The sequence below is a fragment of the Ferrovibrio sp. genome, from assembly GCF_041906005.1.
Lineage (GTDB): Bacteria > Pseudomonadota > Alphaproteobacteria > Ferrovibrionales > Ferrovibrionaceae > Ferrovibrio.
The window spans coordinates 334,972-390,489 of record NZ_JAYRJY010000001.1; the positions used below are offsets into that span (position 1 = coordinate 334,972).

Annotated in this window: 57 protein-coding genes and 1 tRNA gene (1 of these 58 only partly in view); 28 read left to right on the forward strand and 30 right to left on the reverse strand. The window is 64.4% G+C overall.

The features are described 5' to 3' along the window. Positions 1–288 carry the end of an alcohol dehydrogenase gene (locus ACE3OO_RS01705; protein WP_374299079.1) on the forward strand. The gene continues 774 nt to the left of window position 1, outside the view, so only the last 288 of its 1,062 coding nucleotides appear in the window; the start codon falls outside the window, past its left edge; its stop codon occupies positions 286–288. Here the strand turns inward: ACE3OO_RS01705 and ACE3OO_RS01710 are convergent. Together ACE3OO_RS01710 and ACE3OO_RS01715 are read right to left on the reverse strand one after the other, a co-directional pair. Further along, positions 285–752 (reverse strand): bleomycin resistance protein, encoded by a 468-nt coding sequence (locus ACE3OO_RS01710; protein ID WP_374299081.1) that lies wholly within the window; start codon positions 750–752, stop codon positions 285–287. The two genes, ACE3OO_RS01705 and ACE3OO_RS01710, sit on opposite strands and share 4 nt — an antisense overlap. A 33-nt stretch (positions 753–785) precedes the next feature. Next, positions 786–1,880 carry an FIST C-terminal domain-containing protein gene (locus ACE3OO_RS01715; protein ID WP_374299083.1) on the reverse strand — a complete coding sequence of 365 codons (1,095 nt, stop codon included), beginning with the start codon at positions 1,878–1,880 and terminating at the stop codon, positions 786–788. 96 nt (positions 1,881–1,976) lie between these two features. Here ACE3OO_RS01715 and ACE3OO_RS01720 point away from each other — a divergent pair, with 96 nt between their 5' ends. Both ACE3OO_RS01720 and ACE3OO_RS01725 read left to right on the forward strand, forming a co-directional pair. After that, positions 1,977–2,426 carry a DUF2147 domain-containing protein gene (locus tag ACE3OO_RS01720; RefSeq protein WP_374299085.1) on the forward strand — a complete coding sequence of 150 codons (450 nt, stop codon included), beginning with the start codon at positions 1,977–1,979 and terminating at the stop codon, positions 2,424–2,426. Between the two features lie 212 nt (positions 2,427–2,638). Then, positions 2,639–3,520: a sulfurtransferase gene (locus tag ACE3OO_RS01725; RefSeq protein ID WP_374299087.1), complete on the forward strand. Its 882-nt coding sequence runs from the start codon at positions 2,639–2,641 to the stop codon at positions 3,518–3,520. Positions 3,521–3,656: 136 nt separating this feature from the next. On the opposite strand, the gene ACE3OO_RS01730 is transcribed toward ACE3OO_RS01725, so the two are convergent. Continuing rightward, a tRNA-His gene (locus ACE3OO_RS01730) sits at positions 3,657–3,733 on the reverse strand. A 161-nt stretch (positions 3,734–3,894) separates the two neighbouring features. Between ACE3OO_RS01730 and ACE3OO_RS01735 the strand changes: the two genes are divergently transcribed. Further along, positions 3,895–4,389 (forward strand): hypothetical protein, encoded by a 495-nt coding sequence (locus tag ACE3OO_RS01735; RefSeq protein WP_374299089.1) that lies wholly within the window; start codon positions 3,895–3,897, stop codon positions 4,387–4,389. Here the strand turns inward: ACE3OO_RS01735 and ACE3OO_RS01740 are convergent, their stop codons facing one another. From ACE3OO_RS01740 to ACE3OO_RS01795, 12 genes are all read right to left on the reverse strand, one after another. Further along, positions 4,390–5,187, reverse strand: a complete 798-nt coding sequence (locus tag ACE3OO_RS01740; RefSeq protein ID WP_374299091.1) for a hypothetical protein — start codon at positions 5,185–5,187, stop codon at positions 4,390–4,392. It abuts the gene before it with no gap. A 3-nt stretch (positions 5,188–5,190) separates the two neighbouring features. Further along, on the reverse strand, positions 5,191–6,918 hold the full coding sequence (locus tag ACE3OO_RS01745) for a hydantoinase B/oxoprolinase family protein (protein WP_374299092.1): 1,728 nt from the start codon (positions 6,916–6,918) through the stop codon (positions 5,191–5,193). Between the two features lie 5 nt (positions 6,919–6,923). After that, positions 6,924–8,966, reverse strand: coding sequence for a hydantoinase/oxoprolinase family protein (locus tag ACE3OO_RS01750; protein ID WP_374299094.1), 2,043 nt, complete (start codon positions 8,964–8,966; stop codon positions 6,924–6,926). Positions 8,967–8,976: 10 nt separating this feature from the next. After that, positions 8,977–9,678, reverse strand: coding sequence for an ABC transporter ATP-binding protein (locus tag ACE3OO_RS01755; RefSeq protein ID WP_374299096.1), 702 nt, complete (start codon positions 9,676–9,678; stop codon positions 8,977–8,979). A 1-nt stretch (position 9,679) separates the two neighbouring features. Next, entirely contained in the window at positions 9,680–10,444 is a 765-nt protein-coding gene (locus ACE3OO_RS01760) for an ABC transporter ATP-binding protein (protein ID WP_374299098.1), read from the reverse strand. After that, positions 10,441–12,342 (reverse strand): ABC transporter permease, encoded by a 1,902-nt coding sequence (locus ACE3OO_RS01765; protein ID WP_374299100.1) that lies wholly within the window; start codon positions 12,340–12,342, stop codon positions 10,441–10,443. The genes ACE3OO_RS01760 and ACE3OO_RS01765 overlap by 4 nt, the downstream gene beginning before the upstream one ends. Positions 12,343–12,448: 106 nt before the next feature. Next, a complete protein-coding gene (locus tag ACE3OO_RS01770) occupies positions 12,449–13,660 on the reverse strand; it encodes an ABC transporter substrate-binding protein (RefSeq protein ID WP_374299102.1) in 1,212 nt (403 codons plus the stop codon). Between the two features lie 72 nt (positions 13,661–13,732). After that, the gene (locus ACE3OO_RS01775; RefSeq protein WP_374299104.1) at positions 13,733–14,317 is read right to left on the reverse strand and encodes an amino acid synthesis family protein; all 585 of its coding nucleotides are present in this window, start codon (positions 14,315–14,317) and stop codon (positions 13,733–13,735) included. A gap of 4 nt (positions 14,318–14,321) precedes the next feature. Continuing rightward, positions 14,322–15,209, reverse strand: a complete 888-nt coding sequence (locus tag ACE3OO_RS01780; RefSeq protein WP_374299106.1) for a UPF0280 family protein — start codon at positions 15,207–15,209, stop codon at positions 14,322–14,324. Beyond that, positions 15,206–16,699 carry a 6-hydroxynicotinate reductase gene (locus ACE3OO_RS01785; RefSeq protein ID WP_374299108.1) on the reverse strand — a complete coding sequence of 498 codons (1,494 nt, stop codon included), beginning with the start codon at positions 16,697–16,699 and terminating at the stop codon, positions 15,206–15,208. Before ACE3OO_RS01785 ends, ACE3OO_RS01780 begins: the two co-directional genes overlap by 4 nt. A gap of 16 nt (positions 16,700–16,715) precedes the next feature. Continuing rightward, positions 16,716–19,442 (reverse strand): molybdopterin-dependent oxidoreductase, encoded by a 2,727-nt coding sequence (locus ACE3OO_RS01790; protein WP_374299110.1) that lies wholly within the window; start codon positions 19,440–19,442, stop codon positions 16,716–16,718. A 6-nt stretch (positions 19,443–19,448) separates the two neighbouring features. After that, a complete protein-coding gene (locus ACE3OO_RS01795) occupies positions 19,449–20,324 on the reverse strand; it encodes a xanthine dehydrogenase family protein subunit M (protein WP_374299112.1) in 876 nt (291 codons plus the stop codon). Between the two features lie 366 nt (positions 20,325–20,690). Between ACE3OO_RS01795 and ACE3OO_RS01800 the strand changes: the two genes are divergently transcribed. Together ACE3OO_RS01800 and ACE3OO_RS01805 are read left to right on the forward strand one after the other, a co-directional pair. Next, positions 20,691–21,188, forward strand: coding sequence for a MarR family winged helix-turn-helix transcriptional regulator (locus ACE3OO_RS01800; RefSeq protein WP_374299114.1), 498 nt, complete (start codon positions 20,691–20,693; stop codon positions 21,186–21,188). Beyond that, on the forward strand, positions 21,185–22,063 hold the full coding sequence (locus ACE3OO_RS01805; protein ID WP_374299116.1) for a sterol desaturase family protein: 879 nt from the start codon (positions 21,185–21,187) through the stop codon (positions 22,061–22,063). The genes ACE3OO_RS01800 and ACE3OO_RS01805 overlap by 4 nt, the downstream gene beginning before the upstream one ends. Positions 22,064–22,066: 3 nt before the next feature. On the opposite strand, the gene ACE3OO_RS01810 is transcribed toward ACE3OO_RS01805, so the two are convergent. The 4 genes from ACE3OO_RS01810 to ACE3OO_RS01825 all read right to left on the reverse strand — a co-directional run bounded on the left by ACE3OO_RS01810 (position 22,067) and on the right by ACE3OO_RS01825 (position 25,217). Further along, positions 22,067–22,525: a MarR family winged helix-turn-helix transcriptional regulator gene (locus ACE3OO_RS01810; protein ID WP_374299118.1), complete on the reverse strand. Its 459-nt coding sequence runs from the start codon at positions 22,523–22,525 to the stop codon at positions 22,067–22,069. A 107-nt stretch (positions 22,526–22,632) separates the two neighbouring features. Continuing rightward, positions 22,633–23,193 (reverse strand): histidine phosphatase family protein, encoded by a 561-nt coding sequence (locus ACE3OO_RS01815; protein WP_374299120.1) that lies wholly within the window; start codon positions 23,191–23,193, stop codon positions 22,633–22,635. Between the two features lie 9 nt (positions 23,194–23,202). Further along, entirely contained in the window at positions 23,203–24,027 is an 825-nt protein-coding gene (locus ACE3OO_RS01820; RefSeq protein ID WP_374299122.1) for an MBL fold metallo-hydrolase, read from the reverse strand. 20 nt (positions 24,028–24,047) lie between these two features. Beyond that, positions 24,048–25,217, reverse strand: a complete 1,170-nt coding sequence (locus ACE3OO_RS01825) for a M20 aminoacylase family protein (RefSeq protein WP_374299123.1) — start codon at positions 25,215–25,217, stop codon at positions 24,048–24,050. A 186-nt stretch (positions 25,218–25,403) separates the two neighbouring features. On the opposite strand from ACE3OO_RS01825, the gene ACE3OO_RS01830 reads away from it, so the two are divergent. Together ACE3OO_RS01830 and ACE3OO_RS01835 are read left to right on the forward strand one after the other, a co-directional pair. After that, complete coding sequence (locus tag ACE3OO_RS01830; protein WP_374299125.1) at positions 25,404–26,981, forward strand: DEAD/DEAH box helicase; 1,578 nt, start codon at positions 25,404–25,406, stop codon at positions 26,979–26,981. 75 nt (positions 26,982–27,056) lie between these two features. Next, on the forward strand, positions 27,057–27,299 hold the full coding sequence (locus tag ACE3OO_RS01835) for an Lrp/AsnC ligand binding domain-containing protein (protein WP_374299127.1): 243 nt from the start codon (positions 27,057–27,059) through the stop codon (positions 27,297–27,299). Positions 27,300–27,302: 3 nt separating this feature from the next. Here the strand turns inward: ACE3OO_RS01835 and ACE3OO_RS01840 are convergent, their stop codons facing one another. Next, positions 27,303–27,797 (reverse strand): hypothetical protein, encoded by a 495-nt coding sequence (locus ACE3OO_RS01840; RefSeq protein WP_374299129.1) that lies wholly within the window; start codon positions 27,795–27,797, stop codon positions 27,303–27,305. A gap of 155 nt (positions 27,798–27,952) precedes the next feature. On the opposite strand from ACE3OO_RS01840, the gene ACE3OO_RS01845 reads away from it, so the two are divergent. The 16 genes from ACE3OO_RS01845 (at position 27,953) to ACE3OO_RS01920 (ending at position 43,672) form a co-directional block, all read left to right on the forward strand. Further along, entirely contained in the window at positions 27,953–28,771 is an 819-nt protein-coding gene (locus ACE3OO_RS01845; RefSeq protein ID WP_374299130.1) for an SDR family NAD(P)-dependent oxidoreductase, read from the forward strand. Beyond that, positions 28,768–29,295: a MarR family winged helix-turn-helix transcriptional regulator gene (locus tag ACE3OO_RS01850; RefSeq protein ID WP_374299133.1), complete on the forward strand. Its 528-nt coding sequence runs from the start codon at positions 28,768–28,770 to the stop codon at positions 29,293–29,295. Before ACE3OO_RS01845 ends, ACE3OO_RS01850 begins: the two co-directional genes overlap by 4 nt. Beyond that, the gene (locus ACE3OO_RS01855; protein WP_374299135.1) at positions 29,292–30,134 is read left to right on the forward strand and encodes an enoyl-CoA hydratase family protein; all 843 of its coding nucleotides are present in this window, start codon (positions 29,292–29,294) and stop codon (positions 30,132–30,134) included. The genes ACE3OO_RS01850 and ACE3OO_RS01855 overlap by 4 nt, the downstream gene beginning before the upstream one ends. A 1-nt stretch (position 30,135) precedes the next feature. Then, on the forward strand, positions 30,136–31,335 hold the full coding sequence (locus tag ACE3OO_RS01860; protein WP_374299138.1) for an acyl-CoA dehydrogenase family protein: 1,200 nt from the start codon (positions 30,136–30,138) through the stop codon (positions 31,333–31,335). Continuing rightward, positions 31,332–32,804: an NADH:flavin oxidoreductase gene (locus tag ACE3OO_RS01865; protein ID WP_374299140.1), complete on the forward strand. Its 1,473-nt coding sequence runs from the start codon at positions 31,332–31,334 to the stop codon at positions 32,802–32,804. The genes ACE3OO_RS01860 and ACE3OO_RS01865 overlap by 4 nt, the downstream gene beginning before the upstream one ends. Further along, positions 32,797–34,425 carry an AMP-binding protein gene (locus ACE3OO_RS01870; protein ID WP_374299142.1) on the forward strand — a complete coding sequence of 543 codons (1,629 nt, stop codon included), beginning with the start codon at positions 32,797–32,799 and terminating at the stop codon, positions 34,423–34,425. Before ACE3OO_RS01865 ends, ACE3OO_RS01870 begins: the two co-directional genes overlap by 8 nt. A 344-nt stretch (positions 34,426–34,769) precedes the next feature. After that, positions 34,770–35,960, forward strand: a complete 1,191-nt coding sequence (locus ACE3OO_RS01875) for an ABC transporter substrate-binding protein (RefSeq protein ID WP_374299144.1) — start codon at positions 34,770–34,772, stop codon at positions 35,958–35,960. A 246-nt stretch (positions 35,961–36,206) separates the two neighbouring features. Next, the gene (locus ACE3OO_RS01880) at positions 36,207–37,412 is read left to right on the forward strand and encodes an ABC transporter substrate-binding protein (protein WP_374299146.1); all 1,206 of its coding nucleotides are present in this window, start codon (positions 36,207–36,209) and stop codon (positions 37,410–37,412) included. A 71-nt stretch (positions 37,413–37,483) separates the two neighbouring features. Further along, positions 37,484–38,401: a branched-chain amino acid ABC transporter permease gene (locus tag ACE3OO_RS01885; protein WP_374299148.1), complete on the forward strand. Its 918-nt coding sequence runs from the start codon at positions 37,484–37,486 to the stop codon at positions 38,399–38,401. Positions 38,402–38,411: 10 nt separating this feature from the next. Continuing rightward, complete coding sequence (locus ACE3OO_RS01890) at positions 38,412–39,560, forward strand: branched-chain amino acid ABC transporter permease (RefSeq protein WP_374299150.1); 1,149 nt, start codon at positions 38,412–38,414, stop codon at positions 39,558–39,560. Beyond that, positions 39,553–40,305: an ABC transporter ATP-binding protein gene (locus ACE3OO_RS01895; protein ID WP_374299152.1), complete on the forward strand. Its 753-nt coding sequence runs from the start codon at positions 39,553–39,555 to the stop codon at positions 40,303–40,305. The genes ACE3OO_RS01890 and ACE3OO_RS01895 overlap by 8 nt, the downstream gene beginning before the upstream one ends. Positions 40,306–40,315: 10 nt before the next feature. After that, entirely contained in the window at positions 40,316–41,017 is a 702-nt protein-coding gene (locus tag ACE3OO_RS01900; protein WP_374304647.1) for an ABC transporter ATP-binding protein, read from the forward strand. 104 nt (positions 41,018–41,121) lie between these two features. Beyond that, on the forward strand, positions 41,122–42,186 hold the full coding sequence (locus ACE3OO_RS01905) for a GGDEF domain-containing protein (protein ID WP_374299154.1): 1,065 nt from the start codon (positions 41,122–41,124) through the stop codon (positions 42,184–42,186). 42 nt (positions 42,187–42,228) lie between these two features. Beyond that, entirely contained in the window at positions 42,229–43,020 is a 792-nt protein-coding gene (locus tag ACE3OO_RS01910) for an enoyl-CoA hydratase-related protein (RefSeq protein WP_374299156.1), read from the forward strand. Continuing rightward, complete coding sequence (paaI, locus tag ACE3OO_RS01915) at positions 43,017–43,460, forward strand: hydroxyphenylacetyl-CoA thioesterase PaaI (protein ID WP_374299158.1); 444 nt, start codon at positions 43,017–43,019, stop codon at positions 43,458–43,460. Before ACE3OO_RS01910 ends, paaI begins: the two co-directional genes overlap by 4 nt. 2 nt (positions 43,461–43,462) lie before the next feature. Beyond that, on the forward strand, positions 43,463–43,672 hold the full coding sequence (locus ACE3OO_RS01920; RefSeq protein WP_374299160.1) for a DUF2783 domain-containing protein: 210 nt from the start codon (positions 43,463–43,465) through the stop codon (positions 43,670–43,672). Positions 43,673–43,721: 49 nt separating this feature from the next. Here the strand turns inward: ACE3OO_RS01920 and ACE3OO_RS01925 are convergent, their stop codons facing one another. Then, entirely contained in the window at positions 43,722–44,105 is a 384-nt protein-coding gene (locus tag ACE3OO_RS01925) for a TfoX/Sxy family protein (protein WP_374299162.1), read from the reverse strand. Between the two features lie 94 nt (positions 44,106–44,199). Between ACE3OO_RS01925 and crcB the strand changes: the two genes are divergently transcribed. Beyond that, the gene (gene crcB, locus ACE3OO_RS01930; protein WP_374299163.1) at positions 44,200–44,610 is read left to right on the forward strand and encodes a fluoride efflux transporter CrcB; all 411 of its coding nucleotides are present in this window, start codon (positions 44,200–44,202) and stop codon (positions 44,608–44,610) included. Positions 44,611–44,614: 4 nt separating this feature from the next. Here the strand turns inward: crcB and ACE3OO_RS01935 are convergent, their stop codons facing one another. Then, entirely contained in the window at positions 44,615–45,466 is an 852-nt protein-coding gene (locus ACE3OO_RS01935) for a ferredoxin--NADP reductase (RefSeq protein WP_374299165.1), read from the reverse strand. 264 nt (positions 45,467–45,730) lie between these two features. Between ACE3OO_RS01935 and ACE3OO_RS01940 the strand changes: the two genes are divergently transcribed. Next, positions 45,731–46,231, forward strand: a complete 501-nt coding sequence (locus ACE3OO_RS01940) for a PaaI family thioesterase (RefSeq protein ID WP_374299167.1) — start codon at positions 45,731–45,733, stop codon at positions 46,229–46,231. On the opposite strand, the gene ACE3OO_RS01945 is transcribed toward ACE3OO_RS01940, so the two are convergent. The 5 genes from ACE3OO_RS01945 to ACE3OO_RS01965 form a co-directional block, all read right to left on the reverse strand. After that, entirely contained in the window at positions 46,218–47,021 is an 804-nt protein-coding gene (locus ACE3OO_RS01945) for a hypothetical protein (RefSeq protein ID WP_374299169.1), read from the reverse strand. The two genes, ACE3OO_RS01940 and ACE3OO_RS01945, sit on opposite strands and share 14 nt — an antisense overlap. Before the next feature lie 31 nt (positions 47,022–47,052). Beyond that, positions 47,053–47,856 (reverse strand): hypothetical protein, encoded by an 804-nt coding sequence (locus ACE3OO_RS01950; protein ID WP_374299171.1) that lies wholly within the window; start codon positions 47,854–47,856, stop codon positions 47,053–47,055. A 120-nt stretch (positions 47,857–47,976) separates the two neighbouring features. Then, positions 47,977–48,693 carry a ribonuclease activity regulator RraA gene (locus tag ACE3OO_RS01955; RefSeq protein ID WP_374299173.1) on the reverse strand — a complete coding sequence of 239 codons (717 nt, stop codon included), beginning with the start codon at positions 48,691–48,693 and terminating at the stop codon, positions 47,977–47,979. Between the two features lie 15 nt (positions 48,694–48,708). Continuing rightward, complete coding sequence (gene araD / locus ACE3OO_RS01960) at positions 48,709–50,448, reverse strand: L-arabinonate dehydratase (protein WP_374299175.1); 1,740 nt, start codon at positions 50,446–50,448, stop codon at positions 48,709–48,711. 58 nt (positions 50,449–50,506) lie between these two features. Then, positions 50,507–51,481 (reverse strand): Bug family tripartite tricarboxylate transporter substrate binding protein, encoded by a 975-nt coding sequence (locus ACE3OO_RS01965; protein WP_374299177.1) that lies wholly within the window; start codon positions 51,479–51,481, stop codon positions 50,507–50,509. 182 nt (positions 51,482–51,663) lie between these two features. Here ACE3OO_RS01965 and ACE3OO_RS01970 point away from each other — a divergent pair, with 182 nt between their 5' ends. After that, positions 51,664–52,362 carry a GntR family transcriptional regulator gene (locus ACE3OO_RS01970; RefSeq protein ID WP_374299179.1) on the forward strand — a complete coding sequence of 233 codons (699 nt, stop codon included), beginning with the start codon at positions 51,664–51,666 and terminating at the stop codon, positions 52,360–52,362. A 12-nt stretch (positions 52,363–52,374) separates the two neighbouring features. On the opposite strand, the gene ACE3OO_RS01975 is transcribed toward ACE3OO_RS01970, so the two are convergent. From ACE3OO_RS01975 to ACE3OO_RS01985, 3 genes are all read right to left on the reverse strand, one after another. Continuing rightward, entirely contained in the window at positions 52,375–52,701 is a 327-nt protein-coding gene (locus ACE3OO_RS01975; protein ID WP_374299181.1) for a ferredoxin family 2Fe-2S iron-sulfur cluster binding protein, read from the reverse strand. 70 nt (positions 52,702–52,771) lie between these two features. Next, entirely contained in the window at positions 52,772–53,212 is a 441-nt protein-coding gene (locus ACE3OO_RS01980) for a group III truncated hemoglobin (protein ID WP_374299183.1), read from the reverse strand. Between the two features lie 191 nt (positions 53,213–53,403). Next, positions 53,404–54,597 carry a cysteine desulfurase family protein gene (locus tag ACE3OO_RS01985; protein ID WP_374299185.1) on the reverse strand — a complete coding sequence of 398 codons (1,194 nt, stop codon included), beginning with the start codon at positions 54,595–54,597 and terminating at the stop codon, positions 53,404–53,406. 116 nt (positions 54,598–54,713) lie between these two features. Between ACE3OO_RS01985 and ACE3OO_RS01990 the strand changes: the two genes are divergently transcribed. Further along, positions 54,714–55,439, forward strand: a complete 726-nt coding sequence (locus ACE3OO_RS01990; protein ID WP_374299188.1) for an alpha/beta hydrolase — start codon at positions 54,714–54,716, stop codon at positions 55,437–55,439. Positions 55,440–55,518 lie beyond the last annotated feature (79 nt).

A 55,518-nucleotide genomic window follows, 5' to 3' on the forward strand; every position in this document is an offset into this window, starting at 1 on the left:
AGCTTCGCCTTCGCCTATGCCGCCCTGCGCAAGGGCGGCCATCTGGTCACCGTTGGCCTGCTGGGTGGACAGGCAACGATTTCCATCGGCCTGCATGTGATGAAGGGCCTGCGCATCAGCGGCAGTTATGTCGGCAGCCTGCTCGAGTTGCAGGAACTGCTGCAACTGGCGCGGCAGACCGCCCTGCCCGCCCTGCCGATCACGGCCGCACCGCCGGACCAGGCGACTGCATCGCTGGAAAAGCTGAAGGCCGGCCAGGTGATCGGCCGTATCGTGCTGGAAGCCTAGACGACGGCCGCGCCGGGTGTCGCCAAGGGTCGCTCGCCGAGGCTTTCGGCCAGCATGATCAGATAGCCATCCGGGTCCTGCACGAAAAATTCGCGCTGGCCCGCCTCGACCGTTCCGACCCTGCGCCAGATGTCGCGTTGCGGAGTATGCAATGGCCAATGCGCCGCCTCCAGGGCCGCCAGGACTGGCGCAATGCCATCGAGATAAATCTGAAACATCACACCGCGACCGAAGGGTGGCTCCAAAGGGCCGGTTTCCCATTTGCCGCTGCGCTGGCACAGCATGAGCTGCGCACCGCTGATGTGTTCGAGATAGACAAAGCCCTGCTCCGGGCGCGCATAAGCGGCGCGAAAGCCCAACAGATCGCGCCAGAAGATCAGACTTGCGGTCAGGTCCTGCACCACCAATTCCGGCACAAGCCGCGCCCACCCGCTGCGCGGCGGGCCTTCTTTTCTGCTTGTCATGTGACACCTCCGGCCCAGCCTGCCGGAGAAATGTTACAGAAACAGCGCCAGCACGCCGGTATAGCCGTAGAGCCGCGACTGGGCGATCTCGCCGCCGCAATACATGCCCACCAGCGGCAGATCGGGGAATACCGTCTGGATGCGGGCCAGCTCGCTGGGATCCTGCACGAACTGGTCCTGGCAGCGCGCCATGCAGGAAAACCACAAGGCCCCACGCGGCATGCGGTCGCCGCAGCGGCGTTTGAGATCGGCCAGCATGCGGTCCATGTCACGCGCGGCGCTGTCGGGGTCGCGTCGGCAGAAGAAAAGCTGGTCGCCCTCTTCCACCATGGCGCCGATAGCAATGCCGCCAGCCTGCGGATCGATGCCGATGATGTTGCGCACCAGATAATCGGGACGATCGGCGCCACTGACCGGCAGGCCGACCATCAGGCCATTGGAGAGCTTGCGCAGATCCTGCAGCGACTGCACCGAGAAACTGTCGCGCAGCACGTTATAGGCCTGCTGGCCGTCGAGCTCGAGGATGATGTTGCCGTCGGCGGCAGTAACAGTGTGCAACTCGCCAAGCTGGGTGCAGCCCTGCGTCAGCGCCGTCAGCACGGGCTGGGCCTCGGAAAACACGATGCCGGAAACACCGCCTTCCGTGACGCTGCCGGCCCATTGCGGCCGCGGGCCACGCGCCGCGATCAGGCCGCCGACCAGATAGGCGCCGCAGGCTTCGGCGAAATCCTCGATCAGTTCGGGCAAAGCCGGCACCTGGGGATCGGCATGCACCACGCCAAGCCAGCCCTGCGGCCGCTCGGTCGGTCGGCGGAACAATGTCGCGCTGCCCTCGGGCACGGTACCGACCAGGCAGGCCACCACCGGCTCGTCACAATATTCGGTATCGCCGGCGGCAATGCTGTAGCCGCAGGCGCCGACCATGTCGGCAATGCCGGTGGCTTCGCTCAGGCGCTTGAGGATCTGCGGCAGGCGCTCGGCCATGCGGTCGCTGACATACACGAAACCGACATTGGCAGACTCGCTGAGCGGCATGAGCTGCAGCAGGCAGCCATCCACCGCCATGCGCCAGTCATCCGACGCGCCGACACCAAGACGGAATCGCGCACCCGTGGTCTGCTCGCTCATGCGCTTCTCCTCTGCCATGACTTCACACTATAATGATCCCCACCCGAGCGGGAATGCGTGATCGGCACAAAAATGATTTATGACAGGGAGACCGCAATGCAAAAAACCATCCTGACCGGTGCGCTGCTGGCCGTCCTCTGCCTTGCCGCTCAGCCTGTCCGGGCCGCCGAGCCGGTCCCCGTGGGGCGCTGGAAAACCATCGATGATGAAACCAACACCCCGCGCAGCATCGTGGAAATCCGCGAAGTGGGCGGCGAATTGCAGGGCCGCATCCTTCAGATCTTCTACCGGCCGGACGAAAAACCCGACCCGGTCTGCGAAGCCTGCGAAGGCGACCGCAAGAATCAGCCGGTGATCGGCATGACCTTCCTGTGGGGCCTGAAGCCCGATAGCGGCGACTGGGCGGGCGGCGCCGTTCTCGACCCCAAGAACGGCAAGATCTACAACGCCAAGCTCAGCCTCACCGATGGCGGCAACAAACTGCGCCTGCGCGGCTATATCGGCACGCCGCTGCTGGGCCGCACGCAGGTCTGGCTGCGCGAGTGACCCGCCCTAGAATGCCGATCTAGTTGCGCGATTTACGCGCAGCGCTGGCATCTTTTTCGTCCTGCCTCTTCAGGCTTCTGACCGAATCCTGAGCATGACCAAACCCGGCCGGAGGCGGCCGGCCTTGGAATCATTGCCAGATTTCCGCTGGCACACTCCTTGAATTGAATAGACCGTTCCGTCTATTCGGCAACCCAGCAGAGGAGCGTGCCATGAGCGGTAGCGTGCTGATTTCCCCCAATGAACTGTCTGCCCTGACCAGCCTGGGCGGCGTGGTGCTGATCGATACCCGCAACCCCGATGCCTATGCCGCCGGCCACCTGCCCGGTGCGGTCAACATCCATGACATCTTCACCTACCTGGCCACCTCGACACCCGAGGGCGTGGCCGCCATGCGCGAGAAATTCGCCGCCGTGTTCGGGGCCGCCGGACTGTCGGGCAGCGAAACCGCCGTGGTCTACGAACAGTCGATGAATACCGGCTTCGGCCAATCCTGCCGCGGCTATGTCCTGCTCAGCTATCTGGGCTATCCGAAAATCAAAATCCTGCACGGCGGCTATGCCGGCTGGGTCGCCGCCGACCTGCCGGTCACCACCGATCCCGCCATGCCGACACCGAAAACCTTCCCGCTGAGCGGCGCCAACGCCGGCATCCTGCTGGATCTGGAGGGGATGAAGGCAGCCGTGGCCGATAAGGCCGTGGCGATCCTGGATACCCGCGACGTGGATGAATGGATCGGCGAAAGCTCGTCGCCCTATGGCAAGGATTTCTGCCCCCGCAAGGGCCGCATCCCGCGCGCCGTGTGGATCGAATGGTATCGCATGATGAAGCCGACCGCTTCCGGCCCGATGTTCAAGAGCAAGGAAGAAATCCTGGCCGAATGCGCCACCGTCGGCATCTCGGCCAGGACGCCGGTGGTGCTGTATTGCTTCAAGGGCGCACGCGCCTCGAACACGCTTGTCGCCCTGAAGGAGGCCGGCATCGAGAATGTGAAGCTGTATTTTGGCTCCTGGAACGAATGGTCGCGTGACCCGGCCCTGCCCATCGAAGCCGGCTTCCCCGGTCCGGTAACCATGGCGGCGGCGGCGGAGTGAACAGACTTCCCTAACGGCAACGGAGCGAGAAAAGCCGGAGTCGTTCCGGCGGGCCGGCAGCCCAAACCACCAGCGGCCGAACCTGACGAAAAACGGCCGGCCAAGAGCTAACGCCTTGACCGGCCGTTCGAATTCATGGGGCGAGAGAGGGGACTTGAACCCCCGACCCCCAGGGCCACAACCTGGTGCTCTAACCAACTGAGCTACCCCCGCCACAGGGCAGGCGCTTCTTAAACCGCCCCCCTTCCCGGGTCAAGCTTTCCCTCGTCCGCCGCCACCGCGCCGAGTCCCGGAATACCCGCCCGGCGTGTCCAGACTTTAGGAGCTATTTCAGCACCTTGTAGGGATTCTCGCACTCGGCTAACACTAAAGGCATGACCAGCTTCTGGCTCATCATGGGCGCCCTTCTGATCGGCGTACCCGGCGCCACATTCATCGTGCTGCAGTTGATCTCGCAGCATAAGCGGCAGATTCTTGCCTATGAGTGGAGCGCCGCCGAGGTGGTGCGCCGTGGCCAACGCATGGACGAGCTGGAAAAGCTGACCCGCTCCGCCCAGCAGAAAATCGCGGAACTCACCAAGCAGAAATTCGAGCTGGAGGCGGAAGTCGCCAAGCTGGAGAAACTCGCCAGCAAGGCCGTGGCCGCCGAAGCCAACGTGAAGACCTTCAGCATCGGCATCTACAATTCCGAAGTCCGCCGTGCCCATATGATGGGCGAGAAGCACCGCCAGCTCGACGACAAATGGGGCGAGATCAATTACGTCGAGCTTCAGGCGACCAACGACGATGAAGTGCGCCGCACGATCATGCGCAAATTCCCGCCCGAACGCGGCTTCGTTATCGACTCTGTGCAGGAAGTGAAGAAGTAACTACGTTTCTGCGCTGCCCCAGCGTGACGCCTGCACGGTGATATCCAGACTGGTTTCGTTATCGATTTCGCCACGCGGCGCCACGGCCCAGCGCCATTCCCGGTCAGGCGCGGGCAAATCCACGCCCAGCAGGGCATCTTCGCTCATCACCACCTCGCCGGCGCGGCTGCGCCAGATACGGCGGCGATCCGCCGCCAGTCCGACCGGGCAGGCGATGGCCCGCAAGCCATCCAGATGCGCCTGCACGATGGCACGGCCGAAGGTTTCCGCTCCGGTGCGGCTGATGCCATGTTTCTGCGCATACTCCATCGGCAGCAATGGCAGTTGCGACAGCAGATTGAGCGACAGCACGCAATCCGGCGGTACGCCATCAAGCTCCATCACCGCGCGCGGCGACGGAATCGGCAGCGGCAGGCCGGCGCGCCATTCCGCCAGCGGCCCGACCACGCCGGTCACATCTGCCAGACGCAACTCCACATTAGGGAATTGGTTCGCGAGCCGCCGTGCAGAAGCAAGCCAGGCGATGTCGAAGACCAGGATTTGTTTAAACTGCGCACTGAATTCGGCCAGCGGCAGGTCGGCCAGCGTGCCGCCGCCCAGCAGCCACAGCCTATCCTGCCGGCGGCAATCCCGCGCCACGCTGAGCGCGAAATCGCGGGTGTTCACTTCATGCTCGGCCCAGGCTTTATGGCAACGCCGCCGCCGCGACCATAACGACACGGCCGCCTTCGCATACCCCAGCCGCCGCGCCGCCGGATCGGCCTGAATGCCGGCCCAGACGGCGAGTTCGGCCAGCATCGCCTATTCGGCAGCCGTGCGCGCGGGCGGCGTGACGCCGAAACGCGTGGCAATCTGCTGCGGCGTGTAATAGCCGCGTTCGATATCACGGGCGATCAGGGCCGGATCGCGTTTGGTCGGATCACCGTAGCCGCCACCACCCGGTGTGGAGACGCGCAGACGGTCCCCGACCTTGATCTCGATATCCTGATCCTTGGACAGATGCGGCGGCACATAGGTGCGGGTGCCGTCGGCCTGAACGGTTTCGATTGCCACGGTATTCAGGCCGCCATCTTCGCCGCCCAGCACGCCACGCGGACCGGTGCGGCCGTGATCCATCACCATGGATGCGCGCGCCTCGCCACGCCGCAGGCGGATCGTGTAATTCACGCCGAAGCCGCCGCGATGCTGCCCTGCCCCACCCGAACCTTCATGCAGCGAGTATTCCTCGAACAACACCGGATAATACTGCTCCATCACCTCGATCGGTGTGGTCTTGGAAATGCCGATGGTCGAACAGCCGTTGCTGATCCCGTCGCCGCCATGCCAGCCGCCATAACCGCCGCCCGAGATCACATACATCACATAACTGCGGTCGCGCTTGGGATCATAGCCGCCAAGCGCCAGATTGCCCGATGTGCCGGCGGGCGCGGCGAACAACCGGTCGGGCATCGCCTGCACCAAAGCATTGAACACGGCCTCGGCGATGCGCTGGCTGACCTCGGCCGCGCAGCCCGAGACCGGGCGCGGATATTTGGCATAGAGGAAGGTGCCATGCGGATCGGCGATCTTCAGCGGCTCGAAGGTGCCGGCATTGATCGGCACATCGGGGAAGATGTGCTTCACGGCGAGATAGATGGATGAATAGGTGGTGGCGATCACGCTGTTCATCGGCCCGCGGCAGGGCGGGCTGGAGCCCGTCATGTCGAAATGCAGCTCCTCGCCCTTCTTGTCGACCTTCATCTTGATCAGCAGGGGCTCGTCCACCACGCCATCGGAATCCACCACGGCCTCGCCGTGATAGGTGCCATCGGGGATGGTGCGGATGCGGGCGCGCATCTGCTGGCTGGCACGCTGTTTCAGTTCTTGAATGGCCTGCTTCACCACATCGGCGCCGTAACGGTCCAACAGGGCCGCCAGCCGCTTTTCGCCGATGGCGAGCGCCGCCGCCTGGGCCTTGATGTCACCGATGCGCTGGTCGGCGATACGGATGTTGCTGAGGATGATGGAGAGGATTTCCTCGTCCAGCACGCCTTCCTTGTACAGCTTCACCGGTGGCAGTCGCAGACCTTCCTGCTCCACCTCGGTGGCATTGGCCGAAAAGCCGCCGGGCACCATGCCGCCGATATCGGGCCAGTGCCCGGTATTGGACAGCCAGGCGAACAGCTTGCCCTTGTAGAAGAACGGCTTGACGAACCGCACGTCCATCAGATGCGTGCCGCCCAGATAAGGGTCGTTGACGATATAGACATCCCCGGGTTTCGGTGCCAGCAGCGGTGTGTTGCGCGCCCGCTCGATCACTGCCTGGGTCGAGAACTGCATGGTGCCGACGAAAACCGGCAGGCCAAGTTCGCCCTGGGCGATCAGCTCGCCGGTATCGCCATCGTAAATGCCATCGGAGCGATCCAGTGCTTCAGAGATCACTGGCGAAAAGGCGGCGCGGCAGAAGGCCAGATCCATCTCGTTGCAGACCTGCTGCAAGCCATTCTGGATGACGACGAGGGTGACGGGGTCGATGGGTTTGTTTGCCATGGTCCCTACTCCGCAGTCACGGCAACGATCAGGTTGCCCAGCTTGTCAACATGCACGCGATTGCCGGGCTCGATGACCACCGTGGTGTCGAGCTGTTCCAGGATCGCCGGGCCGGCGAAATCCGCGTTGCGCGGCAGGCGCTCGCGGTCATAGACCGGCGTGTCCTGCCAGCCACCGGCATCATACCAGACTTTGCGGCTGCCCTTCTTAGCCCCGGCAACATCCTTCGCCGGTTCGGCGGCCAGCAGGCGATCGAGCGAAAGCTGCGGCCGCCGGCCGATCACGGCCGTATGGAGATTGACCAGCACGGCGCGGATTTCCGGCAATTCGACCTCGAACCGCTGCCAGTAGGCCTCCTCGAACGCCTTCTGCAAGGCGTCGCGGGTGATGCCCTTGTCGGGCACGGCCACCGTGAGCAGATGGCTCTGGCCCTGGAACTGCATGTCGGCGGAATGCAGCACCTGCACTTCCTCCACCTTCACGCCGTCGCGCTCCAGTGTCGCCATGCCCTCGGCGATCTGGCCCTCCAGCACCTCGGCCACAAGACCGTCGGGCAGCACGCCCAGCGGCTTGTTCACCGTGCGCACATAATCGTGCCGCAGATCGGCCACCACGCAGCCCAGCGCATTGGTGATGCCCGGCCGCGCCGGGATCAGCAGCTTCGGAATACCCAGCTCGCGAGCCAGCGCGGCCGCATGCAACGGTCCGGCGCCGCCGAAGGCAAACAGGGCAAAGTCGCGCGGATCGTGGCCGCGACTTAAGCTGACCATGCGGATCGCGCCGGCCATCTTGTCGTTGGCGATGCGCAGGATCGCGGCGGCGGCATCGTCGGTGTTCAGCCCCAGTGGCTTGCCAACCTCGTGGTCGATGGCATTCTTCACATCCTGCAGCGAGACCTTGTTATCGACCGACAGCAGGCCGTCTGGATTGAGCCGGCCCAGCGCCAGGTTGGCGTCGGTGATGGTCGGTTTGGTGCCGCCACGGCCATAGCAGATCGGGCCCGGCCGCGCACCGGCGCTTTCCGGGCCGACCTGCAGCATGCCGGCCTCGTTGATGAAAGCAATCGAACCGCCGCCGGCGCCGATGGTATGCACGTCCACCATCGGCACATGGATCGGCATGGCATATTCGATCTCAAGCTCGGACGAAACCTGCGGCACGCCATCCTGGATCAGGCCAACGTCAGACGATGTACCGCCCATATCGTAGGTGATCACGTTGGGCAGGCCGGCGGCGCGCGCGGTATAGGCCGCCGCCATCACGCCGGAAGCCGGACCCGACATCACGGTATTCACGGCGGCCTCGGCCACGATGCCGGCGGCGATGGTGCCACCATTGCCCTGCATGACGAGAAGATCCCGCCCGAAGCCCTTGCCTTTCAGCTCGCCATTGAGGCGCTCGATGTAACGATGCAGCACCGGCTGGACGCTGGCATTCACGCACGCGGTCGTGCCGCGTTCGTATTCGCGGTATTCCGACAGCAACTGGTGTCCGGCGGTGACATAACCGTTCGGCCAGACCTCGGCCACGATCTCCAGCGCGCGCTTTTCATGGGCCGGATTGATGTAGCTGTGCAGGAAATGGATCACCAGCGCCTCGCAGCCGGCGGCCTTGAGCTGCTGGGCGGCCGAGCGCACGGCGGCCTCGTCCAGCGGCACGACCACGTCGCCATCGGCATCCATGCGCTCGGGTACTTCCAGGCGCCATTGACGCGGCACCAGCGGCTCGAATCCTCCCGTCAGGCCATAGGCCTGCGGCCGGGTGCGACGGCCCAGTTCCAGGCTGTCGCGGAAGCCCTTGGTGGTGATCAGGCCGACGCGCGCCACCTTGCGCTCCAGCAGCGCGTTGGTGGTGGTGGTGGTGCCATGCACGATGGTGTCGGCCTGTGGCAGGGCGATACCACCCTTTTCCAGCGCACCGAGCACGCCGAAGGCCTGGTTGTCCAGCGTGGTGGGCACCTTCGCCAGGGCAACGGCGCCCAACGACGGCTCGATCCCAATCAGATCGGTGAAAGTGCCACCGACATCGATCCCGACAATCCAACCCATAACGCCGTCCTCACACCGAAAGATACTGTTCGCGCACGGCCGCATTGGCCGCCAGTTCAGCCATGGTGCCGGAATAGCGGATGCGGCCCTTTTCGATGATGTAGGCGCGGTCGGCCACCATCTGGGCGAAATGCAGGTTCTGTTCCGACAGCAGCACGCACAGGCCCTCGTCCTTCAACTGCAGGATGGTTTTCGCCATCTGCTCGACGATCACCGGCGCCAGACCTTCCGAGGGTTCATCCAGCAGGATCAGGCGCGGATTGCCCATCAGCGTGCGCGCGATGGTCAGCATCTGCTGCTCGCCACCCGACATGCGGCCGCCAGGGCGATCCTTCATGCGGCCGAGATTGGGAAACAGCTCGAACAGGCGTTCCGGCGTCCAGGTCGGCGCCCCTTCGCGCGGCGGCTGCTTGCCGACGGCCAGATTCTCCATCACCGTCAGATCGGTGAAGATGCGGCGTTCCTCGGGCACATAGCCCAGGCCAAGCCTTGCGATGCGATGCGACGGCATGCGGTCCACCCGGGCACCGTCAAAGGTGATGCTGCCGCTCTGCGCCGGCACCATGCCGATCACCGATTTCATCGTGGTGGACTTGCCGGCGCCATTGCGGCCCAGCAGCACGACCACTTCGCCGGGATTGGCCTGCAGCGCGAGGTCGGCCAGGATATGGGCACGGCCGTAATAGGTGTTGAGCCCTTCGATCGTCAGCATCTCAGTGGCCCTCCCCGGCAAATACGGCACCCGAGCCGAGATACACCGCCTGTACCTCCGGATTCGCCCGCACCTCGGCCGGGCTGCCTTCCGCGATCAGCCGGCCGCGGTTGAGCACGATGATGCGGTCAGCCTGGGCGAAGACCACGTCCATGTCATGTTCGGTGAACAGCACGGCGATATCGTCCTGCCGGGCCAGCTTCGCCGTCAGGTCCATCAGAGCGATGCGTTCGGTCGGCGCCATGCCGGCCGTCGGCTCGTCCATCAGCAGCAATTTGGGCTGGTTGGCCAGCGCGATCGCCAGTTCCACGCGCTTGAGGTCGCCATAGGCCAGGATGCCGCAGGGCCGTTCACTCTGGTCGGCCATGCCGACCCGGTCCAGCAAAGCCAGCGCCTCGTCGCGGTAGAGCGCATTGGCCGGGCGCCAGAACGACATCAGGCCGTTATGGAATGACAGCAGCGCCATCTGGATATTCTCGCGCACCGTCATGGAATTGAAGGTGGCGGTGATCTGGAAGGTGCGGCCGACGCCCAGGCGCCAGATCTGGCGCGGCGCCATGCCGACCAGGCTGCGGCCGAGCAGGGTCACCTCGCCGGTATCGGGCCTGAGCTGGCCGTTCAGCATATTGAAGCAGGTGCTTTTGCCCGCCCCGTTGGGGCCGATCAGCGCCAGCAATTCGCCGGCGGCGACCTGGAAATTCACATCCTGCACTGCCTGCACGCCACCAAAGGATTTGTGCAGGCCCTTCACGGAAAGAACGCTCATCGCACGACCTCCCGCTCACGCGCGCTGGTAAATCGGGCCGTTGCCTGCTTGATGAAGCCGGCGATGCCCTGCGGGAAAGCGAGCACGATCACCAGGATGGTGAGGCCGAGAATGGCGCGCCAGTATTCGGTGTTGCGCGCAATCGAATCCTGCAGCCAGGTGAACACCGCCGCGCCGGCCACCGGGCCGGTCAGGGTCTGCACGCCACCCAGCAGCACCATCACAAGGCCATCCACCGAACGCGAGACCGCCAGCGTCTCGGGCGAGATACTGCCCTTGGAGAACGCGAACAGGCCGCCGGCCAGTCCGGCGAAGATGCCAGCCAGGATGAAACCGAACCACTGGAAGCGCCGCACATCGATGCCGATGGCATCGGCCCGCAGGGCGGAGTCGCGCCCGGCCCGCAGCACATAGCCGAAAGGAGCATGCACCACCCGCCAGAGGAAGATGATGCTGGCGGCGCAGATCACCAGGGCAAAGAAATAGAAGGCCGTGCGATCCTTCAGCCATTCGCTGGGCCACAGACCGATCAGGCCGTTGGAGCCACCGGTGAAGGCATCCCACTGATAGATCACCGACCAGGCGATCTGGGCGAAGGCCAGCGTGAGCATGGCGAGATAAACACCAGACAGCCGCACGCAGAACCAGCCGAACACCAGCGCCCCGAGGCCCGACAACACCGGCGCCGCAACCAGCGCCAGTTCCATCGGTAGTTTGAGTTTCAGCAATGCCAGCGCCGCGCCATAACAGCCCAGCCCGAAATAGGCGGCATGTCCGAACGACACCATGCCAGCCGGCCCCATCAGGAAATGCAGCGTGGCGGCAAACACGGCGAACACCGCGATATCGATCAGCAGCACCAGCATGTAATCGTCGCCGCCCAACGGCATCAATGCCAGCACGGCGACGAGGCCGAACACGGCATACCAGAAGGGTTTGCTGAGCGGATACAGCGGCGGTTCGACCGTGGCGGCGCCGCGCTGGGCGCCCTGCGGCTTGCCGAGCAGGCCAAGCGGCCGGACCACCAGCACGATGGCCATGATCACGAATTCCACCACCAGGGTGAATTTGCTGAAGGAGAAGACCATGCCGAAAATCGACACGTCGCCCAGACCGATGCAGAACGCCTTGGCCTGAGCGATGAGAAGTGCCGCGAGGAACGCGCCGCCGATCGAACCCATGCCGCCGACCACCACGACCACGAAGGCATCGGAGATCACGGTGATATCCAGCATCAGCTGGGCCGGTTCGCGCGGAATCTGCACCGCACCGCCCAAGCCGGCCAGGAAGGCGCCGAGAAAGAAGACGCTGGTGAACAGGCCGCTCTGGTTCACGCCCAGGGCGCCGACCATCTCGCGGTCCTGCGTGGCGGCGCGCACCAGCGTGCCCCAGCGAGTGCGGTTCATCAACAGCCACAGCAGGCCAAGCACGACGGGGCCAATGGCGATCAGTACCAGGTCATATTGCGGGAAACGCTTGCCGAAAATCTCGACGGCGCCGCGCAGGCCGGCGGCGCGTGGGCCGACCAGGTCTTCCGCGCCCCAGAAATAAAGCGCGGCATCCTTGATCACCAGCACCAGCGCGAACGTGGCCAGCAGCTGGAACAATTCGGGCGCGCGGTAAATGCGGCGCAACACCACCACTTCGATCGCCACGCCGATCAGGCCGACGGCGATGGCGCCGCCCAGCACACCGCCCCAGAATCCGAAGATCGAGCTGCGCCCGAAGAATTCGATCAGACTGTAGGCCAGGTATATGCCCAGCATATACAGCGAGCCATGAGCGAAATTCACGATCCGGCTGACGCCGAAGATGATCGACAGACCGGCCGCGACCAGAAACAGCGACGACGCGCCGGCAAGGCCGTTCATGAACTGGATGACGATATTGGCAAGCAAGGCCGCGACCCGTGGAGCAGGAAGGAAGAAGGAAGAAGGTGCCCCCTGCCCTGCGGCCTCGCGGCCATGGGCAGGGGGCGGCCTTGGAGTGTATTACCCGGCCGCCTTAGTCAGCAGGGCGCATCTTGGCGACGTCGGCATCCGACGGCAGGAACTTGGCGCCGTCAGCATAATACCAGTCGGTCATGATGCCCTTGCCGTCCTTCAGGCCGATCTTGCCGACATAGGCGCCCATGGTCGACTGATGATCCTGCGGACGGTAGGTGATGTTGCCCAGCGGGGTGCTGTGCGTCAGCCCCTTCATCGCCGCCACCAGCTTTTCGGTGTCGAGCGTGCCGGCCTTCTTGATCACGGCCGCCGCGCTTTGCACCATCGAGTAGCCAACGATGGAACCCAGGCGCGGGTAGTCGTTGAACTTCTTCTGGTAGGCATCGGCGAAAGCCTTATGCTCCGGGGTGTTGATGGCATACCAGGGGTAACCGGTGACCCACCAGCCGACCGGCGCCTCGTCCTTCAGCGGGTCGAGATATTCCGGCTCGCCCGCCAGCAGGTTGAAGACCGGCATGTTCTTGAACAGGTCGCGGGTCTGGCCCTCGCGCACGAACTTGGCCAGATCGGGCCCGAACAGCGACGAGAAGATCGCATCCGGCTTGGCGGCGGCGATGGCATCGGCCACCGCGCCGGCCTCGATCTTGCCCAGCGGCGGCGCCTGCTCGATCACGAACTCGACGTCAGGCTGGGCTTCCTTCATCAGCTTCTTGAAGGCTGCCGTGGCCGACTGGCCGTATTCGTAGTTCGGGTACACGATGGCCCAGCGCTTCTTCTTCAGCTTCACCGCTTCCGGCACCAGCATGGCCGTCTGCATGTAGGTCGAGGCGCGCAGGCGGAAGGTGTACTTGTTGCCCTGGTCCCAGACGATCTTGTCGGTCAGCGGCTCGGCGGCGATGAAGAGGGTCTTCTTCTCCTTCGCGAAGCTGGCCACGGCCAGGCCCACGTTGGACGGGAAGGTGCCGATCAGGAACGAGACCTTCTCGCGGGTCAGCAATTCCTCGGCGATGCGCACCGCGTCGCCGGGCTGGCCGTTATCGTCGCGGCTGACGATCTCCAGTTTCTTGCCCAGCAGGCCGCCGCTGGCGTTGACCTGCTCCACCGCCAGTTCCCAGCCCTTCTTGTAGGGCTCGAGGAAAGCGGCGAAGTTCTTGTAGGAATTCATCTCACCGATCTTGATGGTGTCCTGCGCCTGGGCGCCACTCCCCATCAGACCAGCCACTGCGATACCGAACGCTGCACTCCACTTCAACCAGGTCCTGCGATCCATAATCTGCCTCCTTGGTGATAGTTCTGTGGATCCCCCCGAAACGCGGGTACGCTAATCACTCTTCCTTAACCCCTATCGCTGCCCGTCCTCGCCCTTGATCTCGTGGACCTGCAGGCCGCCGACGCGGGCATGCACGCGTCCACCCGTGCTCATGGCCAGGATGAACGCGATCTCGTTGTCGCGCGGCCCGTCGGGCGCGCAGAATTCAATGGCATCGAAATGGCTCCGCACATAGGCGGCATTGATGTGATGCAGCGGAATGTCGATGCGGCTGCCCACGCCGGCCAGCTTGGTGGTCGATGGCACGATGGCCTTGGCATTGCCCAGCACCTCGCGCATCGAATAGCCACCGGGAACATGCCACAGCGCACCATGCTCCAGCTCACCGCCGGCGCCGACGATGGCGCCCTTGCCATAAGCCTCGATCTCTTTCGGATTGCCGCCCAATGCCGCCACCAGCCGGCGCGTCAGCTCGACGCCGACGGGCTTGAGCGCCTCCATCATCGGCGTGATGTCTTCGACATAACGGCCGGCATAGGGATTCTTCACCAGCGCCCCGATCACGCCGCGGCGCGGCGGCTTGGCAACCTTCGCGCCGCCATCGTGGAAAATCTCGTCGGTGATGCAGACGATCCTGCGGACCTCGACCGATACCATGTCCCTACCCCATTGCCTTTCGTTCACTGGCCAGCAGCGTCTCGCCGCCGATACTGCGATGCTCGCCCCGCAGCGAGAGGAATGCCGCGTGAATCAGTCCGGCGCGGCGCAAATCCTGCGCGCGACGCAGACCAGCCGACAAGGCTTCCTCTACGGCAAATAACGGCAGTGTACCTACGTTCACGGTCACGGGAATATCGCCCAGGTCGGACTCGTCGCGCAGGCTGTTGGCCGGCCGGCGCTCGACGGCAGGATGATCGATATTCACCGCGTTCGCCACCATTGTCGCCGCGGCATCTGCCATTGCCGCATTCGTCGCCAGAATGGTCACCGCATCGGCAATCCCACGCGAAAACGAACGCCCACGCCAACCGGAAGTAGCGATCCCGCGCGAAGCGTGTTCCGATGAGAGTGTCGCAACCGCATCCAGATGCGGCAGATCGGGATTGCATATTACAGCCGCGCGCAGCGACTCACCCGGCGCCAGGTGGAAAGCGATGTCGCCGCCATTATTCACATAGGCCTTGGTCAACGCCGTGTCGTGCCGCATCGCCTGCAGGATTTCATCCGCCACTGCCCCCGCCACGGCCGCCATCGGCGTGACAAAGACATCACGATACGGCCAGCAGGCTGCCGCCATGCGGCGTGCCACCGGGCCACGCAGCAGCGGATGCACCTTGCTCAACGGCCGGCGCAACTCATGCAACTCACTCACCAAAACGCCGAGGATATCCTGGAAGCGCGCGACGGCCTGCTCATAGGCGCGTTGGCGCTCCGCCGCCGGACCGAAGGCTTCGACGATCAGGTCGATCGGTCCGTGCTGCAGATGCAGCCGCGGCGCGGCCGGATCACGGCCACCAAGCCAGACGGCGCTGGGCGGCTGACCGGTCACGGCTGCTCCTCGGCGGTCGGCTTCGTGATCGGCCAGGGATTGTCCGGGCGCCAGGCCAGCTTGCTGAGACGGCCGGTCTGCAGCACATCATCAAGCTGGACCACATAATCCATATGGCCGCCCAGCGCGGCGTAATCGTCGCGCCGCAGGGTAAACTCGATGGGCGCCACCAGGGCCGGCGTCGGCACGTAGCCAAAGGAATTGTCGGGCATACGCGCCACATCCACCATGTAGGTGATGCCACCGCCCGGCCAGACATAGACCGGCGCGCCACCGGAAGTGACGCGCGTGAGGCGATCCTTCACCGAAAGCGTCAGGCGCACCGGGTTTTCCGTCACGCCGGCGCGCAAGCTGCCGCCGGCACCAGCCATGAACAGCACGGTACACAGCGACGGCTCGCAATTCTCGGCGATGCGCTCGACCACCTTGGTGATCGGGGCCGGCATTTCGGCCGGCTGCGGCTTCAGGTTCTGGTCCAATACATACCAGGCGCTGTGCTCGCCGGTGGTGGAAACCATCAGCAGCCGCATGCCCGGCCAGGCCGTCTTGGGATCGATGCTTTCAATGATCTCGAGCGGATCGGAAACATTGGTGCCGCCCCAACCCAAGCCCGGATCGGCCACCTGGAAATAGCGACCCGGCGTCGATTTGCGGCCGCGCACCCGGATGCCCGAGAGCTTCATGTCGAGGAAACGACCGGCCTGGTGTTCGGTCAACACGCCGGTGATGTGGTCGTCAACGACGATCACCTCGTCGGCATGCCCCTGCCACTGCTTGGCGAAGATACCGATGGTGGCGGAACCGCAGCCCACCCGCATGCGCGCCTCGGGTTTGCCGTTCACCACCGGCGGCTTGTTGGCCTGGATCACCACTTCGGCGCCGCCGTCGATCTGTACGGTCACCGCCTGCTTGTTGCAGAGCGCCAGCAGGGCGTCGCAGGTGACGGTGCCTTCTTTCTTGCTGCCACCGGTGAGGTGATGCACGCCACCCAGCGACAGCATCTGCGAGCCGTATTCCGTGGTGGTGACGTGGCCGATCGCCTCGCCATTCACCCGCACGGCGGCCTGTTCGGCGCCCAGGTAACGGTCGGTGTCGATCTTCACCTTCACGCCGCAATAGCTGAAAATGCCCTCGGTCACCACGGTCACCATGTCGACGCCGTCATGCTGCGAGGCGACGATGAAGGGGGCCGGCTTGTAATCGGGATAAGTGGTGCCGGCACCGACGCCGGTGACGAAAGCTGCGGGTGGTGGTGCCGCCACGCTGCCGTTCCAGCCCTCGCTGCCCGACAGGAAGGGTGTGACACTGCCACCCTGGGCGATGGCGCGTTCGGTGATGATCAGCGGATCGACGCGGGTGAGCACGCCCTCGACATTGGCGTAGCGATCGCAGGCGCCGGCCTTGCCCGGACGGATGCGGCACAGCACCGGACAGGCATCGCAACGAACGACGTCGTCCTTGACGGCTTCGGTGGTGGCAACGGCGGTCATGGCTGCCCTCCTCCCCTTACTCTGCCGCCTGCGGCAGGTTTTTCAGTGCCGCATGCAAACGGTGCGGCAGCACCGGTACTTCGGTAACGCGCACGCCAGTGGCATGGCGGATGGCGCCCAGGATCGCCGGTGCCGTGGCCACCAGGCCCGGCTCGCCAACCCCCTTGGCGCCGAAGGGACCAAGCGGCTCGGCATCCTCGATCATCAGCACCTCGATCTCCGGCACGTCGCCCACGGTGGGGATCAGGTAATCGTGCAGGTTCTCGGTGCGGCCCGGCAGGTATTCCTCCATCAGCGCAAGGCCCAGTCCTTGCGCGATGCCGCCATGGATCTGGCCTTCCACCTGGGTTGGATTCACCGCCTTGCCGACATCATGTGCGGCAATGATTTTCTTCACCTTCACGGTGCCAAGTTCGGTATCCACCTCGACCAGCGCCATCTGCGCGGCAAAGCCATAGGTGGCATAGGGCACGCCCTGACCATTGGCATCCAGCATGGTGGTGGGTGGATCGAACCGCCCTTCGCCCATCAGCACGTCACCATTGTCGTTCAGGCTCGGCAGGGCAGCCAGGTCGATGCGGCGCACCACGCCGCCATCCTCCACCACCAGCAACGCGCCATCGAAAGCCAGTTTCGCCTGATCGCCGGCATTGGCCAGTCGCAGAATCTGGCCGCGCAGGTCGCGGGCAGCCAGTTCCACCGCCTTGCCCGAGACGAAAGTCTGGCGCGAGGCCGAGGTCTTGCCGGCATCCTGCGTGCGGTCGGTATCGCCCATCACGTAGTCGATACGATCCATCGTCACGCCCAGCGCATCGGCCAGAATCTGCACAAAGATGGTGTTCGAGCCCTGCCCGATATCCACCGCGCCATTATAGAAAAACACCCGGCCATCGGCGCGCAGTGCGATCTGCATGGTGGAGGGATTCGAGATCGAGGTATTGCCGAGGCCGTACCACATGCAGCCGATGCCCACGCCGCGCCGCACGCCCTTGCGTCGGGCATTGAAGGCTTCGGCTTCGGCCTTCAGGGCCTGCCATTGCGGGCGCAGCGCATCGATGCAGGCGGCCAGGCCGGCCGAATGTTCCAGCTTGTGGCTGGTCGCAGTCAGATCGCCGGCACGCAGGGCATTGCGATGGCGAATTTCCAGCCGGTCGATTTTCAGCCGGTCGGCCAGATCGTCCATCAGGGTTTCATGGGCGATGGCGGCCTGTGGCACACCGAAGCCACGGAAAGCGCCCGCCGGCGGCGCGTTGGTGAACAGCGCGCAGCTGCGGTTCTTTACATGCGGCACCAGATACGGGCCGCTGGCATGCACCGGCACGCGGTTGGCGACCGTCGGCCCCCAGCTGGCATAGGCGCCGGTATCGAAATCGGCATGGGTCTCGACAGCCACCAGTTTGCCATCCTTGGTGGCGCCGAACTTGGCCTTGATGCGGGCCGGATGCCGTTTGGTGCTGGAAGCCATGCTTTCCGGGCGCGTGTAGACGCAGGCGACCGGACGATGCAGGTTCCACGCCGCCAGGGCGATCAGCGGCTGGACGGAAACATCCAGCTTGCCGCCAAAGCCGCCACCACAAGCCGTGGGCACGATGCGCACGCGGTCGGGCGGCAATTGCATCACGCTCGCCACCTCGTCGCGGTCCATGTAGGGCGCCTGGGTGGTGGCATGGATCTCGATGCGGTCGCCGACACGGATGGCCCAGCCGGCTTCCGGCTCGATATAGGCATGCTCGACAAAGCTGGTCTGGAACTGGCCTTCGACAATGGCGGCGGCCTGGGCAAAGCCCTGCTCGACATCGCCCTTGGTGACGTTGCCGCGAATCAGCACGTTGCCCGGCTTGTCGGCCTGCACCAGCTTGGCATCCGCTGCGGCGGCAGCGATCACGCCGCTGACCGGATCTTCCGGCACATACCGGATCGGCAATTCATCCGGCTTCACGGCTTCCACCGCCTCGCGCGGCCCCACCACGGCAATCACCGCCTCGCCGCGATAGCGCACCAGACCATCGGCCAGCACCGGCTGGTCCTTGGCCTCGAAAATGGCAAAGCCGTTGCGCGGCACGTCGGCCGCCGTGAACACGCGGTCCAGCCCGTATTTGCGGATCACATCCGAAAAATCGCCCAGCGTGAAGGTGGCGCGGGCATGCGGACTGCGGATCACGCGCAGCCACAATGCATCGGCCGGAATATAATCGGCGCCGTATTTCTCGGTGCCTTCCACCTTGGCCTGGCCGTCGACTTTCACCGTCCGGGCACCGACCGCCTGGCCCAGTTCGGGTTGCGCCGGCAGATCGGGAGTCCGTGCGGCATCCAGCACGGCTTCGACGATCTTGCGGTAGCCGGTGCACCGGCACAGCACGCCGCCGATGGCATCCATCACCTGGGTTTCGCTCGGCCGCGCCGTCTCGGCCAGCAGGTCGGTCGCCGCCATCAGCATGCCAGGCGTGCAGATGCCGCACTGCGCGGCGCCATGTTTCAGGAATGCGCGTTGCAGGCGCGACAATGCGCCATGGGCCTTCAGTCCCTCGACCGTCACCACCGGCTGGCCGACGGCCTGTCCGACCGGCGTGAGGCAGGAACAGACCTGCTTGCCTGCCAGCATCACCGTGCAGGCGCCGCAATCGCCGGCATTGCAGCCGACTTTCGTACCGGTCAGGCCCAGGTCATCGCGTAATACGTCGCTCAGGCGCTTCAGCGGCGAGCCCTGGTAGGTATGCTGCTTTCCGTTGACGATCAGACGCATCGGACCTCAGTTCCCCTTCTGCTTGCCCAGCATGGTGAGCGCACGGCGCACCAGCACTTCGGCTGCCTCGCGGCGGTAGCCGGCTGTGGCGCGGATATCGTCGATCGGTGAAAGCCCATCGAAATGCGCGGGTTTCACGCGGTTGGCCAGCGCGGCATTCAGCCGCCGGCCGATCAGTTCGGATTCGAGGAAGGACAGGCGCTGCGCCACCGCCGAACAGGCACCGACCGCCACGCTGGCACCCGATACCACACCGCCTTCGGTTTCCAGCACGACGGACACCATGGCGATCGAGATCACCAGATATTCGCGTGCGCCCAGCTTGAGGAAAACGCTGCGCGCCTCCTTTTTCGGGCGCGGCACCAGCACGGCGGCAACCAGTTCGCCGGGCTTCAACGCAGTGCGGCGGTTGCCGGTGATGAATTCGCCGAGCGGCACGTCCCGCCGGCCCTGCGGGCCATGGATTTCCATTTTTGCCCGCATCGCCAGCAACGGCGGCACGCTGTCGGCCGCTGGCGAGGCATTGCACAGATTGCCCGCCACCGTGCCGGAATTCTGGATTTGCGCACCGCCGATCTGGCGGGCCGCCTGGCGCAAGGCATCGAAAAATGGCGGCAGATCGGCATTTGCCACCGCGCTCCAGGTGGTGGCGGCGCCGATGCGCCAGCCTTCGTCGGTTTCGCCGATGCCCTGCAGATAGGGAATGCCGGTGATGTCCAGCACATCCTCATCCAGCGCGCGGCCGACGCGCGCGGGATAAAAATCGGTGCCGCCGGCCAGAATCACCGGCCCAGCCGCGTTCATGCGGGCTGCATTGGCGTGAACGGCACTCAGATGCTCAAGCGCTTCTTCCAGACTCGTCGGACGCACATACGACGCCATTGGACTTGGGGCCTCCCCGCTGGCATCTCGCTGCGTTGCCCGCCCTGCACGGACAACATCATTCGTATGCATATGATGCTGCGATGCTGCCTCAAAAGAGTCAACGTCAAAATTTCAGCACACGCTGCCCGCAAATGCGGCAGTGCAGCATAAGCCCAAGCGCGGCGCTTCCACGCCCTGTCTGCATATTCCATCCGACATGCCGACAAACGCCAGACGCAAGGCCGGCTTTTCCGGCGAAGGTCTATGCCGCGCCCCTGATCTTACGCTGCGGCAAGCACTCCAATGTTCCACTTGAACCCTCATTAATACTACGCTATGCGTATTATATTGATACGCATAGCGTAGTATTGGATCGGCAATCCGATGAATGATATCGACACCGACGAAGCGACACTGATCCTGCGCGGCGTGCTTGCCCTGGCCCGCCGCATGCGCACCGAGCGGCCGGAGGATTCGATGAGCCCGGCATCGGTTGCGCTGCTGGGTGCGCTCTATCGCCTGGGCCCTGTCCCCGCAGTGCAACTGGCCTCCGAACTGCATTTGCAGCCGCAATCGCTCACCCGCCTATTGGATGCCCTTGAACACAACGGCCTGATTGCCCGCAGGCCAGGAGCGCATGACCGCCGGGAACGCGTGATCACCCTCACGAGACGTGGTCGCGCTGCCTTCATGGCCGACATGCGGGACCGGCGGCACTGGCTCAAAACCGCCATGGCCGCCGCATTGACCGGTCGCGAGCGGGCGGCTCTGGCAGAGGCCGCCCAGGCCATGCTCAAGCTGGCGAAGCACGGTGCGGCTGCACCTGGATCAGAAACTGCGGGCTCGCCGACACGGCGCCGCGCACTGGAGGACGCCGCATGAGCAGCACGATTGCCATGATCTCGCTGGGGCTGCTGGTTGGCCTCGGCCTCGTCGAGTTCCTCTGGATCAGGCTGCTTCAGAAGAACAGTTATCCCTGGGCCGACGTTGCTGCCTCGATCGGCATCAAGATCGGGCGCCGGCTGATCAAACTGGCAACCGCCGGTCTGCTGGCGCCGGTTTATTTCTGGGCATGGGACCATCGGCTCTGGCAGATACCGTTAAAAGGCATCGCAGGCTGGGCGACGGCCTTCATGATGGTGGAATTCGCCTATTACTGGCAGCATCGGATGCATCACGAAATCCGCTGGATGTGGGCCGCCCACCGCACTCACCACTCGACCAACTGGTTCAACATCCTGACGACGTCGCGCACATCGGTCACCGGCCTGATCAGCGGCGACTGGCTGTTCTACGTGCCGCTGGCTTGGCTTGGGGTTCACCCCCTAGCAATCTTCCTGCTGATCGCGGTCAACCTGACCTATCAAATATGGCTGCATACCGAGATGGTGCCAAAGCTGGGGCCACTTGAATGGGTCTTGAACACACCGTCGCATCATCGCGTCCATCATGCGGTGAATCCTCGGTATCTCGACACCAACTATGGCGGCGTACTCATCATCTTTGATCGGTTATTCGGCAGCTTCGCCGCCGAGAACAAGACAGATCCCTGCCGTTACGGGCTGGTAAAACCCGAGACCAGCCACAATCCTTTCGTGATCGTCTTCCGCGAATATGTCGCCATCGCTCGCGACCTATACCGCGCACGCAGCCTGCGCGAAATCGCAGGCTATCTTTTCGGCCCGCCTGGGTGGAAGCCCGACGGCATGGGCGCCACGACACAGCGCATCCGGGCCGGCATCGACCCGGTATCTTGAGGCTTATGTGATGCGCTTGAGCAGCCCGAGGAACTGCTGCTGCTCGGCCGGCGAAAGCGGATCGAGCGTCGCCTTGCTCACTTTCGGACCATTGCCCAGCAGGCGTTCGACCAGTTCCCGACCATGCGAAGTCAGGCTCAGGCAGCGGCGACGCTTGTCGTTCTTGTCAGGGCGATGAGAGATCAGCTTGCGGCCGGTGAGCCGGCGGATCACGCCCTGGATGGTCGCCGGATCCATGGCGGTGAGCCGGCCGAGATGGTTTTGCGACAGTTCGCCCATTTCATACAGCTTCACCAGCGCGGCATATTGCGTCGGCGTCACCTGTGCATCGCCGATCATGGCAATGAACAGGGCCGTATGCCGCTGATGCGCCCGACGGATCAGATGGCCGACCTGATCCTCCAGCACATAGCCGTCGGGCATGCTGGCGGGCGCGGTCTTGATCTCGGGTTTCATGTTCATCGCGGGACACTTCCTCGGCAGCCGGCCACGCTCAGTCTGGCAGGTCCAGTCTAACCGGGGCGGCCGGCCGGGGCCAAGCCATTCAACAGGTGCGGCCCGCCCAGCGGCTACAGGACCTTGGTCGCAGCCTCCAGGCCGCGCGTCAGCAGATTGAGCCCACGCGAGGTCGCCTCGATCACCGTGCAGGAGCAATAATCGGGCTGCGAGACCACCATGCGGTCATCGTTCAGCGCCGCGCTGAGCGCCGCGTTGATCACCATGAAATGGGTGAATACGATGGTGTCACTGCGACAGGATCGCAGCATGCCGATCAGGCCCTCGCGCCAGGCGCGGATGATCGGCGGCTGGGCCGGATACCGCTGGCCGGCAAGCTGCTGCAACCAGGGGCCACGCGCCTTGATGCCCTGCTGGGCGATTTCGGGCGGGGTCGGAATCTCGCTGAAAGCCGCGCTCACCTCGGGGATCACGCCCCAGCGGTTGGCCAGCGGCAGGGCGGTTTCCCGGGCGCGCTCCATCGGCGAGGTATAGATCGGGATCGGCCCCAGGCTTTCGAGCTGCAAGGCGAGGTCGACCGCCGCCTCCTTGCCCTCTTCCGAAAGGCTGGGATCGGGATCTTCGTCGAACCGCGCGGCCGCCTTGGCGTGACGCACCAGATAAAGCCGTGCCATGTTTCCCCCTTACAGCAGATTGACGCGCATGTTCTCGCGCGCCACCAAGGCTCCGGACCAGAGTTGTCTGGCCTCGGCTTCCAGAGCCTCCATGAACAGATCCTCATGATCGGGATCATGATGGAAAATCGCAAGGGTCTTGACACCGGCGGCGCGACAAAGCCGCACTCCCTCCTGCCAGGTCGAATGCCCCCAGCCGACATGCTTCTCGAATTCCTTGTCGGTGTAGGTGCTGTCATAAATCACCAGGTCCGCCCCTTCGATCAGGGCCAGGATGTTCTGGTCGGGCTGGCCCGGCACATGTTCGGTATCGGTCACATAACAGACAGACTTGCCGCCATACTCGAAGCGGTAGCCGGTGGCGCCGTCAGGATGGTTCAGCGGCGCGGTGCGAACCTTGATATTGCTGCCCAGCTTGAAACTGTCGCCGGCCCGGAAATCGACATTGTCGATGCTGGCGCCCATCTTCTCCAGCGGCACGGGGAAGAAAGGCTGCTGCATCTGCGACGCCAGCACCCGGCCGATGCCGCCCTTGTCGATCAGATGCCCGGCATGGATGGTGAAATGGCGATCTGCCTTGAAGGCCGGCGAGAAGAACGGAAAGCCGTTGATATGATCCCAATGCGTGTGGGAGAGGAACAGATCGCCACGTGTCACATTGCGGCGCAGCAGCCAATGGCCCAGGTTGCGGATGCCCGTACCCGCATCAAGGATGATGACACGGTTGCCGATCTTCAACTCGACGCAGGACGTATTGCCGCCAAAACCGATATGGCGCGGGGACGGCGTCGCGATGCTGCCGCGAACACCCCAGAACTTCACCTTGAAGCCCATTGTCCCCGCCCGTATCCGGTTCAGCCCGCCGGCAGGATCGTCTCTACCAGCCGCGACCAATAGCTGGCGCCGATCGGCAGCACGTCGTCATTGAAGTCATAGCGCGGGTTGTGGACCATGCAGCTGCCTTCGCCGGCCCCGTTGCCGATCCACACATACGAACCCGGCTTCTCGCGCAGCATCCAGGCAAAATCCTCCGCGCCCATGCTGGGATTGAGGTTGCGCAGCACATTCTCGCCGCCAACCACCATGGCCGCCGCATTGGCGGCCAGTTCGGTTTCGTCGGCGGTGTTGATGGTGGGCGGATAGCGGCGCTGGTAATCGACGCTCGCGCTGGCGCCATGGGCCGCGGCAATGCCGGTCGCGATCTGCTTCAGGCGGCTCTCGATCATGTCCTGCACTTCGGGCAGGAAGGCGCGCGTGGTGCCGGCGATCATCACCTCTTCCGGGATCACGTTGGTGGTATGGCCGCCCTGGATCTGGCAGCAGCTCACCACCGCCGAATGCATCGGATCGACATTGCGGCCGACGATGTTCTGCAGCGCCAGAATGATCTCGGCCGCGATCACCACCGGATCGACGCCGCGATGCGGATAGGCGCCATGGGCGCCGACACCCTTCACCTTGATCCAGAACATATCGGCCGAGGCCATCATCGGGCCGACGCGCACGGCGAACTTGCCCACATCGATGCCGGGCATGTTGTGCATGCCGAACACCGACTCGCAGGGAAACTTGGTGAACAGGCCATCGTCCACCATCACCTTGCCGCCGGCCAGATTCTCCTCCGCCGGCTGGAAGATGAAATGCACCGTGCCATCGAAATTCTTCGCCTTGGCCAGATACTGCGCCGCGCCCAGCAGCATGATGGTGTGGCCGTCATGGCCGCAGCCATGCATCTTGCCCTCGTGCTTGGACTTGTGATCGAACGCGTTCATCTCGACCAGGTCGAGCGCATCCATGTCGGCACGCAGGCCAATGGCGCGATTGCCCTTGCCGGCCTTCAATGTGCCGACCACGCCGGTCTTGGCCAAACCGCGATGTACCGGCATGCCGAAGGATTCCAGCGTCTTGGCGACGAAATCGGCGGTGCGGTGCTCTTCGAAGGCGGTTTCGGGATGCATGTGCAGATCGCGCCGCCAGGCGGTCAGTTGATCCTTGTTGGCAACGATCTCGTCGATCAGCTTCATTGGGGCTCTCCGGCTACGGAAAAAATCAGGAAATGCACGATAACCGATTGATTTTGCTGTTTCTAGCCGCTGAGTTTGGCATTGACTCAGGGGGTACGCTGTGGTCTTGTCCGCCGGCGGACGGTGCGCATCTGTGCTGACGCCGTCAAGACATTACGGAAATCCATGGAATTTGCTGATCTAGGCTTGAGCGAGCCGGTTCTCAAGGCTGTCGCCGAAGCCGGTTACACGACCCCCACCCCGATCCAGGCACAGGCGATCCCGATCGTGCTGATGGGCCGCGACGTGCTCGGCACGGCGCAGACTGGCACCGGCAAAACCGCCGGCTTCACCCTGCCCCTGATCGACATCCTGGCCGGTGGCCGTGCCCGCGCACGCATGCCGCGCGCCCTGATCCTGGAACCGACCCGCGAGCTGGCCGACCAGGTGGCCCAGAGCTTCGACAAATACGGCAAGAATTCCCCGCTTTCGATGGCGCTGCTGATCGGCGGCGTGAACTACACCGAACAGGAAAAGCTGCTGGATCGTGGCGTCGACGTGCTGATCGCCACACCGGGCCGCCTGATCGACCATTTCGAACGCGGCAAGGTGATGCTGACCGGCGTGCAGATCTTCGTGATCGACGAAGCCGACCGCATGCTGGACATGGGCTTCATGCCCGATATCGAGCGGATCGGCAAAATGCTGCCGCCGCTGCGCCAGACCCTGTTCTTCTCGGCCACCATGGCGCCCGAAATGCGCAAGCTGGCCGACAAGTTCCTCAGCAACCCGAAGGAAATCGAGGTTGCCCGCCAGGCCACCACGGCGGAATCGATCGCGCAGTTCCAGATCCAGGTTTCGCATCGCATGAAGCGCGAGGCCCTGCGCACGCTGATCCGCAACGAGGATGTGAAGAACGCCATCATCTTCTGTAATCGCAAACGCGACGTGGATATCCTGGCGAAATCACTGATCCGCCATGGCTTCGATGCCGCTGCCCTGCATGGCGACATGGACCAGTCGGCACGCACCGCCACGCTGGAGAAATTCAAGAAGGGCGAAATCGGCATCCTGGTCGCTTCCGACGTGGCCGCGCGTGGCCTCGACGTCCAGGGTCTGACGCATGTGTTCAATTTCGACGTCCCGACCCATCCGGAAGACTATGTGCACCGCATCGGCCGCACCGGTCGCGCCGGCATGAACGGTCGCGCCTTCACGCTGGTCGCCGGCGAGGACGGCAAGTATCTCTCCGCCATCACGCGGCTGATCCAGCGCGACATCCCGGTGATGGAGCTGCATGGTTTTGCCCATGACGAGAGCGAAGCCGGCGAGGAGCGCAGCGACCGTGGCGAGGAGCGCAAAGGTCGTGGCCGCGGCGGCCGTGGCCGGGATCGCGACGGCGACCGCAAGCGCAGCCGGGACCGCACCCGCGAGCCGCGCGCCAGCGATGCCTCGATGCAGCCGCAACCCGCCTTTGCCGAGCCAGCCAACGAACCTTCTGTCGCCGAGGCTCAGGACGAACGCAAATCGCGCGACCGTGGACCGCGCCGCGACAAGCCGCGCCAGGACAAGCCGCGCCAGGACAGGCCGCGCGAGGACAGGCCGCGCCACGAGCAGCAAACCCGTTCCGAACAGGCCGAACCGCGCCGTGATCGCGGCGACCGGGATCGCAACGATCGGGACCGCAATCGCCGCGACAATCGTGAAGACCGCGAGCCGCCGGTGATCGGCATGGGCGACCACGTCCCCGATTTCCTGCTGCGCCCGAGCCGCCGGGCCTCCTGAGTCCGGTCCCAGCCCCTTGGCTGCCGACCTCGGCTTCGTTTACAGTCCGCAGCAGCCAAGTGAACGGAGCCGGCGATGCAAACGATTTTCGTGATGGTGAAATGCGAGCTGGGCCGCGCCTATGACGTGGCGGTGAAGGCCGTGGAGGAAATCGAACAGGTTTCCGAAGTACATTCCATCTCGGGCCAGTACGACCTGATGATGAAATGCTACCTGCCCGACGGCCAGGATATCGGCCATTTCGTGGTCAACAAGCTGCAGACCATCGCCGGCGTGAAAGACACCTTCACGCTCATTACGTTCAAGGCATTCAGTTAAAAATCAGCGCCGGCCGTTCGACGCCCGCGCCGGAGCCACGCCACTGCCGGCCGAAGGCGATACGGTCATGTCGACCTTGGAGCCATACAGGGTCGAGCGCTGGATCAGGATCGAGGCGACGCGGTCGCCGCCCCCCGACAGATAGGTGAGCAGGCTGGTTTCAGCCCGCACCACGGCGACTTCCGACCAGCCGTGGTTCAGCATCTCGCGGCGGATGAAATCGAACATGTCGTCGGCCGAGGAGCTGACGCTGTAGGACAGGCGGCCGATCCAGCGGTCGCCTTCGCCCAGGATGATTGTGCGGTTGGCATCCAGCGAATAACCGTCGGGCAAGGCCACGCCGGAAATCTGCGGCGGCGGGCCGCCCTTGCCGCCGGGATCGTTCGCGCCGGAACCGCCGCCCATGCCCATGCTCTGACAGCCGGCCAGCAGCACGCTGGCGGCAAGTATCAGAACTCCTTGACGGATCGTGCCATGTCGCAGGCGCGCAAAAGGCATTGTCGCTTTCCAGTCCCCCAGCGAATCGTGTGTAGCCTGTTTACCATACTTGCCCGGGCAAGTCGCCTTCACTGTCCTCCAATGCACCCGTAGCGACGGTCTTGCCGGCCCCGGATAATTATTTTAGACTTAAAACAATATTCGGGAGGGTTGGCGTGACGGCACAACCGCGGGAGACGACAGCGACGCAGCAGCCGCGCAATGGCAATGCCTTTGCGGGCCGGCATGTGCTGGTCACCGGCGCGAGCCGGGGCATCGGCTGGGCCGTGGCCCGGGCCTTCGCCGCTCAGGGCGCGATGCTTTCGCTCTGTGGCCGCGACATTGACCTGCTGGAACAGCGACGCACATCCCTTCCCGGCCGGCACGCCGCTTTCGTCGCCGACCTCACCGACCCCACCGCCGCCGGCAGGATGGTGGAACTGGCCGTCGCCGCGCAGGGTCCGCTCGATATCCTGGTGAACAATGCGGGTTACGGCGCCAGCCAGCCCTTTGCCAAGATGGCCGGCGAACACTGGGACCAGATGCTGGCCGTCAATCTCTCCAGTGTCTTCCATGTCACCCGCGCAGCCATCGGCGGCATGCTGGCCCGCAAAAGCGGCCGCATCGTCAACGTTGCCTCCACGGCGGGGCTCACCGGCTATGCCTATGTTGCCGCCTACGTGGCCGCCAAGCATGGCGTGGTGGGGCTGACGCGCGCGCTGGCCCGCGAATATGCCACGCAGGGCATCACCGTGAACGCGGTCTGCCCCGGCTATGTCGATACCGAGATGACGGCCGCCACCATCGACACCATCGTGCAGAAAACCGGGCGCAGCGCCGAAGAGGCGCGCGCCGAACTGGCAAAAAGCAATCCGCAGGGCCGGCTGATCCGGCCGGAAGAAGTGGCCGATGCCGTGTTGTGGCTGGCTGGCGATGCTGCCGGCTCGGTGACCGGCCAGTGCATCGCGATTGCGGGGGGAGAGGTGATGTCATGAGCGAACAGCGCCAGCCGGCGCCCATGCCGGCCAATGACCGCGAAACCGCGGCCACCCGTGACGACAAGCTGGAATTGCGGCTGTGGTTGCGGCTGCTCACCTGCTCCAGCCTGATCGAGCAGAATGTGCGCTCCGCCCTGCGCGAGCGTTTCGACACCACCCTGCCCCGCTTCGATCTGCTCGCCCAGCTCGATCGCGCGCCCGATGGCCTCACCATGAGCGAGTTGTCGGCTCGCATGATGGTATCGAATGGCAACATCACCGGTCTGACCGACCGGCTGGTGGAAGAAGGTCTGGTCAAGCGCACGCCTTCGGCCCGCGACCGCCGCTCCAGCCATGTCAGCCTTACACCGGCCGGCAAAAAGGCTTTCGACGCGATGACGCCGGAACACGAAGGCTGGATCGACGCCATGATGGCTGGCCTGAGCCGCCAGGAGATGCAGCAGCTTTTCCAGTTACTCGGCAAGCTGAAACAATCGGTGCACCAGAACGCCGTCGAACCGGGCAAGGGAGACAAGGCATGAGTACGTCGGGCGTGAGCAAGCTGGCGAAGGATTTCAAACCGAAGCATTTCGGCTGGTCGGTCGAGGGCAAGGTCGCCACCGTGACGCTCAACCGGCCGGAACGCAAGAATCCGCTCACCTTCGACTCTTATGCCGAGCTGCGCGACACCTTCCGCGCGCTGAATTATGTGGGCGACGTCAAGACGGTGGTGATCACCGGCGAAGGCGGCAATTTCTGCTCCGGCGGCGACGTGCACGAGATCATCGGCCCGCTGGTGAAAATGAAAGACTCCGGCGACATGGCCGGGCTTCTGGCTTTCACCCGCATGACCGGCGATCTGGTGAAGGCCATGCGCCATTGCCCGCAGCCGGTAATCGCCGCCATCGACGGCGTGTGCGCGGGCGCCGGCGCGATCCTCGCCATGGCCTCCGACCTGCGGCTGGCGACGCCGCGCACCAAGACCGCCTTCCTGTTCACCCGCGTGGGCCTGGCCGGCGCCGACATGGGCGCCTGCAACATCCTGCCGCGCATCATCGGATCGGGTCGCGCTGCCGAACTGCTCTATACCGGCCGCAGCATGAGCGCCGAGGAAGGTGAGCGCTGGGGTTTCTACAATCGCCTCGTCGCGCCCGAGCAGGTGCTGGCCGAGGCTCAGGCATTGGCGAAGGAACTGAGCGACGGCCCCACCTTCGCCCATGGCATCACCAAGACCTGCCTGCACCAGGAATGGTCGATGGATCTGGATGCCGCCATCGAGGCCGAGGCGCAGGCGCAGGCGATCTGCATGCAGACGCAGGATTTCGCCCGCGCCTACCACGCCTTCGTGGCGAAGCAGAAACCCGTCTTCGAGGGCAACTGAGATGGCCGATACCAGCTATCTTGCCTGGCCCTTCTTCGAGGATCGCCACCGTCTGCTGGCGAAAAACCTGCAGGCATGGGCGAAGCAGCATGCCACCCATCACGACGAACATGAGGATATCGACGCGGTCTGTCGCGGCTTTGTGAAGCAGCTCGGCCGCGACGGCTTCCTCGGACTCACCGTGCCAAGGGATGGCGGCGGCACGCTGGAAAAACTGGAAGTGCGCTCACTGGCGCTGGCGCGCGAGATTCTCGCCTATCACCACGGCCTGGCGGATTTTGCCTTCGTCATGCAGGGCCTGGGCTCGGGGCCGATCAGCCTGTTCGGCACGCCTGAGCAGAAACAGCGCTGGCTGCCCGGCGTGGCACGCGGCGACCGGATCGCGGCGCTGGCCATGTCGGAACCCGATGCCGGCTCGGACGTGGCGAATGTCAGCACCGTGGCCGTACCGGACGGGCAAGGCTATCGCCTGAACGGCATGAAGACCTGGATTTCCAATGGCGGCATCGCCGACCAGTACACCGTCGTCGCGCGGCTGGGCGATGCACCCGGCGCCAAGGGGCTGGCGGTTTTCGTGGTCGAAGCCGGTACGCCGGGTTTCAGCGTGCCCGAACGCATCGACGTGATCGCGCCGCATCCGCTTGGCCGCCTGGAATTCAAGGATTGCGTGGTGCCGGCCGGCAACCTGATCGGCCAGCCGGGCGACGGTTTCAAGATCGCCATGAGCAACCTCGACGTCTTCCGCTCCACCGTGGGCGCGGCGGCGCTCGGTTTCGCCAGACGCGCGCTGGACGAAGCCCTGCATCGCGTGCACGAACGCCGGGTGTTCAACCAGAAACTTGCCGATTATCAGCTCACCCAGGCCAAGATCGCCGACATGGCGACCGAGATCGATGCCTCGGCCCTGCTGATCTACCGCGCCGCCTGGACCAAGGATATGGGCGCCGCCCGCGTCACCCGCGAGGCATCGATGGCGAAGATGTATGCCACCGAGGCGGCCCAGCGCGTGATCGATGCCGCCGTGCAACTCTGGGGCGGCCTGGGCGTGACAAAAGGCAACATGGTGGAAAGCCTGTATCGCGAGGTGCGTGCCCTGCGCATCTATGAAGGCACCACCGAGATCAACAAGCTGGTGATCGCCGGCCAGACCTATGCCGCCTGGGCCAGCGAGAAGGCGCAAGACGCGGATAACCGGCCATGAAGATCCTCGAACCGCTGGCGCTGAACGGCATCACCCTGCCCAACCGCATCGCCGTGCCGGCGATGGTGACGCGGCTTTCGGGCGAGGACGGTTTCGTCAACCAGCCGATCATCGACCGTTATGTGCGTTATGCCCAAGGCAATGTCGGCCTGATCGTGGTGGAAGCCACGGCGGTGCATTCCAACAAATCCGGCCCGCTGCTGCGCCTGTCCGACGATGAATTCATTCCCGGCCACCGCGAGCTGGTGAACCAGGTGCATGCCACTTCCGACAGCAAGGTGGTGCCGCAGATCATCCATTTCCTGAAAGTGGCCCGTTCGGGCTGGCGCCAGACCATCGACAGCCTCAGCCCCGAAGATATCGAGCGCATCATCGAGCAGTTCGGCCAGGCCGCCGCCCGCGCGCGCCAGGCCGGCTATGACGGCGTCGAGCTGCATTCCGCCCATGCCTATACGCTCTCGTCCTTCCTCTCGCGCCGCAACCCGCGCCGCGACGACTATGACGGCCGCACCCTGGAAGGTCGGCTCGCCATGTTCGGCCGCGTGATGGCGAGCGTGCGCAAATATGCCGGCACCGACTGGACCGTGGGCGTGCGCTTCCTGGCCGAAGAGGCGATCAAGGAAGGCTACACGGTGGAGGATGCCAAGCTGATCGCCTTGCGCATGGCGCAGCTCGGCGTGGATTACATCTCGCTCTCGGTCGGCGGCAAGTTCGAGGATGCGGTGCATCGCGAGGGCCAGCCGCTCTATCCCTATACCGGCTATTCCGGCGACCGCTGCATGCCCGGCGACTGGTACCCGCCCCTGCCGCATGCCCATCTGGCAGCAAGCGTGAAGCAGTATATCAACGCCAAGGGCTATACCGTGCCGGTGATCTCGGCCGGCAAGATCAGCGATCCTGCAGATGCTGAACGTCTGCTGCAGACCGGCCAGGCCGACATGATCGGCATGGCGCGGCAACTGCTGGCCGATCCCGACTGGCCGAAGAAGGTGGCGCAGGGCCGCGCCGATCAGATCGTGCGCTGCATCTACTGCAACGTCTGCAAGCAGCTGGACGAGAATTTCAAGGAAGTGACCTGCTTCCTCTGGCCCAAGGGCGTGAACCAGGCACCGCCGGATGCCACCGATGGCCTCGGGCCCCGCTGGCCCGAGGGCGGCGCCGGCCTGACAGCCACCGTCGAGCGCGGCATTGTGAAACTGAGCTGGAAAAAGGCCGAGGCCGGCGCGTCGCCGATCGCCGGCTACAATGTCTATCGCGCCGAGGATGACAGCGCCGCCCGCGTCACCGAAGCCGTGAAGTCGGCCAAGCACACCGACAAGATGGTGCTGGGTGGCCTGCGCTATACCTATTACGTCCGTGCCCATGATGCGGCCGGACGCGCGACACCGCCGTCAGATGCGGTGCGCATCGACCTCCCCGTCCCGATCGCCGAACCCGCCTCTCCCCATTCCGAGGTGCATCATGCATAGGTTCGAGCCGTCCGCTCATATCGACACGTTTGCCCGCGATCATCTGCCGCCGCAGGACCAGTGGCCGGTGATGCTGTGGGATACCCTGCCGGAACTGAAAGCCTATCCCAAGCGCATGAACTGCGCCCGCGAGCTGCTGGACAGGCAGGCGGCGATCCACGGCAACCGGCCGGTGATCTATTATAACGACGAGGTGTGGACCTATTCCCGCCTGCTGGAAACCGCCAACCGCATCGCCCATGTGCTGGTGCAGGACCTGGGCGTGAAGCCGGGCAACCGCGTGCTGCTGCGCTCGCCCAACAATCCGATGTATGTCGCCTGCTGGTTCGCGGTGATGAAAGTGGGCGCCATCGCGGTCGCCACCATGCCGCTCTATCGCTGGCGCGAGCTCACCTTCATGACCGAGAAGGCCGAGATCGAGCTTGCCATCTGCGACTGGCGCCTGCACGACGAGATGGAAACGACGCTGAAGGAGTCCAAGCACCTCAAGCGCGCCGTCTATTTCTACAAGGATGGCGATGACTCTCTGGAAAGCCTGATGGCAGCCAAGCCAGCGGAATTCGAAACGCTGGATACCGCCTGGGACGATGTCTGCCTGATCGCCTTCACCTCGGGCACCACCGGGCCGGCCAAGGGCTGCATGCATTTCCATCGCGACGTGATGGCGATCTGCGACACCTTCAACCGCTATGTGCTGCGCCCCACGAAAGACGACATCTTCACCGGCTCGCCGCCTTTGGCTTTCACCTTCGGCCTGGGCGCGCTGGTCACCTTCCCCATGCATGTCGGCGCCAGCACCGTGCTGGTCGAGCAGTATAATCCGCAGAAGATGCTGGAGACGATCCAGCAGAAGAAAGTCACCATCCTGTTCACCGCGCCAACCGCCTACCGCGCGATGACCGACATGGTGAAGGATTACGACATCTCCTCGCTGAAGAAGGGCGTCTCGGCCGGTGAGACGTTACCGCTGCCGGTCTGGCAGGGCTGGTATGACGCCACCGGCGTCAAACTGATCGATGGCCTGGGCGGCACGGAGATCCTGCATATCTTCATCACCTCGGAAGGCGATGGCATCCGCCCCGGCGCTACCGGCAAGCCGATCCCGGGCTACGAGGCCGCGATCTTCGACAAGGACGGCAACCCCGCACCGCCGGGCAGTGTGGGCCGGCTGGCGATCCGCGGCCCAATCGGCTGCCGCTATCTCGACAATCCCGAACGCCAGAAGGCCTATGTGCAGAATGGCTGGAACTTCACCGGCGACGCCTATCTGTGCGACGAAGACGGTTATTACTGGTACCAGGCCCGCGCCGACGACATGATCATCTCCGCCGGCTACAACATCTCGGGTCCCGAGGTGGAGGCCGTGCTGATGCTGCATCCGCTGGTTCAGGAATGCGCCGTGGTGGGCGCGCCCGATCCCGAACGCGGCCAGATCGTGAAGGCGTATGTCGCATTGCGCGACAAGGCCAAGGCCGGGCCCGAAACCGCCAAGGTGCTGCAGGATTTTGTGAAGGCCGAAATCGCACCCTACAAATATCCGCGTGCCATCGAATTCATCGATGCCCTGCCGCGCACCGAGACCGGCAAGGTGCAGCGTTTCGTATTGCGTCAGCGAAACTGAGGGCTTGAAGATCGTCGCATGCAGAATAGTGCTTGCGGCGCTCCGAACCGGCATTATAGTACCTGTCAGACCATAAGAACGAGGAAACACCACGAGCGGGATTCGTGCGATATGCGCACCATGTTTCATGGTCCGCATTCATCCAGCGACATCTTCTGCTGCACCGCAATAAGCCTTCCCGGCATACATGCGACCTAGGCCGTATGGGACGCCGGATAAAGGCATGAAGTAGAGTGCGTAACCGGGCATGCGCGCCATCCGGCGGGTAAACCGGCAACGAGATCAATAGCGGCATTCCGGCAATCAGCCCGGCAGCCGCGCAAGGGTAAGAGGGAGGCCCGATTATGAAATTTTCAACGCTGCTCAGCATGACCACGGCATTGGCATTCGCCGCCGTGCCGATGATGGCCCAGCCCGCTGCGGCGCAGGTCAAGAAAGTGAAGATCGGTTTCATCACCACCCTGTCGGGTCCGAATGCCGCGATCGGCCAGGACATGAAGAACAGCGTCGAACTGGCGATGGAACATCTCGGCAAGAAGATGGGCGGGATTCCGGTCGAGGTGATCTACGAAGACGACGAGCAGAAGCCCGAAGTCGGCAAGCAGAAGACCGAGAAGCTGATCCAGCGCGACAAGGTCGATTTCGTCGCTGGCTATATCTGGTCGAACGTGCTGCTGGCCTCCTACAAGACGGTCACCGACAACAAGACCTACCTGATCAGCGCCAATGCCGGTCCCTCGCCGCTGGCCGGCGAGCAGTGCAACCCGTATTTCTTCGCCGCCTCTTGGCAGAACGACCAGAACACCATGGCCGCCGGCGAAGTGCTGAACCAGAAGGGCATCAAGTCGCTCTACATCGTGGCGCCGAACTACGCCGCCGGCCAGGACATGGCCAACGGCGTGAAATCCACCTTCAAGGGCCAGGTGGTCGGCCAGGACATGACCAAGTGGCCTGACCAGCTCGACTTTTCGGCCGAGATCTCGAAGATCCGCGCCGCCAAGCCGGGCGCGGTGTTCGTGTTCTTCCCGGGCCGCGCCGGCGTGCAGTTCTTCCAGCAATACAGCCAGGCCGGCCTGAAGAAGGACATCCCGCTGTATTCCACCTTCACCGTGGACGCGATCACGCTGAAGCTGCAGAAGGACCTGACGCTCGACACCTACCAGACCCTGTGGTGGGCGCCTGACCTGCCCTATGCCGCGAACCAGAAGTTCGTTGGCGAATTCAAGAAGAAGCACAAGGACACCCCGTCCTTCTACGGCGCCCAGTCCTACGACACGATCAACCTGATCAACTCGGCCGTGGTCGCCACCAAGGGCAAGCTGTCGGACAAGGAAGCCCTGGGCGCCGCCCTGAAGGCCGCCAAGTTCGACTCGGTGCGCGGCCCGATGAAGTTCGGCAAGAACCACTTCCCGATCCACAACATCTATCAGCAGGAAGTCTACAAGGTTTCCGACAACGAGTATGACATCCGCACGGTCAGCACGATCTATACCGATCTGGTTGATCCCTATGCGGCCAAATGCCCGATGAAATAAGCGGCATGTGATGTGTAAATCGGCGGGGCGCCGGCTTCGGGCGGCGCCCCGTTCGTATCTTCCCAAAGTCTTCGTATCTTTCCCGAGTCACAGTGAACGCGTCAGACTTCGATTGCCTGCCAGAGTATTTGATGCTTAAAATATCTCGACGGGGGGCTCCCAAGGGCTTGCAATACAAACGCTGTATGGCGGCGGTGCATCATGGATGAGCCGTCCGCAGGCATGTCACTGAAGGAGACACGAGCGATGCGTTCCAGCTTCAAGACCCTTGCCGTTCTCGCCGCCGGTGTGGCGGCCCTGCCCTTCCTGGCTGGCCCATTCCTGGCTGGCGATGCCGCTGCCCAGGCCGCCAAGAAAATCAGGATCGGTTTTGTCACCACGCTGTCGGGCCCCAATGCGGCCTACGGCCAGGACATGAAAAACGCCTTCGAGCTGGCGCTCGACCATATGGGCCGCAAGATGGGTGGCGTGCCGGTCGAGGTGATCTACGAAGACGATGAACAGAAGCCCGAAGTCGGCAAGCAGAAAACCGAAAAACTGCTGCAGCGCGACAAGGTCGATTTCGTCGCGGGCTACATCTGGTCGAATGTGCTGCTGGCTTCCTACAAGCCGGTGCTGGATGCGCAGGTCTATCTGATCAGCGCCAATGCCGGCCCCTCGCAGCTGGCCGGCGAAGGCTGCAACCCCTATTTCTTCGCCGCCTCCTGGCAGAATGACCAGAATCATATGGCCGTGGGCGAATTGCTGAACCAGAAGGGCGTGAAGCGTCTGTACATGGTGGCGCCGAATTACGCCGCGGGCGTTGATGGCACCAATGGCGTGAAGGCGCTGTTCAAGGGTCAGGTGATTGGCCAGGACATGACCAAGTGGCCTGACCAGCTCGACTTCTCGGGTGAGATTTCCAAGATCCGCGCCGCCAAGCCCGATGCGGTCTACGTCTTCTTCCCCGGTCGCGCCGGCGTGCAATTCTACCAGCAATACAGCCAGGCCGGCCTGAAGAAGGATATCCCGGTCTATTCCGCCTTCACCATCGATGCCGTGACGCTGAAGCTGCAGAAGGATCTGGTGCTGGATACCTATCTCACCATGACCTGGGGTACCGACCTACCCTATGCCGCCAACCAGAAATTCGTTGCTGACTACAGGAAGAAGTATAACGAAACGCCGGCCTTCTATGGCGCGCAGTCCTACGATGCCGCCAACCTGATCGCCAGCGCGGTGACGGCCACCAAGGGCAGCCTGAAGGACAAGAAGGCGATCGGCGCCGCGCTGAAGGCGGCGAAGTTCGAGTCCGTGCGTGGCCCGTTCAAGTTCGGCAACAACAACTTCCCGATCCAGAACATCTATCAGCAGGAAGCCTACAAGACCGCCGATGGCGGCTACGACCTGCGCACTGTCAGCACCGTGCTGACCGCGCACCAGGATCCGCACGCCGCCAAATGCAAGATGTAACCGTTTGAACTGACTTTGCCGCGCCCCGCACCGACGGGGCGCGGCTTTTACCTGACGAGCACCCCGCCCCCATGCTGCTTATCTTCGAGCAATTCCTGAACGGCCTGCAGATCGGCCTGTTGCTGTTCCTGCTGGCCGCCGGCCTGACGCTGGTCTTCGGCATCATGGATCTGGTGAACCTGGCACACGGCTCGCTTTACATGATGGGGGCTTATTTCGCCGCGGTCTTCACGCAGTGGACCGGCAACTTCTTTCTTGGCGCGTTGCTGGCACTGCCGGCCGGCGCTCTGCTCGGCATCGTGGTCGAGGTGATCGCGCTGCGCACGCTCTATACCCGCGACCATCTCGATCAGGTGCTCGCCACCTTCGGCCTGATCCTGTTCTTCAACGAACTGGCCCGTCTGGTCTTCGGTGTCGGCGGCATGACCATCGACATGCCGGAATGGCTGAAGGGCCAGATCCAGATCCTGCCCGGCCTGCCCTATCCGTCCTATCGCTTCCTGATCATCGTGGTTGGCCTGCTCTGTGCCGTGTTCCTCTATCTGCTGGTCCAGCGCACGCGCCTTGGCATGCTGATCCGCGCCGGCGCCTCCAACCGCGAAATGGCCGGCGCGCTCGGCGTCGATATCAAGCTGCTGTTCACCCTGGTCTTCGGCCTCGGTTCGGCGCTGGCCGCGTTGGCCGGCCTGATGGCCGGCCCGGTTACCACCGTGCAGATCGGCATGGGTGACAACATCCTGATCCTGGCGCTGGTGGTGATCGTGATCGGCGGCATCGGCTCGATCCGCGGCGCCTTCATCGCCGCCATTGCCATCGGCATCATCGACACCATGGGCCGCGCCTTCCTGCCCAACATTCTCGGCACCGTGCTCACGCCGTCGGAGGCCGGCACCCTGGCCACCGCCCTGTCCTCGATGCTGATCTACATCCTGATGGCCGCCGTGCTTGTGCTGCGTCCCGCCGGGCTGTTCCCCGCCCCCGGCCGTTAAGGAGCGTTTCGTGTCCGCCGTTTCCACACCCGCCAGTTCCGCCGGTACCGCGCGCATCAGCACCGTCACCGGTCTTGCCCTGCTTGGTTTCCTCGCCCTCGTGCCGATTCTGGCCGATGTCTTCGACGATCCCTTCCTGCTGACGCTGTTCACCCGCATCGTCATCATGTCGATCGCCGCCGTCAGCCTGAACCTGATCCTGGGTTATGGCGGCCTCGTCAGTTTCGGCCATGCCGCCTATATCGGCATCGGCGGCTACACTGTCGGCATCCTCGCCTTCCATGGCGTGCACGCCGCCTGGATCCAGTGGCCTCTGGCGGTGATCATCTCCGGCCTGGTCGCCGCGATCATCGGCCTGCTGTCGCTGCGCACCAAGGGCATCTTCTTCATCATGATCACGCTGGCGCTGGCCCAGCTCGTCTACTATCTGGGCAACGGCGCCTTCGCCTATGGCGGCGACGACGGTCTGACGATCATGAAGCGCTCGGATTTCGGCGGCCTGATCAACCTCGATGACCGGCCCAGCTTCTACTGGCTGTGCTGGGTGCTGCTCGCCGCGACCCTCTTCCTGTGCCAGCGCGTGGTGAATTCACGCTTCGGCCTGGTGCTGCAGGGCGCCAAGTCGAACGACCGCCGCATGGCCACCATCGGCTTTCCGGTTTTCCGCTATCGCCTCACCGCCTTCATCCTCGCCGGCATGGCCTGCGGTCTGGCCGGCGTGCTGACCGCCACCTTCACCAACTTCATCAGCCCCGCGATGATGCACTGGAGCCGCTCGGGCGACCTGATCGTGATGGTGGTGCTGGGCGGCATGGGCACCCTGTTCGGCCCGCTGTTCGGCACCGTCAGCTTCCTGCTGCTCGAGGAAATCCTCTCCGGCTGGACCGAATACTGGAAGATCGTGTTCGGCCCGATCCTGGTGCTGGTGGTGATCTTCGCCCGTGGCGGCATCGATGGCGCGATCAGCCGCGGCCAGAGCGGCGCGCTGCTGGCCGGCATCGCCGCTTTCTTCCTGATCTATGGCGTGCACATGGTCTACGAGGATGCCTGGCTCGTACCCACCCTGATCCTGGCCGGCGCCTTCGCCCTGGCCGGCTTCGCCTGGTGGCATTACCGGCGCAGACGCGGCGATAGCATGACGGGAGGCGACCATGCTTGAACCGGTTCTGCAGGCATCCAATCTGGTCAAACGCTTCGGCGGCCTCACCGCCACCGATGACCTCTCGCTCGATATCCGCGAGGGTGAGATCCATGCCGTGATCGGCCCCAACGGCGCCGGCAAGACCACCATGATCGGCCAGCTGATCGGTGAGCTGCGTCCCGATGCCGGCAGCATCCGCTTCATGGGGCGCGACATCACCCATCTGCCGGTGCACAAGCGCTCGCATCTGGGGATCGCGCGCTCGTTCCAGATCACCTCGATCTTCCTGAATTTCACGGCGCTGGACAACGTCGCGCTCGCCGTGCAGGCCCATGACGGCCATTCCTTCCGCTTCTGGGCCGATGCTCGCCGTGATGTGCGCCTGCGCGACCCGGCCATGGATGCCCTGAAGCAGGTTGGCCTGGCCCACCGCGCCGACGTGGTGGCCAGCGCGTTGAGCCATGGCGAACACCGCCAGCTCGAAATCGCCATGGCGCTGGCGACCAAGCCGAAACTGCTGCTGCTCGACGAGCCGATGGCCGGCATGGGACCGGAGGATTCCGCCCGCATGGTCACCATGCTGCAGGGCATCAAGGGCAGCGTCACCATGCTGCTGATTGAACATGACATGGATGCCGTGTTCGCCCTGGCCGACCGCATCACCGTGCTGGTCTACGGCCATGGCATCGCCACCGGCACCCCCGACGAGATCCGGCGCAACGAACAGGTGCGCCAGGCCTATCTCGGCGACGAAGCGGAGTAATGCGATGAGCCTGCTGGACGTCGACTCGATCGACACCTTCTACGGCCGCAGCCAGGTGCTGTTCGGCATGAGCATTGCCATCGCCCCGGGCGAGGTGGTCACGCTGATGGGCCGCAACGGCATGGGCAAGACCACCACCATCCGCTCGATCATGGGCCTGACTCCGGCCGCGCGCGGGAAGATTCGCTTCCGCGGCCAAGATATCCGCGAGCTGCCATCCTATCGGGTCGCCAAGGTCGGCGTCGGCCTGGTGCCGGAAGGCCGGCAGATTTTCCCCAACCTGTCGGTGAAAGAGAATCTGATCGCCACCGCCGCCAACCGCAACGACAGCAAGACCCCCTGGACCTACGAGCGCGTCGTCGAACTGTTTCCCCGTCTCGCGGAGCGCGCGAATAACATGGGGAACCAATTGTCGGGTGGCGAGCAGCAGATGCTGGCCGTCGGTCGCGCCCTGATGACCAACCCTCACCTGCTGATCCTTGATGAAGCCACCGAGGGGCTGGCCCCGCTGATCCGGCTGGAAATCTGGAACTGTCTGGAACGGTTGAAACAAACCGGACAGTCGATCCTGGTTGTGGATAAGAATGTCGAGGCGCTGACCCGCCTTGCCAACCGGCATTACGTGATCGAGAAAGGCCGCGTGGTCTGGCAGGGCGATTCCGCGGCCCTGCGCGCCGCCCCGGACATCCAGCACCGCTATCTCGGCATTTAGTCGGAAATACTTTCGAATCCCATTGCCAGCCGCCCCCGCCGGTCCCACAGTATGGGCCGGCGGCGTAACGATCCGGGAAGGGTCGCCGCCGGCAGGGGAGCAGGATGTATCACGACGATCTGCATCAGGCGGCTGAATTCGCCCACGCGGCGGTGGCCAGTATGACGCGGTTCTCGATTCCGCCGACCCCGATCAATTTCACCATCTGGTACGAATACCATGCCGGCCGCGACCCGGCCCTGAGCCGCGCCATCGACGGGCTGCTGGCGTCCAAGACGCCGTTCACGCCCGATACCACGCTGCAGCTCTACGAGGAATTCCTCAATCCCGCACGCATGCTGCGCGCCTCGCGCGAAACCACCGAGAAGCTGCAGGAGGCGATGGACGAACTGCGCGTCTTCGTCGGTGCGGCCGAGGTGGATACCCGCACCTATGGCGACAAGCTGGAGCATTTCTCCGACCGGCTCGACGCGCATGGCAACGGCCCTGCCTTCGGCTCGCTGGTCGGCGCCATGCTGCAGGAAACCCGCGCCATGCAGCAGCGCAACCAGTCGCTGGAAGATCGCCTGGCCGAAACCACGGCCGAGGTGCAGCAGCTGCGCGAGCATTTCGAGCAGGCCCGCCGCGAAGCGCTGTCTGACAGCCTCACCGGCCTGGCCAACCGCAAGAATTTCGAGCAGACGCTCACCCTCTTCGCCAAGGCCTCGGTCGACAACAACGAGCCGCTGGCCCTGATGCTGCTCGATATCGACCATTTCAAGCTGTTCAACGACCGCCATGGGCACCAGACCGGCGACACCGTGCTGCAACTCGTCGCCCGCACGCTCAGCGACAATGTGAAGGGCCAGGATCTGGCCGCGCGTTACGGTGGCGAGGAATTCGCCCTGCTGCTGCCCCGTACCCGGGCCGACCAGGCCGTGAAACTGGGCGACAACATCCGCGCCCTGATCGCGGCACGCAAACTGGTGAAGCGCAATTCCGGCGACGAACTGGGCCGCATCACCATCTCGGCCGGCGTCGCCGAATACCGCACCGGCGAGGCGCTCAGCGCTTTCGTGCAGCGCGCCGACGCCGCGCTGTATGGCGCCAAACGGGCGGGCCGCAACCGTGTGGTTGCCGCAACGGAAGCCACTGCGGCCAACCTGACCGAGACTGTTCTACCCTCCTGAAAAATCGGCTAGCGTATTCGCCATACAAGGGAGCGAAACGTTATGGCCTACAATACCCTGCTGGTCGACAAAGCGGATGGCGTCGCCACGATCACGCTGAACCGTCCCGACCGCCTGAATGCGCTGAACACCGAAATCATGGTCGAGATGCTGGCCGCCATCGAGGAGATCGATGCCGACAGCGCGATCCGCTGCCTGCTGATCACCGGCGCGGGCCGCGGCTTCTGCTCCGGCGCCGATCTCGCCAGCGGCGACCTGACGAAAGACGGCGGCATGCCGGATCTCGGCAAGGCCCTGCACAACAACTACCACCCGGTGATCCGCAAGCTGGCCGCCCTGCGCATGCCCATCGTCTGCGCCGTGAACGGCCCGGCCGCCGGCGCCGGCATGAGTCTGGCCCTGACCGGCGACATCGTGATCGCCGGCCAGTCGGCCAGCTTCCTGCAGGCCTTCGCCAATATCGGCCTGGTGCCCGATGCCGGCAGCACGTATTTCCTGCCCCGCCTCGTCGGCTCGGCCCGCGCCCAGGGCCTGACCATGCTGGGCGAACCCCTGCCGGCCAGCACGGCCGCCGAATGGGGCATGATCTGGAAATGCGTCGACGATTCCGCCCTGATGGACGAGGCGCGCAAGGTGGCCACCAAATTCGCCAGGGGGCCGACGGTTGGCCTCGGCCTGATCCGCCAGCTGATGCAGCAATCGTGGAATGCCTCGCTCGACAGCCAGCTCGAGGCCGAGCGTTCGGCCCAGCGCGTCGCCGGCCGCAGCCGCGACTTCGTCGAAGGTGTGATGGCCTTCCTGCAGAAACGCCCCGCCAAGTTCACGGGTCAGTGACCTTGGACGCCCAGGAGATTGCCGAGCGCATCGGCAAAGTCGCGTCCCAACGCGACCTGGCCGCGCAACGGCTCGGCATCGAATTGCTGGAAATGGGCCCGGGCCGCTGCCGCCTGCGCATGACGGTGCAGCCCGACATGGTGAACAGTCATGGCACCTGCCATGGCGGCGTGATCTTCACGCTGGCCGATTCCGCCTTCGGCTATGCCTGCAATTCCTTCAACCGCAACGCCGTGGCGCAGCAATGCGACATCACCTATCTGCGCCCGGTGCTGCCCGGCACGGTGCTGACGGCGACGGCCGAGTTGCGCGAAAGTGCGGGCCGCAGCGCGGTCTACGACATGGCCGTTCAGGATGCGGAGGGCAACACGGTCGCGCTGTTCCGCGGCCTGGCCCGCACAATCAAGGGCGAAACCATTCCCGGACTGGAGGGAGCCTGACCATGGCGAAACTCAACACCGATCCCAACCTGGCCGATGCCGACGCCTTCTACGCGGCGCTGGTGAAAATGACCGACGGCATGGACGACGCCACCGCGCAGAAGACCATGGCCAAACTGACGCTGCTGCTGGCGAACCATATCGGCGATGCCGCCGTGCTGACCGAGGCAATGGCGCTGGCGTGCGGCAACGGGCAAAGCAAGGCGGCCTGAAACAACGCCCGCCCCTCTTACCGCTAGCAGCGGTGAACTCTCTTGCCGCCTAACGGCGCCGCGCAGCGCCCAGTGTGATCCGGCGCGAGGGCGGCGGAGTGGCGGCTTTCTGGGCCTTGGCGATGGTCAATGCCCGCTTCGCCCAGGCCACAGCCTCCTCCTGGTCATCCACCAGACCGGCCGGCATTTGCCAATAGCTGGTACGCACAGGCTTGCCCTTGCCCTCATAGGTGAAGGGGCCGCAACCGCGCGCCAGGAAATCCTGGCTGCTCTCGGCATCGGCCTTGAGATAGATCGCGTCATCATAGACCAGCCCGAACATCACCCCCCGGCAATACAGGCCGGCCCCGCCGAACATGCGGCGGGCGCTGATGCCGCCCAGCGGGGCGAACAGGTCCTGGACGAATTCGGTGAAGTCGGGATTCGCGGGCATGGCGCGCAGACTAGCCAAGCCTGCGGCGGCGGCCAAGCGCGCTTTGACGCCTGCGACAAAAATCGCTAGCGTCGCCCGAAATGGCCAGTTTGACATGACCGCCTATCTCTATATCGCCGCCGGCGGCGCGCTGGGCAGCGTCGCCCGCTACTGGATGGCCGGTGCCATCGACGGGCGCCTCAATGCGGGATTTCCCCATATGGCTTTTCCCTGGGGCACCGTGCTGGTCAATATCGCCGGCTCGTTCGCCATCGGCATCTTCGCCGCCATGGCGGCCGGTGAAAGCCGCTGGGGCCTGAGCGATTCTGCCCGCCTCTTCCTGATGGTGGGCATCTGCGGCGGCTTCACGACGTTTTCCAGCTTCAGCCTGCAGACGCTCGGCCTGCTGCGCGAGGGCCTGCTGCTGCGGGCCGGCGGCAACGTGGCGGTATCGGTGCTGGTCTGCCTGGCCGCCACCTGGGCCGGCGCGGCGCTGATGCAGGCGCTCGGCCGCGGCGGTTCGTAAAGCCTTACTGCTCGACGAAGGCCTTCTCGATCACGTATTCGCCGGCGCCGGTGGTCGAACCTTCCTGCCAGCCCAGACCGTCCAGCATCGACCGCATGTCGGCCAGCATGCCGGGGCTGCCGCACAGCATGATGCGGTCGGTGGCCTTGTTCAGCGGCGGCAGGCCAAGATCGGTGAACAGCTTGCCCGACGAAATCAGGTCGGTGACGCGGCCCTGGTTGCGATAGGCCTCGCGGGTCACGGTCGGGTAATAAACCAGCTTCTTCTTCACCTCTTCGCCGAAGAATTCATTCTCCGGCAGTTCCTTGAGGATGAAGTCCTCATAGGCCAGTTCGCCCACCGTGCGCACGCCATGCACCAGCACGATCTTCTCAAAGCGCTCGTAGGCATCCGGGTCCTTGATCACCGACATGAAGGGCGCCAGGCCCGTGCCGGTGGAGAGCAGATAGAGCGTCTTGCCCGGCGTCAGGTTGTCCTGCAGCAGGGTGCCGGTTGCCTTCTTGCCGACGATGATGCGATCACCCACCTTGATATGCTGCAGCCGCGAGGTCAGCGGACCGTCCGGCACTTTGATCGAGAGGAATTCCAGGAATTCCTCGTAATTGGCGCTCACCATCGAATAGGCGCGCAGCAGCGGCTTGTTGTCGACGATCAGGCCGATCATGGCGAACTGGCCGTTGATGAAGCGGAAGCTGGGGTCGCGCGTCGTCTTGAAGGTGAACAGCGTGTCGGTCCAGTGATGGACAAACGTCACCGTCTCCTCACGCAGGTTGCCGCCGGGCTTGAGCAGCGGATGCGAGGGCGCCGCATCGGAGGCAGGATTGGCGGCGACGGCGGCAGTGGCAGGTGACGTCATGGCTCGGCTCGGTATTTGGCTGGGGCAGCGCGGGAATACAGCAAGGCTGACCGGAACTCACGGCCTAAATCATATGTGTACATATAATATGATTCCGTCGCCTTGAACAGCCTGATATTTACTTTCCCCACCCGGAATCAAGCATTGATGTCAATCAACACAGTGGCCCTGTTTATTGTCCGGACCGGGCAACGCGACGCTGCTGCCATGATGCTGTCAGCAGGGCTGGCCTAGTGTCTGGTTCTCACCAGATCGGGCCCCACAATGACCGCCACCCTCACCGCCTCCCCAAGCAGTGCCTCCCCAGACACCGCCTCCCCGATCTCCGCACCCACCGCGCTCGACCGCATCCCGATGCCGCCCTCTGCCGCCCTGCTCGGCTGGCACATGCTGGATCACGATGCCGAACGCGGCTGGGTGCGCGTCGGCTTTCAGGCCCGGCCCGAGTTCCGCAATCCGGCCGGCTTCGTCCAGGGCGGAATGCTGGCCGCCATGCTGGACGACACGATGGGGCCGGCCATCTGGCTCAAGACCGATGGCGCATTGTTCAGCACCACCATCGACCTGACGATCAGCTTTCTCAACCCGGCCAATCCCGGCCTGCTGATCGGCGAGGCCAGCGTGGTGCAGCATGGCCGCACCATCGCCTTCCTCGAAGGCCGCCTCAGCGATGTCCAGGGCCGCCTGCTCTGCCGCGCCACCGCCAGCGCGCGGCTGGTGCCGGCCGGCAGGATCACCGACACTTCACCGGTCAGTGCGGCGTAGCCTTCATCCGTTCGATGCTGCCATGCAGGCGTTGAAACGGATCAGGCCCGATCTGCACCGCGCCGCGATAGGGATGGTCGAATGACACGATCAGGAAAATGACCAGACCGAATGCGGTCGCCACCAGGCTGGTGGCGACCATATGAAAACCGCGATGCGGCGCGCCGAAGATCCAGCAGAAGCCAAGGGAAATCAGCCCGCCCAGCAATTGCACGACCCAGATGCTGGGATTCAACGCCTCATCGGCCGCCAGCAGGCGTTTCTTCCGTGCTTCATAGGCATCGTGCAGGCGGCTGAGCATTTCCTGCAACAACGCCGCCGACTTGGCATCGTTGGGCAGGGATTTCGCCAGCAACTCAGCGACCTCTTCCAGCAGCATTGCGCCATTCTCGCTGACCGGCCGGCCGGCCGCCATGGCCGGCCACTCCTCGCCGACCACCGTTTCGACATACAGTTCCAGCCGCCGCCCCACCTCGTCGCCGGGCCATGATTCCAACAGCCGGCTTGACCGGTAGAGATTGGCGATCTGCGACGCCTCGTCTACCGCGACCTCGCCGGCATTGTTGTAATTCTCCCACGCGGCGACCGCGATAAAAGCGAGCAGCACGGCGTAAATGATACCGACGGTGGAGGCCATATAGATGGTGGCATCCCGGTTCTCATCCCGCAGCCGGGCCGGCACCAGCCGGAAGATCAGCACCTGCCCGGCCAGTCCCAGCAGGGTAAAGAACCCGACCACCACCGGCCCCACGATATATCCCGGATGACCATAGAAGAAATCAGCCAGCATGGATCTGCCCTCGCCCGGTATGTTCGACCGATCAGCGCAAGGTCGCCTTCATTCGCTCGATATCGCCCAGCACCATGATGAATTCGTCGGGCCTGATCTGCACCGCGCCGCGAAATGGCAGGTCGAAGGACACGATCAAAAACATCACCAGCCCGAATGTGGCGGCCACGAGGCTGCTGACGAAGAGATGGAAGCCGCGATGCGGCGTGCCGAAGATCCAGCAGAACAGCATCGAGATCAGGCCGCCAAACAGCACCACGACCCATACGCTGGGTTCCAGTTCCTCTTCGGCGGCCAGCAGACGGTCGCGCCGGGCATCGTAGAGGTCATTCAGGCGGGTCAGCATTTCCTGCATCAAGGCGACGGATTTCGGATCCGACGGCGTGTCCGCCATCATCACACCTGCCACCTGCTCCAGCAGGATCCAGCCCTTGTTGCCGATCATGCCGCCAGAGGCCATCGCCGGCCATTCTTCCTCGATGACGGTGCGCACATACTGCTCCATCAGCCGGTCCATGGCCTCGCTGACGTCGGGATCGAGCATGCGGCTGTCGCGGTAGAGATCGCCCAGTTCGGCGGCCTCCTTGCGCGCCACCTCGCCGGCCTTGTTGAAGCTTTCCCAGGCCGCGACGGCGATGAAGGCCAGCAACACGGCATAAATGACGCCGACGATCGAAGCCATGTAGACCGTGGCGTCCTTGTTCTCGAGCCGCAACTGCGCCGGCACCAGCCGGAACGCCGCCAACTGCCCGGTAATGCCGACCAGGATGAAAAAGCCGACCACCACCGGGCCGACAATGAAACTTGGATAGCCGTACAGGAATTCGTTCAGCATATGCCTGCCCTTCCCCTTTGCGGTTGCAGCAACAGGCATCTGTGCGGACCACCATGGCCCTTCAAGTTCGGCTAGCGCGCTTTCCCTTCCGGCATATAACGGCCGTGCGGCATAGCCGCCTCAGCGGCCCTTCAGTTTGCGCCACGCCTCGAAATCCACCTTGGTCTGCGGATCGGTGGCGGGATAGAGGCCGCGGATCGAGCGGCCGGCCAGCACCTGCTCGGTGACGAAATCCTCGAATGCCGTCATCTCGACGGCCTCGGTGGCGATCTCGTCGGCGATCTCGGCCGGGATCACCATCACGCCATCGGCATCGCCCACGATCACGTCGCCGGGAAACACCGGCGCATCGCCGCAGCCGATCGGCACGTTGATGTCGATGGCCTGATGCAGCGTCAGGTTCGTCGGCGCCGAGGGCCGGCTGTGGAAGGCGGGAATCCGGAGTTGCGCGATTTCGCCGGAATCGCGGAAGCCGCCATCGGTGACCACGCCGGCCACGCCGCGCACCATCAGGCGCGAGACCAGGATCGAGCCGGCCGAGGCCGCGCGGGCATCCTTGCGGCTATCCATCACCAGCACGGCACCGGGCGGGCAGATCTCCACCGCCTTGCGTTGCGGATGTTCAGGATTCTGGAACACGGTGATCGGGTTGAGGTCCTCGCGGGCGGGCATGTAGCGCAGGGTGAAAGCCTCGCCCACCATGGTTGGCAGCGACGGATTGAGCGGCTTCACATCCTGGATGAACTGGTTGCGCAGGCCGCGTTTGTAGAGCGCGGTGGCCAGCGTGGCGGTGCTGACGGTCTTCAGCTTGTCACGGGTTTCGGGCTTCAGGGGCATGTCGTCTGATCCTGCTCAGAAAATGTCGGGTTCGCGCACCGGCGCGCCGAAGGCGGTTTCGAGGAAATCAAAATCGCAGCCCTGGTCGGCCTGTTTGATATGCTTGGAAAACATCCAGCCATAGCCGCGTTCGTAGCGCGGTTCGGGCTGTTTCCATTCGGCTCGGCGTCTGGCCAGCTCGGCCTCGGGCACATCGAGCGAGATGCTGCGCTTGTCCACATCGATGCTGATGATATCGCCATTACGCACCAGACAAAGCGGCCCGCCGATATAGGATTCCGGCGCCACATGCAGGATGCAGGCGCCATAGCTGGTGCCGCTCATGCGCGCATCGGAAATGCGCACCATGTCGCGCACGCCCTGCTTCACCAGCTTCTTCGGGATCGGCAGCATGCCCCATTCCGGCATGCCGGGGCCGCCCAATGGGCCCGCGTTACGCAGGATCAGCACATGGTCGGCGGTGACATCGAGGCTCTCGTCCTCCACCGCCTTCTTCATCGACGGATAATCGTCGAAGACCAGCGCCGGACCGGAATGCTTGAGGAAACGCGGCTCGCAGGCGCTGGGCTTGATCACGCAGCCGTCGGGCGCGAGATTGCCTTTCAGCACCGCCAGCGCCCCCTCGGCATAGATCGGATCGTCCACACTGCGGATCACGTCGTCGTTGTAGACCTGGGCATGGGCGATGTTCTCGGCGAGCGTTTCGCCCGTCACCGTCACGGCATCGAGATGCAGATGCGGTTTGATGCGTCCCATCAGGGCCGGCAGGCCGCCGGCATAGAAGAAATCCTCCATCAGGTAGGCCTCGCCCGAGGGCCGGATATTGGCGATCACCGGCACCTTGCGCGAGGCGATCTCGAAATCCTCCAGGCTGATATCCTGCCCGGCGCGGCGGGCCATGGCGATCAGGTGGATGATGGCATTGGTGGAGCAGCCCATAGCCATGGCCACGGCAATGGCATTCTCGTAGGCCTTGCGGGTCTGGATCTTCTGCGGCGTCAGGTCTTCCCACACCATCTCGACGATGCGGCGGCCGCACTCGCTGCTCATGCGGATGTGGTTGGCATCGGCGGCGGGAATGGACGACGCGCCCGGCAGGGTCATGCCGATGGCTTCGGTGATCGCCATCATGGTGGCGGCCGTGCCCATGGTCATGCAGGTGCCATAGCTGCGGGCGATGCCGGCCTCGATGTCGTTCCAGTCGCGGTCGGAGATGTTGCCGGCACGGCGTTCATCCCAGAATTTCCAGGCATCCGAGCCCGAGCCGAGGATCTTGCCCTTCCAGTTGCCGCGCAGCATGGGGCCGGCCGGCAGGTAGATCATCGGCAGGCCGGCGCTGGTGGCGCCCATCATCAGGCCGGGCGTGGACTTGTCGCAGCCGCCCATCAGCACCACGCCATCCACTGGATGGGAGCGGATCAGTTCCTCGGTCTCCATCGCCAGCATGTTGCGATAGAGCATGGTGGTTGGCTTAACGAAGCTTTCCGACACCGAGATGGCGGGCAGTTCGATGGGCAGGCCGCCGGCCTGCAGCACACCGCGCTTCACGTCTTCCACGCGATGCTTGAAATGGGCGTGGCAGGGGTTGATGTCGGACCAGGTGTTGACGATGGCGATCAGCGGCTTGCCGGTCCATTCGATGGAGGCATAGCCCATCTGCATGATGCGCGAGCGGTGACCGAAGCTGCGCAGGTCGTCGGGCGCGAACCAGCGCGCTGAGCGTAGTTGATCGGGGGTCTTCTTTTTGTCTGCCATTATCCCTACTCAGCAAATGCAGGCGGCAGGATCACCCGCCGCCTGCGATTCCTGTTGCTTATTCGGCGGCGATCTTGCCGGTTTCGATCACGCTCTTCCAGCGGGCAATTTCGGCGGCGAGGAAGCTTTCGAATTCCTTGCCGGTATTGGCCACCACGTCGAAGCCGATGTCGTTGAACTTGGCCGTGCTGTCGGCTGTTTTCAGGCCGGCGATGATCTGGCTTTCCAGCTTGGCCCGCACATCTGCCGGCAGGCCCTTGGGGGCGGCGGCGGCCTGCCAGGAATAGACATCAACGCCCTTCACGCCTGCTTCCGCCATGGTCGGCACGTCAGGTAGCACCGCGGTACGCTTCTCGGCGGTAACGGCCAGCGCCTTCAGCTTGCCGGCCTTCACATGGTTGGCGATGGCGCCCAGATTCTGGAACGAGACATTGGCATGGCCGCCGATCAGGTCGGTAATCGCCGGCGCACCACCCTTATAGGGTACATGCACGCCGGTCACGCCGGTCTTCTGCATGAACAGGGCCGCGGTCAGGTGATCGGACGAGCCAGTGCCAGACGAGGCGAACGACACCTTGTCAGGGTTCTGTTTCATATAGGCGATCAATTCGGCGACGCTGTTGGCCGGAAAGCCGGGATGGGCGACCAGCACGTTGGGCGTGCGCACGGCAACGCTGAGCAGATCGAAATCCTTCAGCGGATCGTATTTCAGATCCTTGAACAGGGCCGGATTGATGGCGTAGACGCCGATCGAACCGACCAGCAGGGTGTAGCCATCGGGCTTGGCCTGCTTGACCAGCCCGGCGCCGAGCGAGCCGTTGGCCCCGGCGCGGTTGTCGATGATCACGGTCTGGCCGATGGTCTCGCCCAGCTTGGCGGCGATCTGGCGGCCGGTGATGTCGGAGGCGCCGCCGGCGGGGAACGGCACGACGATAGTGATGGTGCGGTCGGGGTAGCCGGCGGCCAGCACGGCGGGCGCGGCGGCGAATATGGCGGCGGCCAGGGCAGCCGCCAGGATACGGATGGGTTTCATGGGGTTCCTCCTCGGTCTTGTTATACCCGCATTGAAACACTAATGCATTAGTGCGTCAATTCGGGTGGCGTGCTAGAACATGCCAGAAAAGTGGCCTGCCCCCTTCGCGCGCCGGCGACGGCTTTGCCTTCCCGCCCGGGCCGCGGACGGGTTAAACAGGAGAACCTTGAGACAGGGAATCGATGGGCAGCTTCACCTCCAGCCTGCAGCCGACCCGCGACCGCACCCGCCATGCGGCGCCGCAGGTGTTCGAGCAGCTGCGCGAGGCGATCATCAGCCTGGAGCTGGCGCCGGGCACGGTGCTGTCGCGGCAGGAGCTGCAGCTGCAGTTTGGACTGAGCTCCACCCCGATCCGCGACGCGCTGATGAAGCTGGCCGAGGAATCCCTGGTCGACATCTTCCCCCAGCACGCCACCATGGTGAGCAGGATCGACCTGGACCATGCCCGCCAGGCCGCCTTCCTGCGCCGCTCTATCGAGGTGGAGGCGGCCCATGACCTGGCCAGCCAGCCAGATCCCGAGCTGGTCGCGCGGCTGCGGCAGAATCTGAAGCTGCAGAGGGCTTTTGCCGAAGCCGGCGACCTGGCGCAGTTCAGCGCCACCGACCGCGCCATGCACCGCATGATGTATGACGCCGCGGGCGTGCCCGATCTGTGGACGGTCATGCAGCGGCGCAACGGCCATATCGAACGGCTGCGCCGCCTGCACCTGCCGATGAAGGGCAAGGTGGACCAGACGATCCGGGATCATGCCGCCATCGTGGAAGCCATCGCCGCCGGCGATCCGGCCACCGCCTGCCGGGAGGTGCGCGACCACCTGTCGCGGTCGCTGGCCTTCAGCGCCGAAATCCGCGCCCGCTTCCCGGGCTACTTCAAGGACTGAGGGGCCGCGCCCTCACATCATGTTGCGGGTGGCGGTCGGCAGGCTGACCACCAGGCCGTCCAGCGCCGGGGTCATGATAAGCTGGCAGCCCAGCCGCGAGGTCTTGGTCAGGCCGAAGGCGAGGTCGAGCATGTCTTCCTCGTCGGGCTTGGCGCCGGGCAGCTTGCCGTACCAGGCCGGATCGACGATCACGTGACAGGTGGAGCAGGCCAGCGAGCCCTCGCAGGCGCCCTCGATATCGATGCCGTGCTTGTGGGCGATCTCCAGGACCGACAGGCCGACCGGCGCCTCGACCTCGACGCGCTTTCCGTCCGGCTGGATGAAGGTCATTTTCGGCATCAGGGACTCCGTGACTGGGGCGGGCGAGGATATATCGTCCCGGCCAGTCCGCTGCAAGGTTACCCCCGCCTCAGCCCTCTCCCGGCCGGGGGGCGGACTCCCGTTCGCGGATGGCGGCCTGCCAGTGGCGCAGGCGCTGGTCGACGAAGCCGGCCGCCTCCATCACCCGCTTCTGCCCGGCCGGCGGCAGGTTGGCCTCGGCGGCCTGGCGGAACAGGGTGAGCCAGCGGTCGAACTGGGCCTCGCTCATCCGCAGCTTGCCATGGGCGCTCATGACGCAGCCGGCATAACGGTCGGTCCCCAGCAGGACCCGGGACCAGAAATCGGTCACCACGGCGAGGTGGCCCTGCCAGTCCGGGATCACCGCCCGGAACATCGGACCCAGCAGCGGATCGGCATCGGCGGCGGCATAGAAGTCGCGCACCAGGGAGGCGACTTGCTCCTCCGTTGCCAGTGCAGTTTCCTGCTCCTCCGTCGCGGGGGCCTCTGCCTGTTCCTCAACCTCTGCCATGACCGGCTCCCTGATCACAAAACCGGGCTTACGGATAGCTGAGTCGGCCGCCGCCCGGCCTTGCGCAGGATCAAAACCGGGCAAATTCACCGCCCAGTACCAACGCCGGCCCAAGACCGGAAAATCACTTTAATCAAATCAATTTATATAAATAACTTCAAATATTTAAATAAATAATATAATTCAAAACATTACTTCAAAACCTTCTGCACCAGCGTGATCCAGGCCGCCGCCGCGCGCTCGACATCGGCATCCGTGCTGGCCCAGCCGAGACTGAAGCGCAGGGCCTCGCGGGCGGATGCTTCAGGCAGCCCCATGGCGGTGAGCACATGGCTGGGCGTGACCTTTCCGGACGAGCAGGCCGAGCCGGCCGACACCGCCACCCCGGCCAGATCCAGGGCCATCACCTGGGTCTCGGCCGGCAGGCCGGGCAGGCCGATGCAGAGCGTATTGGGCAGGCGGGCAGCCCCTCCTCCATGCACGGGCGCCCCCGGGAGCGCGGCCAGCATCAGGGCCTGCAGCCGGTCGCGCAGGGCAGCCAGCCGGGGGGCTTCCGTGGGCAGGGCCAGCCGGGCGGCCTCAGCGGCGGCCCCGAAGCCGGCGATGCCGGACAGGTTCTCGGTGCCGGCCCGCATGCCCAGCTCCTGCCCCCCGCCGGCCAGCAGGGGCGCGGGGGTCCAGTCGTCGCGCAGCACCAGCGCCCCCACCCCGGTCGGGCCACCCAGCTTGTGGCCCGAGAGGGTGAGGAAGTCGCAGCCCAAACCCGCCAGGTCGACCGGGACCTTGCCGGCGGCCTGCACGGCATCGGTCAGCACCAGGGCGCCGGCCTCATGGGCCAGTCTTGTCACCTCGGCCACCGGCTGGATCGCCCCGGTTTCGTTATTCGCCAGCATGAGGGCGACCAGGGCCGGGCGGGGAAGCCCGGCCAGGGCTGCGGCGATGGCCTCGGCCGGCACCACGCCGTCCGGGCCGGCCGGCACCTCGCGCAACGGCAGGCCCAGTTCGGCCGCCAGCAGGCGGGCCGGCCGCAGCACCGAGTCATGCTCGATGGCCGAGACGATCAGGCTTTTCACCCCGCCCTGCCGGATGGCGAGGCGGAAAGCCAGGTTGTTGGCCTCGGTGCCGCCCGAGGTGAACACCACGCGTTTTGGTTCAGCGCCCACCAGCGCGGCAACCTGGCCGCGCGCCCGGCCCGCCAGCGCGCGGGCAGCGCGACCGAACCGGTGCACCGAGGACGGATTGGCCGGCGCGGCGAGCGCCTCGAGCATCGCAGCCCGGGCTTCGGGCCGCAGCGGGGCGGTGGCGTTATAGTCCAGGTAGGCCGCCGGCAGTGCCTGTGGGGACGCCGCAGGGGATGTATCCGGGGGTACCTTAAGGGCAGTCATCTGATTTCCTGCTTTTAAGCTTGAATTTCGCGCTGCCAACTATGGTAAAACTGACCCGCGATCAACCGAATATCCAGCGCCGAATCTCCCCATTCCGGCGAAAGCGACGAGCAGAGATGCCTGACATAATTTTCCCCGGTCCCGACGGGCGGCTGGAAGGCCGTTATACCCACGGGCCGGAGGCCAATGCCCCCATTGCCCTGATCCTGCATCCGCACCCGCTGTATGGCGGGACGATGAACAACAAGGTTGTCTACAACCTGTTTCACGTCTTCGCCAAGCGCGGCTTCTCGGTGCTGCGCTTCAACTTCCGCGGCGTCGGCCGCAGCCAGGGCACCTTCGACCATGGCACCGGCGAGCTTTCCGATGCCGCCTCGGCGCTGGACTGGCTGCAGGCCTATAACCCCAATGCCTCGGCCGTGTGGATCGCCGGCTTTTCCTTCGGCGCCTGGATCTCGATGCAGCTGCTGATGCGGCGGCCCGAGATCGACGGCTTCATCTCGGTGGCGCCGCCGGCGGGCATGTATGATTTCGGCTTCCTCGCCCCCTGCCCCTCCTCGGGCCTGATCATCCAGGGCACCGACGACAAGATCGTGGCCGAGCCGGAAGTGGCCAAGCTGGCCCAGCGCCTGTCGCTGCAGAAGGGCATCAAGATCGACTACAAGAAAATCCAGGGCGCCGACCATTTCTTCGAAGGCAAGCTGGATGAGCTGACCGCGGCCTGCGACAAGTATGTGAAGGTTTCGCTGGTGCCCACCTCGGCCCGCGCCGGCAAGGGCGCCGTGGCGGCGAACAGCAATCCGCAGTCGGGGCCGCAATCGGGGCCGCAATCGGGTAGCTGATCCCGACAACACGGTGATGCGCGGGTCAAGCCCGCGCATGACGTTTTGGATCATTGCCCTCTCCCACATATCGTCATGG

Bases quoted from the DNA above. Each gene is read 5' to 3' on its own strand.
- ACE3OO_RS01710 (WP_374299081.1), bottom strand. From the start codon at position 752: ATGACAAGCAGAAAAGAAGGCCCGCCGCGCAGCGGGTGGGCGCGGCTT.
- ACE3OO_RS01715 (WP_374299083.1), bottom strand. From the start codon at position 1,880: ATGAGCGAGCAGACCACGGGTGCGCGATTCCGTCTTGGTGTCGGCGCG.
- ACE3OO_RS01720 (WP_374299085.1), top strand. From the start codon at position 1,977: ATGCAAAAAACCATCCTGACCGGTGCGCTGCTGGCCGTCCTCTGCCTT.
- ACE3OO_RS01725 (WP_374299087.1), top strand. From the start codon at position 2,639: ATGAGCGGTAGCGTGCTGATTTCCCCCAATGAACTGTCTGCCCTGACC.
- ACE3OO_RS01735 (WP_374299089.1), top strand. From the start codon at position 3,895: ATGACCAGCTTCTGGCTCATCATGGGCGCCCTTCTGATCGGCGTACCC.
- ACE3OO_RS01740 (WP_374299091.1), bottom strand. From the start codon at position 5,187: ATGCTGGCCGAACTCGCCGTCTGGGCCGGCATTCAGGCCGATCCGGCG.
- ACE3OO_RS01745 (WP_374299092.1), bottom strand. From the start codon at position 6,918: ATGGCAAACAAACCCATCGACCCCGTCACCCTCGTCGTCATCCAGAAT.
- ACE3OO_RS01750 (WP_374299094.1), bottom strand. From the start codon at position 8,966: ATGGGTTGGATTGTCGGGATCGATGTCGGTGGCACTTTCACCGATCTG.
- ACE3OO_RS01755 (WP_374299096.1), bottom strand. From the start codon at position 9,678: ATGCTGACGATCGAAGGGCTCAACACCTATTACGGCCGTGCCCATATC.
- ACE3OO_RS01760 (WP_374299098.1), bottom strand. From the start codon at position 10,444: ATGAGCGTTCTTTCCGTGAAGGGCCTGCACAAATCCTTTGGTGGCGTG.
- ACE3OO_RS01770 (WP_374299102.1), bottom strand. From the start codon at position 13,660: ATGGATCGCAGGACCTGGTTGAAGTGGAGTGCAGCGTTCGGTATCGCA.
- ACE3OO_RS01775 (WP_374299104.1), bottom strand. From the start codon at position 14,317: ATGGTATCGGTCGAGGTCCGCAGGATCGTCTGCATCACCGACGAGATT.
- ACE3OO_RS01785 (WP_374299108.1), bottom strand. From the start codon at position 16,699: ATGACCGCCGTTGCCACCACCGAAGCCGTCAAGGACGACGTCGTTCGT.
- ACE3OO_RS01790 (WP_374299110.1), bottom strand. From the start codon at position 19,442: ATGCGTCTGATCGTCAACGGAAAGCAGCATACCTACCAGGGCTCGCCG.
- ACE3OO_RS01795 (WP_374299112.1), bottom strand. From the start codon at position 20,324: ATGGCGTCGTATGTGCGTCCGACGAGTCTGGAAGAAGCGCTTGAGCAT.
- ACE3OO_RS01800 (WP_374299114.1), top strand. From the start codon at position 20,691: ATGAATGATATCGACACCGACGAAGCGACACTGATCCTGCGCGGCGTG.
- ACE3OO_RS01805 (WP_374299116.1), top strand. From the start codon at position 21,185: ATGAGCAGCACGATTGCCATGATCTCGCTGGGGCTGCTGGTTGGCCTC.
- ACE3OO_RS01810 (WP_374299118.1), bottom strand. From the start codon at position 22,525: ATGAACATGAAACCCGAGATCAAGACCGCGCCCGCCAGCATGCCCGAC.
- ACE3OO_RS01815 (WP_374299120.1), bottom strand. From the start codon at position 23,193: ATGGCACGGCTTTATCTGGTGCGTCACGCCAAGGCGGCCGCGCGGTTC.
- ACE3OO_RS01820 (WP_374299122.1), bottom strand. From the start codon at position 24,027: ATGGGCTTCAAGGTGAAGTTCTGGGGTGTTCGCGGCAGCATCGCGACG.
- ACE3OO_RS01825 (WP_374299123.1), bottom strand. From the start codon at position 25,217: ATGAAGCTGATCGACGAGATCGTTGCCAACAAGGATCAACTGACCGCC.
- ACE3OO_RS01835 (WP_374299127.1), top strand. From the start codon at position 27,057: ATGCAAACGATTTTCGTGATGGTGAAATGCGAGCTGGGCCGCGCCTAT.
- ACE3OO_RS01840 (WP_374299129.1), bottom strand. From the start codon at position 27,797: ATGCCTTTTGCGCGCCTGCGACATGGCACGATCCGTCAAGGAGTTCTG.
- ACE3OO_RS01850 (WP_374299133.1), top strand. From the start codon at position 28,768: ATGAGCGAACAGCGCCAGCCGGCGCCCATGCCGGCCAATGACCGCGAA.
- ACE3OO_RS01855 (WP_374299135.1), top strand. From the start codon at position 29,292: ATGAGTACGTCGGGCGTGAGCAAGCTGGCGAAGGATTTCAAACCGAAG.
- ACE3OO_RS01860 (WP_374299138.1), top strand. From the start codon at position 30,136: ATGGCCGATACCAGCTATCTTGCCTGGCCCTTCTTCGAGGATCGCCAC.
- ACE3OO_RS01865 (WP_374299140.1), top strand. From the start codon at position 31,332: ATGAAGATCCTCGAACCGCTGGCGCTGAACGGCATCACCCTGCCCAAC.
- ACE3OO_RS01870 (WP_374299142.1), top strand. From the start codon at position 32,797: ATGCATAGGTTCGAGCCGTCCGCTCATATCGACACGTTTGCCCGCGAT.
- ACE3OO_RS01875 (WP_374299144.1), top strand. From the start codon at position 34,770: ATGAAATTTTCAACGCTGCTCAGCATGACCACGGCATTGGCATTCGCC.
- ACE3OO_RS01880 (WP_374299146.1), top strand. From the start codon at position 36,207: ATGCGTTCCAGCTTCAAGACCCTTGCCGTTCTCGCCGCCGGTGTGGCG.
- ACE3OO_RS01885 (WP_374299148.1), top strand. From the start codon at position 37,484: ATGCTGCTTATCTTCGAGCAATTCCTGAACGGCCTGCAGATCGGCCTG.
- ACE3OO_RS01895 (WP_374299152.1), top strand. From the start codon at position 39,553: ATGCTTGAACCGGTTCTGCAGGCATCCAATCTGGTCAAACGCTTCGGC.
- ACE3OO_RS01905 (WP_374299154.1), top strand. From the start codon at position 41,122: ATGTATCACGACGATCTGCATCAGGCGGCTGAATTCGCCCACGCGGCG.
- ACE3OO_RS01910 (WP_374299156.1), top strand. From the start codon at position 42,229: ATGGCCTACAATACCCTGCTGGTCGACAAAGCGGATGGCGTCGCCACG.
- ACE3OO_RS01920 (WP_374299160.1), top strand. From the start codon at position 43,463: ATGGCGAAACTCAACACCGATCCCAACCTGGCCGATGCCGACGCCTTC.
- ACE3OO_RS01925 (WP_374299162.1), bottom strand. From the start codon at position 44,105: ATGCCCGCGAATCCCGACTTCACCGAATTCGTCCAGGACCTGTTCGCC.
- crcB (WP_374299163.1), top strand. From the start codon at position 44,200: ATGACCGCCTATCTCTATATCGCCGCCGGCGGCGCGCTGGGCAGCGTC.
- ACE3OO_RS01935 (WP_374299165.1), bottom strand. From the start codon at position 45,466: ATGACGTCACCTGCCACTGCCGCCGTCGCCGCCAATCCTGCCTCCGAT.
- ACE3OO_RS01940 (WP_374299167.1), top strand. From the start codon at position 45,731: ATGACCGCCACCCTCACCGCCTCCCCAAGCAGTGCCTCCCCAGACACC.
- ACE3OO_RS01945 (WP_374299169.1), bottom strand. From the start codon at position 47,021: ATGCTGGCTGATTTCTTCTATGGTCATCCGGGATATATCGTGGGGCCG.
- ACE3OO_RS01950 (WP_374299171.1), bottom strand. From the start codon at position 47,856: ATGCTGAACGAATTCCTGTACGGCTATCCAAGTTTCATTGTCGGCCCG.
- ACE3OO_RS01955 (WP_374299173.1), bottom strand. From the start codon at position 48,693: ATGCCCCTGAAGCCCGAAACCCGTGACAAGCTGAAGACCGTCAGCACC.
- araD (WP_374299175.1), bottom strand. From the start codon at position 50,448: ATGGCAGACAAAAAGAAGACCCCCGATCAACTACGCTCAGCGCGCTGG.
- ACE3OO_RS01965 (WP_374299177.1), bottom strand. From the start codon at position 51,481: ATGAAACCCATCCGTATCCTGGCGGCTGCCCTGGCCGCCGCCATATTC.
- ACE3OO_RS01970 (WP_374299179.1), top strand. From the start codon at position 51,664: ATGGGCAGCTTCACCTCCAGCCTGCAGCCGACCCGCGACCGCACCCGC.
- ACE3OO_RS01975 (WP_374299181.1), bottom strand. From the start codon at position 52,701: ATGCCGAAAATGACCTTCATCCAGCCGGACGGAAAGCGCGTCGAGGTC.
- ACE3OO_RS01980 (WP_374299183.1), bottom strand. From the start codon at position 53,212: ATGGCAGAGGTTGAGGAACAGGCAGAGGCCCCCGCGACGGAGGAGCAG.
- ACE3OO_RS01985 (WP_374299185.1), bottom strand. From the start codon at position 54,597: ATGACTGCCCTTAAGGTACCCCCGGATACATCCCCTGCGGCGTCCCCA.
- ACE3OO_RS01990 (WP_374299188.1), top strand. From the start codon at position 54,714: ATGCCTGACATAATTTTCCCCGGTCCCGACGGGCGGCTGGAAGGCCGT.